Consider the following 57175-nt stretch of genomic DNA (forward strand, 5'->3'; position numbering starts at 1 on the left):
CAACGTCGTGGAAGATCCCGAAGAAAAAAACAACCTCGCAGGCACTCACCCCGAAGAGGTCAAGCGCCTGCGGCAAATCCTGAATTCTTGGTGGAATCCGGGGGATGATTCGTCGGTCCCCCAACCCTGAAGTCAGGGCTGGAACTGGACCGTCGTGGTCACCATGGCTCCCCGCTCATCGGTGAGAGAGACGAACCAAGTGTTCGCTTCTGCGGGTGGCTGAGGAGCAGTCACCTTGCCTTCGGATACGGTCGCTTCCAGGCTTTGCCAATTCCGTTTCGATCTCAAATCTCCATCTGTGGTGTAATGAAGCTGGGCACTTTTAATCGGTGAGCTGGAAGAATAGCTAACCACCACCTGTTCTCCTACCCGTTCAGGTTTGCCTGGAACTGCAAGAGGCACCCCGCCGCGACACTTGGAGTCAATGAATAATCCGATCTCCTTGGGAGCCCAGCCCGGAGGGTGTCCGTGAGACATCTTCACCTGGATACGAATCTGCTTCTCGCCCGGCACCGCATTGAAACTCTTCATGTAACTATCCAGCGGGTAATGAATGTCATTGGTCCCATTCACAAAAAGGATGGGAACCTGACAACGCGGCAGAAGGCTGGAAGGATCGTATTCCCGAATCCAGTCCGCACGACGGTCTCCCAGCTTATCGATCGCAGGCTTTTGCACCGATTCGCCTTCAAACAAAAATCCACAGCCATACACAGGCACTGCCGCTTTAAAACGATCATCCAACGAAGCGACGAGGCAAGTCGTATAGCCTCCCCAACTGATACCGGTCACTGCGGTGTGATCCGCCTCCACTTCAGGGAAAGAGCGCAAGAGGGAATGCGCGCGGATGACACTCGCAGCGGCGTGGAAAGGCCAGTCATCCGACGTAGTGCCGCCTATGCTATCAAACTTCTCCTCATGTCCATGAAAGGGCCCACCCTTAGCCAATCGAGTGCGCAGTTTAGAATCCGACTGATGTCCTGTCGGCGCTCCCGTCTTCGCATCATAGACAGGTTCAGGAGGGCGAGATCCTGCTAAATCCATCGCGATCGCCGCATAGCCACGCTTAGCCCATAAGTAGGCCCAATCTGCGAACGCAGTGCCTCCGCCCCCGTGAATCAAAACCACCCCAGGAAACTTCGTGCCAGGTTTGGCCTCTCTCAGAGTGATCGGAGAGGCATAAAACGCAAAAACCTCCGTCGGGTTCCCCTCGAATTCCTCCCCTTCATACAAGAGCGATTGCACCGGGGCCTTTTGATCCAACCACTGCATCTTGGGAGCTTGTTTGAGCTTGTCCAGATTCCATGGACCCACCTGTTCTGCCGAGGCGAGGGTGAGAGTAGCGAAGAAGAAGGTGCATAGCAATTTCATGACAAGAGACGCTTCATAACGCGCCTTAAGCCTGCAAGCTTCGCAAATTCCGCCACACAGAAAAAGTCTGTTACCGATTTTCACCGTCCCGCGTTTGGCCAGGAGTCAGGCATTTTTCCTCACACCTATGCTCTTCTCCACCGTCTTGATGTGGTTGCTCATCGCAGCCGGTTTTGTGATCGCCCTCCCAGCATTATGGCTACTCGCTCATGGCCTATGGCCCGAAGCGGCCCAACGTCACAAAGAAGCTGCTCGACGGGGTCTTCTGAAATGTTTCCTGCTCGGACTCGCTCCCTTGCTGGGCAATGTCGTTCTCATCACTCTCTTGTCGAAGCTGCCTAAAATGGGAGCTTTTGCTGTGCTCACAGGTGGTCTCCTCATCGCTTGGGGATTCTCAGGGGCCGGAGGCATTGCCTCGCTCTTGGGAGAACGCCTGTGGCCGACGCAGGAGCCTTGGCGGCAGACGAAACAGGGCGGCTTGGTTTTGATCCTCTGTGCGTTGTTGCCCGTCGTCGGCTGGGTCGTCCTCCTTCCCACCATCGCCATCGCCGGTTGGGGCATTGTCATCCGCTCCTGGTTCATCACGGCCCCGCAGTTGGCCCCCGCTCCCGCCAGTGCCGCTGAATCACTTTCCACTGAACCTCTGCCATCACGATGAAACTGGGCCGCCGCGACTTGCTCAAATCTGCCGCCCTTGCGAGTGGCGGAGCTTCCTTAACCGGATGCGAACGTCTCACGACCGTCGTCAATCGAAAGTGGCTAGGGGAAGATGTGCCTGAAAAGCTAGTCGCGCCGGAGAATGCCGAGATTGACCCCGACTTTCATCTGCTTTCACGGGCCGCTTTTGGACCTTGGCCAGGTGACTTGAACCGCCTAAAAAACATGGGGCGCCAGGCTTGGATCGAAGAACAACTCCAGCCCGACTCGATCACGGACACAGCCTGCGACCTGAGAGCCGAACGCTTCGAATCCCTCTACTTCAGCGCCGGGGATGCGTATGAATTCCGTAAACCAGTCCTGCGAGACGAACTAACACGTCACGCTTTGCTACGTGCCATTTACAGCCGTCGCCAACTTTACGAAGTGATGGTGGAGTTTTGGACCGACCATCTCAACATAGACCTCGAAAAAGGAGACTGCATTTACCTGAAACCCAGCGATGATCGAGACGTCATCCGTAAACATGCGCTAGGCCGCTTCAGCGACCTCATCCGAGCTTCAGCGAAGTCTCCGGCGATGCTCGTTTACTTGGATGGCCGCACGAACAAAGTGCGCCGTGGCACTCAAGATCAGCCTAACGAAAATTATGCTCGGGAACTGATGGAACTCCACACCTTGGGTGTACATGGCGGTTACACCCAGGAAGATGTGCGTGAAGCCGCACGCTGTCTCACCGGTTGGACCTTTGACATCAAACGACTTTTCGCTCTCGATCAAAGCAGCGCCTATTTCCGCAAGGACTGGCATGATGACGGTGAGAAAAAGGTGCTCGGCCATGTCATCGCAGCCAGAGGAGGGCCTCAAGACTTAGATGCGCTCATCGACATCGTTTGCGCCCATCCGAGCACGGCTCGTTACATCGCTCAAAAACTTTGCCGCCGATTCGTGAGTTTGACGCCTCCTGAGTCGCTGGTGGATAAAGTGCGTGACGAATTCATTCGCACCCAAGGAGACATCCGCAGCCTGCTCCGAGTCATCCTTCAGTCGGAAGAATTCATGGCCAGCGGCGGTCAACTCATCAAAAGACCTTTCAAATTCATGGTTTCAGCGCTGCGAGCCCTCGCCGCTGATACCCAGGCCGAGAAACCCATTCTCGAACCGCTCCAACGCATGGGCCACGGACTCTTCCAGTATCCCACGGCCGACGGTTATCCCGATGATGATCTACCTTGGATGGGCACGCTCATGTGGCGCTGGAATCTGGCTCTAGCCCTGACGGCTAACCGGCAACCCGGTGCAACAGTGGATCTCAAACCCTTAAGCCGAGCCTTGACTCAGGCTGACAGTCCCTTGTCCCCCCAAAAGTGGTTCGCGCATTTCGTCGGCCGCAGTCCTACGTCAGCCGAATCGTCTGCGATCGGGTCGGCCGAAACCAGCTTGCCAACCACCATCGGCCTGATTCTCGCAAGTCCAGCCTTCCAACGCTGCTGACTCTCATGTCCTCCCTCACCCGACGCGCCCTGTTATCCAAACTCGCTTTTGCCGTCTCTGCTTCAAAGATGGAGGAGGAGAGCCATACTCTGATCCATGTCTTCCTCCGAGGGGGTGCAGACACGCTCAATCTGTGGGTTCCTTATGCGGATGACCGCTACTACCACCTACGCCCGTCATTGGCTATCAAAGCTCCAGGAACCGGTTCTGAATGCGCCATTCGTGTGAACGAACACTACGGCCTTCACCCGGCTATGAAACCGCTGGAGGCCGCATTCAAAGAAGGCAGGCTGGGCGCCGTGCAATCCGTGGGCGCGGATAACACCAGCGGCTCTCATTTTGAATGCCAGGACCAGATGGAACATGGAGACTCCATGCTAGGCATTCCTGCAGGAGGAGGCTGGCTGGGGCGTTTTCTCAGACTCCAGCCGACCATCTCTGCTTCGCCGCTTTCCGCCATCGCCATCGGCACCACCTTGCCGGAATCCCTGAGAGGCGCTCCTTCCGCCAGTGTGCTGGAACACATTGAGGATATCAGCATCCGCACGCCCGCTGGCAAAAATGAACCGGTCATCACGGCGTTAAATCAACTCTACGGAGCTGACGTGAGTTTGTTAGGCCAGCGGGGTATCGAGACATTGACTCTGTTTCGTCGTGTGGCCTCCTTGCAGCATGGCAATGATACCCCCGCTTATGGGGCAGACTATCCCAAATCGCCCTTCGGCAGCGGGCTACGTGAAATTGCCCGGCTGGTGAAAGCTCGATTGGGACTAAAGATTGCCTGCATTGATCTAGGCGGCTGGGACACGCATTTTTTTCAAGGCAACAGCAGCGGCCAGCAAGCCGAACAAATTCAAATTCTGGCCCAAGGCCTCGCAGCTTTAGAACTGGATTTAAAAGATCACCGTTCCCGCTACACCGTCATGATTACGACCGAATTCGGGCGGCGAGTTTATGAGAATGCTTCGTTAGGCACCGATCACGGGCGTGGTTTTGCTTTGATGGCATTGGGTGACCGTGTGCATGGCGGGCACGTCCTTGGAGACTGGCCCATCCAAGCTGATGATGATGTCAATCTTAACACACCAGGCCCGGGTGGACTGGTGATGGAAACCGATTATCGGCACGTGTTCGCGGAGGTCTTGCGTGGCAGCCTCGGCCTGGACCATGAGCAGGAGCATCGCCTCTTTCCTAACTTCAAGGCCAAGCCCATCGGCCTTATGAAGGCCACCACATGAGGCAGTTCAACGTTCTCCCATCCAGAGAATTGCCGTCGTTCCCTGCCCGATCGCTCCGCGCACAACGGCGGCCGTCTGGCGCTGTAAATCTCCCACCTGCACTTTGACCAAAATTCTCCGAGTGCTGCTCTGCACCGATAGAATCGAAGCCATCACCTGGGGGTCTCCAGGTATGCCCAAGATGGCGAGAGCACTCTGCAAGTCAGGCATCGGGTTATCATCCTCAGTGTTCAGAATGCCATCCCGACCGACACGCTGAGCCCGCAGATTCTGAGCGAAGCGAATATCGGCCCCCGTCACCGCAGCCACGATCTCGGGCTCAGCTTCGTTCACATCCAAAGTGCCACTGGCGTAAACGCTGAACCAATTGCGCCAATTAGGATAAAGCTCTTCCACAAGTTCCATGCCACTGACCATGGCCATCTCTTCAATGGATCGAAAGGGGCGATTGAAGGGCATCCCAGTGCGTCCATACAACTTACTTTCACCCCCTTGGACGCGACTAAAGTCATCGGTATCCACCCAGTCTAACAGCCGATCAATCAAGATATTGGCTTGTTGAACATTGAGCCCCCAATAAAGAAAAATGCGGCGCAAAGTCTCTCGATCCTCCCGCTGCAAAAGTACATTCGGATTGAGCATCCCATCCTCCCCGGTCATCTCCACAATGAAACCTTCATCCTCGGCCACCCGACGCCGCAGTAACGGATCATCAGGCTTAATGTCCGGGTTCATGGCAATCGCCAACCCAGCTTCAGCAAGCATCCGAGCGCGAAAAACTTGACGCTTCACCGCAGCCAGTTCCACATCTTGCATCAGCAGCATGGAGGTTGCCGCGACCAGGCCAATCAATAGAGCAATGACCCATAGCACAGCCAAAAGTGCAGCCCCCCGCTCACCCATACGGCGAGAAGACGGCTGAAGGCTAGGTTGGGTTAGAGACATCATCACTATTGAGTTTCTGGCAGCGGTTGACCGTCTGGGGGAGTTTCAGGGGGCGGCACGGTTCCATCCGGATTCGGCACCGGATTGTTGGGCAATCCATTCGGTTGCAGAGCCGCCCCAGAAATCGGGTTTGGCAACACAGGAGGAATCCAAAAGACCGCGCGTGTCTCGAACCCATCATCCAACTTCAAAGTCATCTCGGCGAGCATTGGACGTCGGGGCTGCTTCCAATTGTTTTCCCAGCGATTGCTGGCCGCATCATAAAATCTCCATTCAAATTGGCTGACATTATCGAGCAGCGGAATCACCTCCTGATCACGCGTATAACGCACAGTCTGATTCGTCCGAATAGCGTTGGTTTGACGGTCATCCAGCACTCTCAAGGCGACTCGTAGATAACCGCCAGGTCGTTCCTCGGCAAAGAGATCCACACTCGTATCTGGAGGCAGCGCTGAACCTGGCGTAAAGGATGAACCCCCGTTCACAAAATTCAGAGTCGGCACGTAGTTGCTACCACGCGCTTGAACGGACAAGCGAATTTCCGCTTCCCCTGGCAAGCTACGAAAAGATCGACGCAAGAACGAAATGAAGTTTTGCCGGATCAAAGAGCGATCCTGCACAGCAGCGAGATCGTTGCCCAGCTCCATGGTGCCATTCGCGATGGCGAAGATACCACCTAAAAGCAAAACAAAGGCTCCCAACGCAACGACGATCTCGAGGAGTGTAAATCCTGCCGCCGAAGAGGGTTGTTTGGAGAGGTGCACGTTCATGACTTTAAAACCTCAATTCACCGGCAGGAAGGCCCCTGCGTAGCGATAAGTCTCCGCCTGAAGCTCAAAGGGACCGCTGCCATCGTCCCAACGCGCCACCACCAAAACTCGAAAGGTATTCTGTAAGAACCGTCCGTCCTGATTTTGCAGATCCTTCACCTGCTCAATCAAAACCCGATAAGCCACCCCATCCGCACCTGGTTTGATTTGCTCATCCATCTCACGGATCTGGGGCATCTTACCGTATTCATCGATGAGTGATTCCAAACTCTGCTCGATCTCCAAAAGTTGCTGGGACTCCGTGCCCGCATCAGCGATTTGATTGATCGTGCCAACGAGAGCCAGAGCCGCAATACTAAAAACCGCCAGAGCCAAGACGATCTCCAGGAGGGTCAAACCCGCGCGACGTCGGGTGGCATGGATTTGATCACGAAACGTTTTCATGGTTAGTCCACCGAAGTACCTGTTAGAGGATGAAATTTGAGTTCGCGAAAACCCGCTGGAGACTCAAATCGAACCTTGATGGGCTCACAGATTCCTTGTTCTCCGAAACGCCAAAAATGGCCTTCAGCTTTTTCCCAATTTCGGCCTCCCATACGATGGATCAGCACCTTCATGCCTGAAGGCACTGCATAATAAGACCCCTCAGGCACCGTTGAGCCGAGGATTTCGAACCCCTTTTTATCAAATGCGATGGTCATGGCCCGCTGCTGCAACACCGACGCATGAATCGCAAATCTGGACATTTGAGTCAGTTTCTGAGCCGGTTGCTCAAAGGGGTCTTGGTCATCCAAAACCGCGAAGCTGGCAAACCCGATACCGATCACCAGCACCATGATGCTTAAGACCACAACAATCTCAAGCATCGTGAAACCCGCGCGCTTGATATGGTAAGGCGTGAGTTTCATGACGTCGACCAGCATCTTTAGTTAGGCCCGATTAATCAGCGGAGACATCATCGTTACCCTCTTTCTTATCGGGACCCCAGGAGTAGATCTCATAGGCCTTACCGTTCTTGCCGGGTGTCCGGTATTGAAACTTCGTTCCCCAGGGATCGAGGATACCGTTTTCTTCAATGAGCTTCCGTTTCACCCGGGCATTCCCTGGAGGTGTTACAAGATCTTCGAGTTTACTAGGCAGGCTCCGATTCAGCGTCTTGTACTGTTGGATCGCCGTCTTCACCGTATTCATCTGAGCATCCGCTGCCGTGAATTTGGCGTTCTCGTCCACTTCACCCAAGGTCACGGCTCCAATAGCAATCAGCAACGCAATGATAGCCAGCACCAACATCATTTCCATCAGTGTGAAGGCGGCGTGAAGAGGAGACTTCGACAGCGTGGAGCGGCGGTTCTGTAGGGTGACAAGGCTAATTTTCATAGATGGTTAGGTTCGAAAGGATGCAGCAGCATCTGTGGGGTTGGAGTGCCGAAGAGGGGAAAACGTTCGTCTTTAGTGGCGCGTAGTCGCGGATTTCTCAACCGCGTGATTTCAAAGCAGACACAGTCTGGAAAATGACGGAAATCATCATGTAAGCCATGACGCCGACAAGGGCCGCCATGACAAGAATGATCACGGGTTGCAGCAAAGCCATCACCTTTTCCAGGCTCTTGCTGAGTTCACGACCACAGCGGTCGGCTGTGCGGCGCAGCGTGCCACTCAGATCACCCGTATGCTCACCGATTCGCACCATCTCCAAAAGCTTCAGTGGGAACAGCTCCGTCTTCTCAAGCCCCCGCGAAAGCGAAGCACCATCACGAACACTGGCGATCACATGTTCGAGCTGTTTTTGCACATAGAGATTCGTGGAGACTCGTGACGCTAGCTCCAGCCCCTTCAACAAGGGCAGGCCACCGCCGGACAAACTGGCGAGTGTTTCCAGGAACTGCGTGTGGAAGCTGGTCAGGAGCACGTTGCCAATCAAAGGCACCCGCAATCGGGTTTTATCCCAAACGGGACGGCCGGTTTTAGAACGCATCCACACGCCAAAGCTGAGCGCCATCAAGGCAATCACAGCGAGAATCAGCCACCAGTAGTTACGGGTAAAATCCGAGATGGCCATGACGATCTGGATTCCCTTCGGCACGCCACCCTTCATGCGCGACATCATCATGCTCAGACGCGGGATCAGGAAAGTCGTGAAAAGCACCGTCACACCAATGGCTGACACAAAAAGGAATCCAGGGTAAATGAGTGCGACCGCGACTTGGCTACGCATCTCCCTCACACTGGCAAGATACAGAGCCTGCCGACGCATAGCCTCTGCCAAGGACCCGCCCGCCTCACCTGCTGCTGCGACTGAACAATACAACTCACCAAATGAAGGGGATGCCCTGCGCAGAGCACTGCTAAAGGGATGCCCTTCACGAATCATATTCCCTAAGCGACGGGCAATCCGGCTGTGAGTCCCTGTCGTGCCTTTGCCTTCCATGAGTTTCAAGGCGGCCTCCAGACGCATCCCTGCCTCAAGCAGTTCCGCCAGTTCCTCAGTAAAAAGCTGAATTTGCCCGTTGCTCAGTTTGATGGGAGCATCCTCGTCCACCGTCTGAGCCGAGGTTTTCTTCTGACTGCTGCTTTTGATCACCCCTTTACCCGCAGCTTCGCTGATCTTGAAAGGCTGCAAGCCCTTCCCATTCAGCTGCCGGGTCGCCGAGGCACGATCCGGTGCCTCGATGGTTCCTGACACATCGCGGCCTGCGGCATCGGTGGCTTGGTAGGCAAAGTTAGGCATGGAAGACGTCAGACAAGCACAGCCCGCGTTCGTTGCAAAGACGTTGTCAGATTGTGTCAGGTTCTTTGCGACGAGAATGTCACCCTGCGCAGCCAAATTCCAGCAAATCATAGGGATCGCCCTCGCTCAGCCCCTGCTCTAGCCATCGCCACCCCCTTTTCTGATAAAACTCACGTGCCCGACGGTTGGCACAGACGCACTTCAGTCGCCAAGGCGGAGACACGTGTTGAATCAATCCCTCCAACAGAAGGGTGCCGACGCCCACTCCTTGATAGCGAGGGTGAACAAAGAGTAGATGAATGAAAGCATCGGGCTCCCAAACGGAAATGAAACCCAACACCTCCTTTTCGATCTCGACCACGAACTGCCTTTCCCCCGCTGAATCACGATGGAAATCGGCTGCTGCTTGAGCTTTTGTCGGCATCCAATCCGCACCTTCAATGCAGAGTCGATAGATCTCAGCCATGGCATCATGATCCTGAGAAACGGCTTCACGAAAGAGGGAGCGAGTCTGCACTCGGTTTCATGCGCTGAAAACGTCAGAGTTGCGACAGGAAGTTCCCATGCTTTCCGTCTTTCTCTTCTCATGTTTGCCCTTCGTCTTCTTACCAGCTTCCTCCTCGTCACGGCGACAGTCCAGGCCCAGTCTCCTGAAATCAAGATCGTCTCGGACCTGTCCTATAAGCACGGAGACCAACTCACGCCTTATGAGACGGAACGCTGCAAGCTGGATCTTTACTTACCCACCGGTGTCAAAGACTTCCCCACCTTGGTTTGGCTCCATGGCGGCGGGCTTACCGCGGGCAGCAAGGATGGAAAGCAGCAGCCCCCGATTGCACGCCACTTTGCTGAGCAAGGCATCGCCATGGCGGTCGTGAATTACCGTCTGAGCCCCCACGCGACTTACCCAGCTTATCTTGAAGACTCCGCTGCCGCCTTTGCCTGGGTTGAGAAGCACATTGCCGAGTATGGTGGGGCTATGAATCGCGTCTTCCTGGGCGGACATTCTGCAGGAGCTTACCTCACCCTGATGGTGAGCATGGATGATCAGTATCTGAAAGCATCAGGCTCTGACATCAGTCACATCGCGGGGATCGTCCCCGTCGCAGGACAAACACTCACGCACTTCACCATCCGCATCGAACGTGGATTACCGAAAGACCAGATCATTGCGGATGCAGCCTCACCTCTCTATCACGTCCGTAAAGACGCGCCTCCCATGCTCATTCTTTACGCAGAGAAAGACATGGCCATGAGAGCCGAAGAAAATGAATTGCTAGCCGCCGCCCTGCGCCACGCGGGACATTCCAAGCTAACGGTCAAGATGATCCAAGATCGCGATCATGGTTCCGTGGCTCATGACATGGCCAACACTGACGACGATGCTTTCGCCGAGGTCCTGAATTTTATTCAACAGGCGAAGGTGGAGTGAACTGACGCTTCTCCAATGCCGCAAGCTCCAGCACGCGCAATGTGTCACGGACATTGGTGTCCAAGTCCATTGCGTGGGTGCAAGAGACGGGTCGAGCTTCGGGGCGTGTCATCCAGAAGCGGACCGCCTTCTCCAAGGCATCTGTATCCTCAGGATGCTTTAGCACGTGACCATTCACTCCTTCAGTGAGCCATTCGGCCGCGCCGTTATAACCACTGGTGATCACAGGTAAGCCACTGGCAAGTGCCTCCGGCACCACATTGGAGCTGGGCTCATAGATCGGCAAAAAGGTGAGCAGATCCGCAGCAGCGTAGGCCTCCTCGACCTCACGCACCGGGCCCGCCAGGATCACGTTGGCGGGCACAGGACCTCTGAGCTTGCCTTTTCCTACCACCAGCAGCTTTACCTGCGGCTCTTTAGGTCCCAACCGCTCCATGAGTTTGAGCAGAAAGTTCAGTCCTTTTCGCTCCCAACCCGACCCAACGAAGAGCAGTGTAAAATCTGTGTCCTGAAGACCGAATCGTTGACGGGCCTTGGCGCGATCCACCCCCTGAAAACGTCCTGGATTGATACCATTACGGATCAAGTGAATGCGTTCTGCTGGGAAGCCAAATTCACGAATGATTTCTCGCTTCACCATCTCTGAGTTCACGATGATGTGGCGGGTTAAAATCGGATCAAAGGTGCGCCGCTCCAGCGCCATCATGTTGCTGTGAAATGCCCCCAAGCCCACAAACGGACGCCGCCACCAGGAAGCGTATTGCCGCCGCTGGTCCAACCAGACTTTGTGCACACCATCGCCCGCCCGATAAACATCCTGCGATACCGTCCGCTCCAGACTAAAAACGACGTCGAAGTCGAGAGGAGCCATCATCCTGGCGACGGTTTCAGCGAATCGGACAGGCCGCAGAGAGCGTGGAGCTTTCATAGGCACGCGATGCAGAGTCACGGCTTCCGGGCTCCCCTCCCAGTGCTCCGCATACAGATGCACCTCATGCTGACCTGCAACGAGGCCTGAAATCAAGCGCTGGAGGTATAACTCCGCTCCTCCCGTGGCTGAATATTGACGCCGGATCAACGCGATCTTCATGGAGCCGTCGCGTGCAGCGCATCTGCCAAACTGAAAGGAGAGGAAGCCAGAGGTGGCGGCGCTACCGCCTGCGGGCTCGAAACCGCGGCGAGCTGAGCGACGGCCGATTTAGCCAGGGCTTGAATCTGATGGGGGGGCGCATTGTCATCGTGCTCAAGGATCAATACCCCCTGCTCGACCAGAAGAAGGCTCAAACAACTCCGAATGCCTCGCAGTGTCACCCACTGCACGGGTGCCACCCCCACACGAATCGCCAACTCATTCCCAGCAGCATGCACCGCATGCGCGAGGGCCGCGACGCTAACCGGATCTGTGGACAAGGTCCCACTCAAGGGAGTGACATGCCCATCAGGATGAATGAGTGCGGAAATCAAAATGAAAACGAGAAGGGTTTGACGATACTGAAATTAGGAAACCGCAGCCATCTGCCGCTCCGACTTTCCATGTTGTGACCGAAACTGGGCCAAGACAGCCTGTGAAATGGCATTGAGCGTCGCCAAAATATTCCGCCCCCCCCGGGCATCAGCTTCAAAACTGAGCCATGGAACAGGTCGATTATTCAGGAGAAACTCCAGATACTCCACAGGGGCTGCATTGGGGAGATCACGCTTGTTATACTGGAGCACCAGGGGCAAGCGATCAAGAGAACTGCCATTGAGGCGTAGATTGGCTTCCAAAGCCTGGAAAGCCAATACGTTATCGCGTTGGCGATCAAGCTGGCTATCGGCGACAAACACCACCCCATCGGCCTGCCGTAGAACGAGCTGAAGGGTCGCATTGTAAGTCACCTGTCCCGGCACTGTGTAAAGATGAAAGGAGGTCTTGTATCCAGGGATTGCGGCGCTCTCTACGCTGAGGAAGTCAAAGAACAGCGTCCGGTCCTGGGCGGTTGAGAGGCTGACGAGATCACTCCGCCCCTGTGGGTCGAGCTTGGCGTGGATCTGGTGAAGATTCGCCGTTTTACCACTCAACGGCGTGCCGCAATAGACGATCTTAAAATTGACCGTCTTTTGATCGGGGTGAATGGAAGGCATGAGAAGAACGCTAAATTCAGTCTAGCATTCGGGAAAGCTCGCGTGCAATCAAGGTTATCTTATCACGAAGTCCCAAGGATGGGTCCGCATCGTGCAAGACACCCAAAATGGCACCTTCAGGAAAACAGAAGGTCATCAGGCGATCTCCCGAGGTAAGCGTAAAAGTTTCCGCACCTTCAATCCCAATCAACGGTGCAAGAGACCGGAGGTGATGCGCGAGGTCTATGGCCTGTTTTTGGAACTCTCGCGCCTGAGGCTTATGAGCTCCAGCATGGGAGATGGCATGATCGCCATGCAGGCAAACACAAGCCGCAATGCCGGGTAACGAGCAGACCATTTCCACCACCCGCTGCGGAGTCAGGTCCTCGTCGGAGCCCAGAAGAGCACGCAGGAGAATCTGATCCGGATTGGATTCATGGGACTGGATACCCAGAGCTGGACTTGCCGGCCGGGCACTCGACCGCGAGGTCCCCGGTGGCGAAATGACCGTGCGGCGTTTCTGGGGAGCAACTTCCTTAGAAGACTCTGAAGTAGGCGGGATGAAAGGCTGTTTGCGAAGAGGCGGTGGCTCATCGTCCTCGGGCACATCCACAACGGTTGTCGCCGCTTTCCCTGTGAAGGGATTGGTTACCGGGATCGCAGGGGCGGGGGGAACTTGAGCCACACTTTCTTGTGTAAAGCCGCCCATGAGTTCAGCACTGCTGAATCCTTCAGACGGAGCCTCGGTCTTCAGAGGCGCACGAAATGGCGAAGCAGCCGTAAAGGGAGGAGTAAACTGAGGAGTCGCAGGAGGGGGCTCCACAGCCGACGGAGGAAAAGCCTCAGTCACTGGTTCAGCCACAGGCTCCACCGTTGGCGAAGACGAGGGAATGGACTGAGCAAAGGGATTGGTAATCGGCGCCGCACCCGTCGGAAATCCAGGCATCCCAGAGGGTTGAAAAGTGGGAGCCATCGCCGATGCCGCAGGGGCAAAGGTCGGCGGCGGGGACGGGGTGCTGAAGAGCGGAGCCCCAGGCGCACTGGCGGGGAGATTCGGTGGGAGCGGCGGTGCCTCAGATTGGCCTGCTGTTGCAAATAACGACGCCTGAGGAGCAGGTGCCTCCACTGGAGACGAGGGAGGTGCCGCGAAAGCCTGGGGTTGTGCCGGAGGTTCCACCCGCATCACCGGGGCGGCAGGTGCCGATGCCGGAGAATGGCCCAAGCTGGCGAGATTCGGCAGCGTGGGAGGAGCATTTCCTGCCAAGGCGGCATTGACCTGCTCGGGTGGAATGCGCACCTGAAAATCACGCTTTGCATGATTCAAAACATTGCGGAAACCTACATCATTGATGCCATCGATCAGGAGACCGAGTTCGGCCAGCGGAGAGGGGGATTCAGCCCACTGCTTCACCGTCGGCACCGGAATACTCGTCATGATCCATGACGGCACCATGACCGGGTCAAACCCGAGTTCCGCCACACTGTAACCCCGCAAAAGAACCGCTAGGCCGACACGCACCGTCGGCCCTCCACCCGTACCAGCACCTGCCAGCGAGCTCGAAAAAAAAGTCCCTGCTGCCTTTGCCGGGGCATCAGGAGCAGGCTGGCCTGTCGGCACGGCCTTGGCCCCAAACAAACTGGTTAGCGGAGATGGAGCCGGACCCGATGCCGAAGGCCCCTCGACCGGTGCAGGTGCGCCCCCCTGCGATGCGAAAGGAGATGCCGGTAGCCCTGCCACAGCCCCAGGCGAAGGCACGCTGAAAGGAGAAGCGGATGGGGAGGCTGGAGCGAAGGCCTGAGCCGCCGGAACCGAAAATGGGGAAGCAGGCAGCGCCAACGGTTCTGGCCCCCTTGGCGGTTCAGCAGGTTTCATGACGGCGAATGGAGATGCCTGAGACGCACCTCCCGCAGTTCCATGATGTGCACTCTCCGCACTGACAGTAAACGGGCTGGTCGGGAAAACAGGCATCCCCTGGCCGAGGGCAGGCGCCGCAGCATTTCCAGGTAAAGACAGGGATGGCGCTGCGTCACGCGGCACATCCGCCAACGGAGGTGGAGGACCGTTGCGCCTGGGAGGTAAAGAAGTGCCCACGCCGCCCTGCGGCATCTCTCCCGCAGGAGGTTGTGTTGGCGCAGCCATTCCGAAGGGACTTGCGGGTGTCGTTTGCGCCAATCCAAACGGCGATGCAGGGGATGGGGCTGCGGGTGCCGCTTCTCCGTTCATGGGTTGCTGAGCACTGGCAATCAATCTTGGCAGCTTGGAAGCAGGCAGCGGAACCAACCGTGGATCTTGCGGGGACACGGGGGACAAAAACAGCGCGGGGCAGACGCGGTAAATCTCGAAGATGGGCAAGGCCGCCTGACCACTACGAAGAGCGGCATCCAGCACTTGAGCAGAAATGGCCACCGGCTGATCAGGAGCCAATCCATTCACGCGAGCAAGCTCTGGAGGAAGCTGGGGGAGCACGTCACTCACCGTCAGGGGCGCATTCGCGATTCCTCCCGACTGGACAGCAAAAGGAGAAGCCTGCACGGGAGCCGCTTGCAAGGACTCTCCTGAAAGCGTCCGAAACAAGGGCCCTGCTGTCGCAAAAGCCGACTGAGCATTCAATGGCGGAGCCTGCGCAGTGCTAGCATCCATACCCATGCCACCACCTGCCCAGCCACTCGCATCAGGAGCAGAAGTCCCAGCTTGACCTTGCGGATCAAGAGATGGCTGAAACATGCTGCGGAACGAAAAGCCCATCGGGAGGAAAACTGGGTAGGGGTATAGACGTCGCAGTTAGAAGTCTAGAAACACTAGAAAAGCATACCTAAAACCCTGCCGCCACGCTATTCGCATAAGATAATAATCAACAGCTCTTAAGTCCAGTGTTTCATGCGTGAGAATTTATTCGTGCCCTTACACCTTGGTTTCTTGGTGAAATCAGGCATTCTGCCATGTTTTCCGCCCCATTTCCCACAGGATTCCTCCGCAACCTGACAGATTCGCTGATTGCGGTTGGCATACCCCCAGCTAGATTTTAGCCGATGTCCACCCATACCTCTGAGCCGAGAATCGAACCGGCCACCATTGAAGATATGCCTCAGCTCGTTGAGTTGCTGGTTGCCTTATTCAGTGAGGAGGCAGACTTCCGCCCAGATAAAAACAAACAGGAACACGGCCTGCGGCTGATTTTGGAACAGCCCAATCGCGGCCGTATTTTTGTGCTACGTACGGATCACATGGTGATCGGTATGGTGAACCTCCTGTTTACCATAAGCACGGCGGAGGGAGGGCTCGTGATCTTGATGGAAGACGTCATTGTGCATCCTCAACACCGTCGTATGGGCTATGGTGGCCGCTTGCTCCAGTATGCCATCGACTTCGCCCGCGAGAAGCACTTCCGCCGCATCACCCTTCTGACCGACAAGATCAGTGCTGAGTCCCAGACGTTTTTTGCCAAGCATGGGTTTAGCTTCTCAAGCATGATCCCGATGCGATTGGTCTTCAGCGAACCCTCCTGACGAGCGATCATGCAATCGATCTTGGCCTTTCCAGTCTTTCTTCAGAGGCCGGAGGTCATCGTTCATGCGCCGAATACCGCAGCGATGGATTGGTTTGTCATCGCCACGCTCTGCTTTTTCTTTTTCTTGTTGGGCTGCTTTGCCACAGCGGCATGGCAGATCTGGCGCCGGGCCACACGCCCAGAGCCCCACATCCGATTGCTCATGGAGCTGTCTGAGAGCACCGAAGATAAAATCATCCAGGCTGCCGAGGAAGCTCCACCGGACAAATCCCCCACCGATCCCCCTACTCCCTGGGAAAAACCGCCGGATTGGTGGAAACAATAACCATCATAAATTTAGACATTTTTTGGCCTTTTCATTCGTAGAATAGCGACATGCGCATTGGAATTACAGGGGCCACAGGATTGATTGGGAGAACTTTTACCCAGTTAGCCACAGAAAGCGGTCATGAGGTGATCGCTTACAGTCGGAGCAAAAGGGCCGTTCCACACGCTGCGCAAACCCTTCAAGTTCCGTCCAAAGCGCCCCATCAGCTTCCTGAGACCACTTTGGATGCCTTGATTCACCTCGCTGGAGAATCCCTCATGGGACTCTGGACCACTTCCAAAAAAGCCCGCATTTGGAAGAGTCGTGTCGATCTGACCACTCAACTGATAGCCCACCTTCAAAACTCCTGGGCTCCCGCCAACCTTCCCTCCGTTGTCTTATCCGCCTCAGGCATCGGCTACTACGGGAGCCGAGGTGACACAGACCTCACCGAATCGACGCCCAGAGGCGATGGTTTCCTGGCCGAATTGTGCGAGCAATGGGAAGCTGCGGCCAATCAGGCCGAGAGTTGGAAAGCCCGGGTCGTGAACCTGCGCACCAGTGTGGTCCTTGCCCGAGAGGGGGGGGCTTATCAAACCATGCGCAGAGCATTCCGTCTGGGGTTGGGCGGCAATTTTGGATCTGGCAGGCAGTGGATGTCTTGGATTCATCTCGAAGATCAAGTCAAGATGATGCTGTGGGCTCTGGAGAACCCAAAAGTTCAGGGTCCCTTGAATCTCAGCGCCCCGACACCGGAACTGAATCACAACTTTACACGCCAGCTCGCAGTCAGCCTGCGACGCCCTGCGGTTCTTCATGCCCCCGCCTTCATGCTCAAGCTTCTCATGGGGCAAATGGCCGAGGAAATGCTTCTCGCCAGCCAGAAGGTGATCCCTAGCAAAGCCGCCGACCTCGGTTATCAGTTCACTTTCCCGATGCTCGAAGATGCTCTGGCCTCTTTGAACTGACGGATTACCCTCGGGGGGTAAGGGATCCAGGTTTGAGACTCGCCTCCCGCGGCATCACCGTCTTTGTCTGCTTTTCCAGCCTGTCACTGCAAATCCCCTCATGGCCGCCCTCCAGACCACCATTGGCATCATTTACGATTACGACCAAACATTGAGTCCGACCTACATGCAGGACGAGACCTTGTTTCCCCATTTTGGCATCAATCCTGGCCAGTTCTGGAAAAAGAGCCGTGAATTGGTCGATCAGGAAGGTTACGACGGTGAATTGGCCTATCTCAAGTGCATGCTGGATTACCTGGAGATGGACCGTCCCACCAATGACGATCTACGTGTCCTGGGTGCGCGTCTCCGTTACTACAAGGGTGTGCCTGAGGTGTTCAATGAGTTGAACAATACCCTCACCAGTCAGCATCGTTTGTTAGGCATCAAGGTCGAGCATTACATCATTTCCTCCGGCCTGAAAATCCTCCTTGATGGCAGTTCCCTGGCTCCCTTCGTCAAGCGCATCTTCGGTTGCGAATTCGGCCAGGATAAAGACGGACGCATCAGCTTCCCTAAACGCGTCATCAGCCACACCACGAAGACACAATACATTTTCCGCATCAACAAAGGCATGCTGGAGCCTCATGAAGATGTGAACGACCACATGGACCCCGAGCTGAGGCCCATCCCCTTTGAAAACATGATCTACATCGGCGACGGCCCTACCGATGTCCCCTGCTTCACCCTGATGAAACGCTACGGCGGTCATGCCATCGCCGTTTACAATGCCGATGAAGCCAGCCGCTCCAGCTTCCGTAAATGCTATCAACTCAGCGCGCTGGCAGATCGAGTGAAACACATCGCCCCAGCCGATTATCGTTCAGGCAGTCATCTGAGGCTCTTGTTGGAAGAAATGGTATTGAGCATCGCCGACAACATCGTCCGCCGGAAAAAGCTCCAGATCGAAGAAGGCACCGTCTCCGCCCCACACTTTTAAACTCGACTGCGGTCCGTCAGCTTTCCCCTTTCTGGATAGGTATTGCGGAAACCCTGTCTTGAAGTGATGCGCGACGCGCTTGGGCTTCACCCACCAGCACAGCTCCCCAAGCGCGCAGCTTTTCAAAGCCGAGTAAACACACCCCAACGGCTAAAACCGAAAGCGCCAGCCCCAGTGTGCCCAAGGCTGTCTTCTCCGTGTAGCAGGTCCAGACAAACTGCCCCACGCAGAGAATCGCCACGAAAAGCAACGTTGGTTTACGGCCAATCAGATTAACCACAAATACTCCCAATGGGGCCCCCAAGGCGACGACTGGCGCCGCCGCGAGCCAGTTTTCATACACGCCTGGCTGCACCCCAGTGAATAGGTTTTTAAACACGATGCCGTAAACCGATGCGAAGGCCATGATCACCACTGAAGTCGGGATGGCGATCTTGAGATCCGCGCGGCATAGCAAGACCAGCATGGCATAGAGAACCATGTCGATGCCCACCCCAGTCACCGATGTCACCGAAGCGGCAGCTAAAGCCCCCGTGACTAGGCCGACCCGGAAGTCCCATCGCTCGTCAAACTCCGTCATCCCATCATGGGACGCGATCTCGCGAATGCGATAGAGATGCAAGACTCCGAAACTAGCCCAGATCACCGCGAAAACGATTTTGATCCACAGATCCGGCACCACGGGTGCCACCCACAGGATCCCCAGCGGCAAGGCCAAAGCACAGCCGGTAATTGCCCCTTTCAGCATGGACCAAGCGAGAGGCTGACGTCGGCACAAGATGAAAATGCTCGCACTGGTCATGCCGATGGACTGCACCGCAAAGCTGAAGTCCCTCCCAAGGCTGGCGGGTAATTCGAACAAAAGCACCAGGATGGGAAACCCCACCGTCCCGCCTCCCATCGGGGTAGAACCCGCCACATAACTCCCCATCGCCATCGAGAGAGCGATCGGCCAGTGCTCCTTCACGGCCGTCCAATTCTGCTGCCCAAAAACCAGCCAAACCCAAGTGCTGTAAAAACAAGCGAGCCAAAAGAACCAGATCCAAAGATACTGACGACGAGGAGGGCGAATAGACATGCAAAAGCAGTGGGTTGGGGACAGCTTGGCGGCCACTGGTGCCTTCCAATTTATATTACCCCAAATAGATAATGAGCATGAAACATATACCCATCAGGCATAAGAGACCTTTTTGACGAATGATCGCGACCCATCAATCGACTTCCCATGCGCACTCACTAATTCAGCCCTCCAGAGGGAGTATTATAATCCAAACGAAGCGATCTTAACATCAAGATTGCCGGGACTTCAGGAGGAAGTGAGTCCCAACCAAGGCGATCAAGGCAAGCACAAGCAAAAGGTAATCCCAACGGAGCATCGAACTGCTGGCGGGAGGTGATTGGGGGGCGCTCGGAGTGAGGATAGGCTTGGGTTTCTTGGTGACTTCTGATTTGGCAGGTGCCGCAGGCGGATCAGCCATAACAAACTTTCGAACCCGGATATTTCGAATCTTTAACTTCGCATCAAACGGCAAGCGATGGGAGACAAACCCGATTCTCCCTGTGGTGCCTGTAAGATGCATGTCTTCCAATGCATACTGCTCGGCGATAATCTGACCATTCAATTCGTAGTGCACCTTATCCTTGGCAATCCGGACAAGAAATGAATTCCATTCTTGCTGACTAAAAGGTTGCGTAGGAGTTCCCAGTTCAGGCTTCACACGGAAGGCTTGCCCTCGATTACTCCCAGGGTCTGAGAAGGCCATAAAACGAATCCCATCCTCGGCATCACCAACCACACGCGGTGCCCAGCGTAGCAGCGTGCCGAAGCCGTATCCTTTGGGAGAAAGCTCCGCGTGCTGAGGATTCTCGAAAGCAATCTCACAACGCATCTCCACGTCATGCTCAAAGGGGATGTCCATCGCTAAGGCTGACCATGTGCTATCGTCTCCAACAGCGACCAGTGTTCCGTCTTCCGATACCTCCCATCTCCCGGCGGTTTGGATGAAACTTTTGAGATGTTTACGCGGAATGATTTTCACCCACTCTCCCTGATTCAGTCGCTCCAGGAGGCTCCTGGCTTCACCGGTTTCCTCGACATAAGCCCGCGCATCTTCAGACAAGTCGGCTTTCGCGAGGTCTTCCAGCAATTGATCTCGCAGAGCTTCATCCGTTGTCTTGGGCATCAACGCCAGCTTTTGAACTTCCGATCCATACTTTCCAGAGCCAGCCGCCACCTCACCTCGAAAGCGCGGCTCGTGCAGGAGCATTTGATGCATAAATTCGATCGTGCAGTAGTGGAGCGATCCAATCTCCGTCAAAGCCTGATCCGCCAGTGCATAATCCCCCACCAGCCAGGCCCCCAAGGCAGCTGTGGAACGGCGGAAATGCTGCAATTGCGCGGGCAGGCCTGGTTGTTCCAAGTAGCCCTTGGCCATCGCCCGAATCGGTTCTCTCACTCCCTCCCGACCAAAGGCTTCAAAGGCATCATTGTTTTCATCCGCCACATCCATCGCTGCATAAAACATTTGGGCCGGCACTCCTGTATCGAACCGCTTGGTCGCAGCACAGGCTCGGCCAAAGCCGAGCATGAGTTCATGACTCCCGCACCAACGCGGGCGGTAAGCCCAAAGTAGCTTGTTGTAGGCCTGCTGGTAATCAAACTGTGCCTGGATAGAACGATCAAACCAAAGCCGCAGTTCATCAAAATCCTCACACTCACCCATCGTCACTGTGATCATCAGCGCGGCGGCTTCGGGCCGGTCGGGCGAGGCTTGCCAGGCTTTGACCAGATGCTCACGGGCTTTTGACAAATGTCTGGCAAAGCCTTCCCACTGCGCATCTTTGACCTTAACCGCCCAATCAGAAGAACGTTCCAACCAAGCGAGCTCGATCTCGCCAAATCCGCGCAACGTCAGCTTCACCCACTCAGGCCAGGCACTACTGTCCACCGAGTCTTGCCAGCGCGTCAGATATGAAGGCAAGGTGATTCCCACCAGGATGAGCGCCGCTATTTGATGTCGAACCAACACCACCTCTGCTCCTGCATCATAAGTGCCGTCGTGAAGGGCTTTGATCATCACCTCCACCAGTCGGCTACGGACATAACGGTATTCGGCCCCTTGCTTCATGAGCTGAGGGATCTGTGTGCTGAGTGCCATCGCCTCCACCGCTGTCGGTAGGTCAGGCATGTTCAAAACACGCTCCAGTAATTCGCGGCTATCGCGCCAGTTTTGCCTTTCCGCATAGTAGGCCTTCGCAGCCAGCGTCAGCAAGAGAGGATCATCGGCTCCTTCTTTGAGCAACTGACGAAACCTATCCGCCAAAGGCCATAACGGATGGACTATCACCGTGCTGGTGGCCTGCAACTCCAGGGCTGATTCCACCAAGGCCGTTGCCGAAGCCCCCCAAGGTGTGTTCTTCCAGCGCTCTTTCCCGGGGGTGAGCAGTCGGCGCTCTCCCCAGGCTTTTTCCGTAAGAAGGTAATCGCGCTCCGTCGGGCCATCCTTTTTCACCTCAATGGAGGGGACCTCAATCAATCTCTGTTCTGGTGGCCGCAATGGAAGAGCCCACAAAAAGGAAGTCCCTAGAAGGACGGTTACCAGAAGAATACCTCGGAACATACGACCTCATTACTCGATTCACCTCACAACGTAAAGGACTCAGCACCCTACGACTTAAGCAAATTGTAATATCAATCCCCCGCCAGATCCATACCCGCCTCGACACCTGCTCCATCCAGCAGATGCTCGACGAACTGCCGGGCCACCCAGGGGGCGCGGAGAACGCCTTTGGACGCCCCGGGTGGCGGCCGATGAGGGCATGATGGCCTTTGATGATGGGGCGAACACCGGTCTGGTGGCCGTTAACGATGAAGTCTCGCAGGAAGAGGGCGCGCAGTTTGGTTTCCAGACCTGCTAGGGACTCGGGTGAAACACGAGGTGCAGATGAGAAAAGACATTCGCATTTTGCCTGGCATCTCTTTGGGGAGCGTCGATTAAGGATCGGAACCAGAGGCAGTCGCAGTTGGTATCTCCAGGAGTGTCTCAACGGTGACGGCTTGATCGGTGATACTGACGCCGTTGCTGGTCAACATGCTGGCCACAAGATCAGCGGAGGTGGAGATCGAACTGCCAGGGCGGGAGACAGAGAACCCATTGTCCCTTACTATTCCCGTTGAGTCCCTCAAAGAGTAACTGATGCCACTACTTTCGGACGTTTGAGGCTGTGACGCGGTTGCGGGCTCGGGTTCTTGATCCACCTCGGCCACGCCTTCGGTGGCGGGGATGTCGAAGAGGGTGAGGACGATGGCCTCGCCCCGGCGGATGAGCATGAGGATCTGGTAGGCCACAGTGGGGTCCATGCCTTCAGGTAGTCGGCTGTAGGGCGGGTAGCCCAGCTGGTGCAGATTGACGAGCAGATTGAATACAGCCGCGGGGTCGGAATTCAGGTTGGGTGGCAGAAAGCCAGCGGGCAGGATGTAAAGGGCAAAGGTGGGCAGGGCGTTGCTGGCCTGCCTGCTTTGGTAATCCTGCATCTGGCGCAGGGCAGCCCACTGGTTCTCTGTCAGGCTGGCGTTTCCCTGGGGATCAAAGTGAATGCCGAGCTGGCTGGCGAGTGTGCTTAAACGTGAGATTGCCTCACTGCTTTCGCTCAGCGGGCGGCCTTCATCATCCCTAAGGCCGGAGAGCAGGTCTTTCATGGCCCCCTTCCTGGCGGTCTGCGGGTAGGGGCCGGGCTGCAATTTCAGGGTGATGCGGTTCTCCGTGACCTCCACGGTGCAGCCTGCCTGGGTTGCGACGTTTTGCACCGCTGTCAGGTAGGGGATGCTCTGGCTGAAAAGGGTGACACGTCTGCTCATGGCGGCGGGGGGTGTGGTGACGGCCAGTCTGTGCAGCGCCAGTGCGCGCTCGGAGTCGGTCTCTTGGAGTTTCGTTCTGAGGATGGACAGGGCCCCGCCGAGCTGCACGTTTTCCAGCAACACCTCGGTGAGGTAGTAGTCCTCCAGCCTGCGGGTGAGGCTGATCTCTTCGAGCTTTGGCTCGGTGATCTCGGGCTTCGAATCGCCAGCAGGTGTGATTTCCAGCTGTAGCAGCTCGGTCAGAGCGTTGGTGGTTCGGGGCAGAGGCGCCAGCGTTTCCAGAGGCTCCACCTTGCGCGCCGCTGCCGCAGCGTCCGCTTTCGCCGGGGCCTCGGCGGGTGCTGCCAGCCAGCACATGAAAGCTATCAGCCCCAGGAAAACAAGGCCGCCCGTGAGGATGTACCCACGCAGCGGCTTGGGAAGCGATGAAAAAGAGAGGCTGACAGGCGGCATACGGCTCAGAAAAATCCTTGCATTCATTCTCGCAGAATTGCCGCTGATAGAAACCTTTTTGCGCTCGCCATCCTCGCTATGATTCGGAGACTAGGCGATTGCTTGCAGAAAAAGTAAAAGATGCCAGGCAAGAATGGCCCATGACGGTGCCCTCACAAAGCACTCGCGGATGTTTCAGTTGCGGTTGAAGTGAGGCCAAGGCTGCGTGTTTAGCCAATATCAAAGCCTTCGCAACAGCCACCGGCGGTGGCGGTGGCGGTGGTTCCAACCTTTCTTGCCGATCCCCATCCCCCGAGTGACCAAAGCTCCTCATTTCCTTACGTAGAATCGTTCGGGATTTCAATCCCCCGCCAGATCCATCCCCGTCTCAATAGCCGCTCGATCTAGCAAATGCTCAGTAAGCTGCCGGGCCACCCAGGGAGCGCGGAGAACGCCTTTGGAGCCGAGGCCGTTCATGAAGGCGACGCGCGGCCGGCCGGGATGGCGACCAATGAGGGCGTGATGGCCTTTGATGATGGGGCGAACGCCAGTTTGGCTGCCGGTGATGGTGTAGGGGCTTTTCAGCAGGACCTGAAGTTTGGTCTCCAGCCCAGTCACGGCTTCGGGGGAGGGCTTGTTCGGATCATCGAAAGACAGCTCATAGGTGGGGCCGACTCGCAGGCTGCCATCGGCTCGCGGAAGGAGCCAGCAGCCGCGATTGATGATGCGCGTTTCGCCACCCGTATCAGCCGCCACATTCAAGACGGTGCCGCGTGCGGATTGAAAGGGCACCCAGTCAAACCAGGGATGATGAGCTGCCTCCCAACCGGTGCAGTAGATGGCCGTGGTGAAGGAATCCCCCTGCCATAAAACCGATGATGCCGATGGGGTCAAGGAATCCACGGTTACCTCCCCAACTTGCCATGCACCTACGCTCTGAAAGTAGGCTTTGCTGGCGCTCAAGAAGGCCGCCGTATCGAGCCAACCCGAGTGCTGCTGTTGAAAGCCTCCATGGGGATTGGCAAAGATGGCTTCATCCACCAGAGGTGACGAAACCGTGTCATTGACGTAAGGAGCCACTTCCGGTTGCAGACGCCGCTTTTCCCAAAGCGCGGCGGCTTTCTCATCGCGAAGCAGCCGAACGATGGGAACCTCATGGTAAAATACCTCGCGGAGCCGATGCTCAAGAGCGCGGTAGAAGGCGACTGCTTCCGGGTAGAGTTGGTCATAGCGCCAATTTAGGTTCAAGCGCATGCCCGTGACGGGTGTGACTAAACCCGCCGCCACTTTGGAGGAAGTCAGTTCTTCGTCGCGATCCACGATCAAAAAGCGGTGCCCGCGCTCGTGCAGACGCCATGCCAGGGCGGTGCCCGCGAGCCCTTGGCCGATGATGAGAAAACGAGAAGACATAGGAAGGGATCATTTCTGCCACAGTCTATGGATCCTGACAAATGTGCTGGATTCATCCCCTGGAAGGTGTGAGGCTTAAGCACCTCTGTGATGGTGCCCAACTTCCAGCTTCTACGACTCCATCGTCACCTCTTTGCCGGTCTTGCGCTGGTGCTTTTGTTTGGTCCCCTGACGGGAGTGGCCCAAGAGCATGTCGTCTTGCAGTTGAAGTGGAAACACGCCTTTCAGTTCGCAGGCTTCTACGCAGCAGTCGAAAAAGGTTTTTATAAGGAAGCGGGGCTGGATGTCACTCTGGTAGAAGGGGGACCTGAAACCCACTTTGCCGATGAGCTGACCAAGGGCCGCTGTCAGTATGCGGTGGCCCTGTCCTCAATGCTGATCCATCGACAAGAGGGCAAACCTCTCGTCGCTCTAGCGGCCATCCTGCAGCACTCCCCGGAGGTCCTGCTGGTGCCGGAGAAAAGTGGCATCAACACGCCGCATCAAATGGCGGGCAAAACCGTCGCCGTCTCTCCTGAAGATACCCCTGCCCTTCTGGCCATGTTTAAGAACGAAGGGCTGGCGGCCGACGCGGTGAAGACCATCCCCTACGAGTTCAGCCCGGAGAAAATGCTGAGCGGTGAAATCGCTGGGATGGGAGCCTATACCATCAACGAACCCTTCCAGTTGCGCACTGTCGGCATCCCCTACCGTCTTCTCCAACCTCGCGATTATGGCGTGGATTTCTACGGGGACTGTCTTTATACCACAGACCAAGAGATTGCCCTGCATCCGGCTCGCGTCCGTGCCTTTCTCGATGCCTCCCTCAAGGGCTGGCACTATGCCATGAGTCATCGGGAGGAACTGGTCAGCATCATCAAAAATCGCTACGACTGCCCCTACAGCCGTGAAGCGCTGCTCTTTGAGGCTGATGAAATGGCGCGACTGATGTTCTCGGAGCTCATCGAGATCGGCCACATGAATGAAGGCCGCTGGAGACACATCGGCGACACCTACGTCCGACTGGGGATGCTGACGCCTGACTACGAACTGGAGGGCTTTCTTTACGACCGAAATCCGAAGACCGACCTTTCCTGGCTGCTCTGGACCTTGGGAGCTACGGTAGGCAGCACCCTTTTACTCGGCGGCTTACTGCTGATCCTCATTCGAATCAACAAGCGCATCAAGAATGCGGAGCGCCAAGCGCGCGAATCCCAAGCCATGTTACAAACGATCATCAACACGATTCCGGTGGGTGTAGTGTGGAAGGATCGTGACTCTCGTATTCTCGGCTGCAATCAGGTCTTCGCCACTTACGCCGGGCTTGGCAGTCCCGAGCAAGCCCGAGGTCTCACCAGTGAAACCCTTCCCTGGGTCGAATCCGAAGACGGCAATGATCAAGTCGTCGAAGAAGGTCGTAAAATCCTATTGGCTGAAAAGACCCTGACGGACAAAGACGGCAAAACCCGCCACTTCTACGAAAGCAAGGTCCCCCTCAAAGACGAGCAAAACCAAACCATCGGTCTTCTCAGCGTTGTCGAAGACATCACGTCTCTCAAAACCGCGGAACAACATCAGACCAAGCTCAAAGACCGACTTCTCCAGTCTCAGAAATATGAAAGCCTGCATCGCTTGGCCAATGGGGTTTGCCATCACTCCAATAACATCCTCCAGGCCCTAACCAGCTATGCTGAATTAGCTCGTATGCAGTCCCCTCCCGGTCAGACTCGGGACTTTATGGATGGCGTGTTACGAGAGAGTCAGCGTGTGGCCGCGCTTAACCGCGTGCTCCTCACCTGCACCGGCCACGGATTGCACCAGTTTGAGAAAACAGACATCAAACGTTTCATCGAGGAATCCATGCCGACTCTGAAATGCTGTCTCCCAGGCTCACACCTCCTGGAATGGCAGCATGAAGGGCTCGACGTGAACATCCTCGCCGACCGCGAAAGCCTGCGCCATCTACTCATCAATCTCCTCACCAATGCCTCGGAGGCCACTGAGGGCGCGGGCACCATTCATCTTCATACTGGCAAGACCCTCTGCACGTCCTCCGACTTGCAAGAAAACCACGTCGAACCGGCTCCAGCCCCAGGGCCATATCTGTATATGGATATCATTGACACCGGACGCGGCATGACGCCTGAGGTTCTCCAGATGGTTTTCGATCCCTTCTTTTCCACCAAGTTCACCGGGCGCGGTCTGGGCATGGCGGCCACGCTGGGCATCGTCAAGAGCCACCACGGCACCATCAAAATCCAGAGCGAAGCGGGCCATGGCACCACCGTCCGAGTCCTGCTGCCGCTGCTCAAAGAAGAAGCTGCCCTCAAGACTTAGGCGTGCGCTTGCGATGCATCCGCACCATGCCCATTTCCTTCAGCTTCCGCTGCAAAGTGCGGCGACTCATGTTGAGCTTTTCAGCAGCCTCACTGCGATTGTTCCCTGCTCTTTCCAAGGCTTCGAGGATCAAGGTCTTCTCCATCTCGTGGATGTCTAACTCGGCTTTGGGAAGCTCGTCAGGCGTTTTGTCCCCCCCCTTGCTAGGCAAGGACACGGACACGGGCACCCGCCAGCCCAGCCCGCCAGGCTGAGACAGATAGGCAGGCAGGTGTTTGGCCATCACGCGGCTGCTGTTGCTCATTACCACACCATGTTCAATGGCAGCACGTAGCTCACGAACATTGCCGGGCCAATCATAAGTCATGAGCAGCGGCAATGCATCTTCGCCAAGCGGCTTGTACGTCTTGCCATTTGCTGCGGCTAAATCTTTGAGGAAGTGCTCGGCCAGGATGGGGATATCTCCTTTACGGCTGCGCAGCGGTGGCATGTGAATTGTCACCACACGCAAACGCCAATAAAGATCTTCCCTGAACTTGCCTTCCTCCACCATTTTGGCCAAGTCCCGATTGGTGGCGGCGACCACCCGAACGTCAACTTTGATGGGCTTACTCCCGCCCACTCGTTCAATAGTTTGTTCACCAAGCGCACGCAAGAGCTTCACTTGAGTGCTGGCGTCGATCTCACCGATCTCATCCAAGAAAAGGGTGCCTCCATCGGCCATTTCAAAGCGGCCGATCCGCCGCTCTTGAGCGCCGGTAAACGCACCTTTTTCATGGCCAAAAAGCTCACTCTCCAAGATCTGTGGGGACAAAGCGGCGCAATGCACCGTCACCAGCTTCGCTTTGGGGCGGCCACTCAGATTGTGGATGGCTCGGGCCACCAACTCTTTGCCCGTTCCACTCTCGCCTTCGATCAAGATAGTCGCCCGCGTGGGAGCCACCTGCTGGATGGTATCGAGAATGGGTTTGAGTGTATCTGCTTTCCCCAAGATGCCTTCGATCGAATACTTTTGCTCGACCTGTTGTTTAAGCGCTTTGTTCTCATGCTCGAGTTTGCGGCTCTTCAAAGCCCGCTTCACCAACAAATCCACCTCATCGAGATTCAACGGTTTTGTGACGAAGTGGTAGGCCCCGCGGCGCATGGCCTCCACCGCCGTATCCACACTACCATAGGCTGTCATCATGATGCATACGGGTGGGTGAGGAAGGCCTAAAGCCGTTTCTAGTAAACGCATCCCGTCATCATCACCTAACCGAAGATCGGTCAACATCACATCCACATTCTCATGCTTGAGATGTTCGAGCGCCTCAGCAGCGTTTGAAGCAACATAACAATCGAAATCGTCCTCCAACGCAAGGCGGAGGCCGTCTCGAGTATGTTTCTCATCATCGACGATGAGGATGGTCGCAGGATCGGTCATGGGACTATTTACCAAACAAATGTTGACGGATGACGCGAGGATTTTGACGAAGATCCATAACGGCGACAAGCACAACACGCTGACTCTGAACTTCGTAAAAGATGCCGTAAGGGAACTTGCTGATCAGTAAACGACGATACGGAGTTTGGTAGCGAAGACCTATCTCTGGGTGGCCGCGTAGATAAGTCAGTGCTGCATCCAGACATTGCATGAAGATGTATCCCCGCCCCACCTGCTGCTCTTTCAACTGGTTAAACGCAGATTGAATATCAGCTCCCAGGAGAAAGATAAGATCCATCATAGTTGTCGCCCGAGGACTTTTTGCTGAATGGTTTCCCAAGTTGTAAATTTGTCAGGATGGTCGCGAAAATCCTCCATCCTACGATCCAACTCCGCAATGATGTGCCGCTCGACGGGAACTTCACTGGGGTGCTCAGCCAAATCATCCCAGAGCTCGCTGACAAAAATAAGTTTTTCAGCCGCCGAGAGCTGCCGAACTTCAGGAAAGTGTTCAATCACCATAAAGTAACGTCCGGGTTAAATTTTGTATCTCAGAATAGATCATTTTAGTTCGATGTCGCTCACGAGTTGCTAGATGACGGAGGTTTGATTTCGTCAACAGTCCCCGCCTCCAACAGCCGCACTTTACGCTCAATCAGAGGCAACCAGAGGCTGACGCGCGTGCCCTTACCCACACGGCTTTCGATATCGATCTCGCCACCGTGTTCACGAATGATCCGTCTGACAATCAGGAGTCCCAAGCCTGTGCCTGTCGCCCGAGTCGTGGAGAAGGGCTGAAACAATCTCCCCATCTGCTCTGGGCTGATGCCTTTACCAGAATCTTCAAAACTCAGGTGAACTTCGAAGTCCGTGTAACTGCCTTGGATCGTCAGCGTGCCGCCTTGGGGCATGGCTTGGCAAGCGTTACGAATGAGGTTATAAAGCGCCTGCTTCATCTGGTCAGCATCCAGAGGCATGGCGGGCATATCCGTGCGAAGATCCAACCGCACCTTGACCCCAGCCTGGTCGAGATCTGGCTTTAAAAAACGTAGACTCTCATGAACCAGATCCGAGATCTGCACGCGCTGGAGCTGCGGCTTCGTAGGGCGAATGGCCGATAAAAATTGACTGATGATGCGGTCCATCCGCTTGATCTCTCCCGTGGCGACATCCAGATGTTCACGTAGCGGGTCGGAGCTCTTCCCCATTTTCTTCAACCGCCGCTCCAGCAATTGCAGATGAATGGTGAGCGAATTCAAAGGATTGCCCAACTCATGAGCCACCCCGGCTGCGAGAAGAGTGAAAGCATTCAGCCGCTCGCTTTCGATCTGCTCCTCCGTTCGTTTGCGGGTTTCCGTCACATCCCGAATGAGCATGACGAATCCCAGCGGCTGGTGATCATCAATGCTGGTGATGTAGAAGTTTAGAAATCGATTTTCGGGGTAAAACGTCTCCAAATCCCGACTGACCACGGTGCCGGGTTTTAGCAGTTCCGTCCAATCCAGTCCGCGCAGGCCTTGGGTGATCTTTTGACCGATCACCTGTTCTTCTTTCAAGCCGAAGAGCTGACAAGCCGCCCGGTTGACGTAGGTGACACGCCGCTCGTTATCCAGCAGAATGACCCCCTCCTGGAGAGCCTGAAAAGTTTTCTCGAGAAAGCCTTTTTCCTTGATCAACTCAACGACAACCCCCTGGACCTCGGAGGGCTCCAGGCGGTCCATGCGTTTGAGCAGCTTGTCTAGGAAGGCAGATCTCATACAATGACGGCTATGACCGAAATTCTGCTGGTTTTAAGTACGTTTCCAGATGTCGAAAAGGCGAGACAAACTGGCACAGCGCTGGTGGAATCGCAACTGGCTGCATGTGTCAGTTTGTGTCCTCAGCTAGAGTCGATTTATCGCTGGCAGGGAGCTGTAGAGACCAACGCCGAAGTCCTGGCGATTTTTAAAACGACCGCGGGAACCTACCCTGCTCTGGAGAAACGCTTACGCGAACTCCACCCCTACGAGCTGCCTGAGATCGTGGCCCTCCCTGCCGCTCAGGTCAGTGCGGCTTATGCTCAGTGGGTCGCTAAGGAAGTCACACAGCCGATCATTGTTTAGCGTTCCGCAGCCACCATGGTTTCGATCCACTTGCCCAAGTCTGGAGCCTGAAACGCTCGCATTTGAGCCAACAGATCATCGGGATTGTCCGAAACGAGGACACAATTCCGGTGAACTTGGCGCAAAAACCCCTGTGAGGCCATGTGATCAAGGAACTGGAGCAGTCCATCGAAGAAGCCATTCACATTGAACAAACCCACAGGTTTTCCGTGGAAGCTAAGTTGCAGCCAAGTCAGGGTTTCAAACAACTCATCGAGCGTGCCAAACCCCCCCGGAAGAGCGATAAAACCGTCGCTCAAGTCCACCATCATCTGCTTCCGCTCATGCATTGAGCGCACGACATGCAATTCAGTCACTCCGCCATGCCCCAACTCTTTTTCCATGAGGGATTGAGGAATCACCCCGATGACCTTGCCTCCAGCCTCCAGAGCAGCATCAGCAATCACCCCCATCAGGCCCACATTTCCGCCGCCATAAACGAGTCCGATGCCCTGGCGTGCCAAATGGGCTGCTAGACCGGCAGCAGCTTGGCGATAGAGAGGATCATGCCCACCATTAGCTCCACAATAGATCGCGATACGCATCTGCTTTCTTTGTGCGTAAACCACCTTTTCATCAAGAGCAGAAAACCTTCACTTGGCGTCCCCTGGGAAACTCCCCCATGTTAACATCATGACCGTTCACACGCTCGATCTGCATTTTCAGAACACTCCAGGGCTCATCGCTGCCTATCTGGTAGAAAGTCAGGGAGAATTGGCCCTGATCGAAACAGGGCCAGGCTCAACCTTACCCACACTTTGCCAAGCCATCTCGAACTTAGGGTTCCGTCTCGAAAGTGTGCGCCATGTCTTAGTCACTCACATCCATCTGGACCACGCAGGTGCTGCCGGGTGGTGGGCGCAACAGGGAGCCCAGGTGTATTGTCACACGAACGCGGCCCGTCATCTTATCGATCCAAGCCGTCTGGTCGAAAGTGCCCGCATGGTTTATGGTGATGCCATGGACCGCCTCTGGGGAGAGATGTTACCTGCCCCTGCTGAAAAGGTGACGATCCTCAAGGATGGAGAAAGCCTAGTCATCGGAGATCAGCAGATTGTCGCCTGCGATACACCGGGGCACGCCAGGCATCATCTGGCCTTTATCGTTGGCTCCGCCTGTTTTACGGGAGATGTCGCGGGGCTTCGGTTGAAGCAAAGCGGCTATCTGTCTGTCACCGCAGCTCCCCCCCAATTCGATCCTCCCGCCTACCTCGCATCCTTGAATCGGCTTCTGGCAGGTCATTTCGATCGGCTTTTTCTCACCCATTTCGGAGAAATCACGGATGTCCAAAAGCACCTTCTTCATTACCAAGGCCGGGTTGAGCAAGTCCACCAAAATGTCCGGCAATGGGTCCAACAAGGCCTAACCGAAGATCAGCTCCGTGAAAAATATGAGGATACTGAGCGGACCTTGGCTACCTCCGTAGGGCTCTCGGAGGAAGCTTGGAGGCTTCATGAAATGGCTAACTCGACCCAGATGTGCGCCGATGGAGTGCGCCTTTTTGTGGAAAAGAATTCTTAGCGCACAGCTTCTGCAAGCACCCGCCGGAGCTGTGCAAAGTCCACGGGTTTGGTCAGGTGATTTACAAATCCCGCTTCATAAGCCAAGCGTTGATCCTCTTCCATGCCATAGCCAGTCAGGGCAATGCCGCGCAGGCCGTGTCGGTCGCGCAAGCGGCGCATCAAGTCGATACCGGTGCCGTCGGGTAAACCGATATCACTGACCACCAAATCATAGACGGATCCTTTGGCTAATCTCTCAGCGTCAGCCACCAAGCTCGCGGTATCCACGTGGTGTCCCGCGCGTCTCAAAAGCCGGGCCAAAACGGTCAGGGTCGGCTCATGATCCTCCACCAACAGCAGTCGCAGCGGCAGGGAGTCCGAAGATCTGTTGTCCTTCGAGGTATCCTGTGAGGGATCGCTGTCCCTACTAAAGTCGCCATCAAACGAAACGACCGGCAACTCCACACGAAAAGTTGCACCGCAATCTTGGCCTGCGCTCTCTGCAAAGATACCACCTCCATGCATATCGACGATAGCCTTGGAAATAGCCAAGCCTAAACCCAATCCTCCGAAACGGTGATCATTGGCCAAACCAGCTTGTTCAAATGGTAAAAAGATCTTCTGAAGCGTTTCTGGAGCGATCCCGATGCCGTCGTCCGTCACCTCCACGAGCAATCTCTCGCCTTCATTACGGGAGACGATGGAAATGCGTCCCCTTGCAGGGGTGAACTTCACCGCATTTTTGAGCAGGTTCCAAAACACTTGCTGCAAACGTGACGGATCACACTCCAGCCAAGCATGTTGGGCCAACAGCTTCACTTCAATCACCAATCCCTTCGCCTGGGCTTCATCTCTCACAATCTCCAGGGCTAATGCGATCAAGGAATGCGCGTCTGTCTTTTGCAGTCTTAGCGCCAGCTTGCCGTGGATGATTCGAGTGAGGTCTAACAAATCATCGATCAAACGAGCCTCCATCATGATGTTACGGCGCATCATGTAAAGGGTATCGTGCACATGAGAAGGCAGGGCTGGATCCTCACACAAATCTTCCGCCGCCATGAGCACGGGCGTCAGCGGTGTACGTAACTCATGCGACAAGACCGCAAGGAATTCGTCTTTGGCTCGATTCGCTCTTTCTGCTTCGGCCTTAGCTTCACGAGCCAACTCCTCAGCACGCACCACATCGTCGATATCCGTGGACGTACCATACCAGCGAATCACCTCTCCTCGCTCATCACGAAGCGGAACACCTCGGCCCAAATACCATCGATAGGCGCCTGTGGCCTGATCTCGCCAACGGTAGCGCGTTTGATAATCTTCGCCGGTGCGCACGGAATGGGCCCAGCGGTCGATCGAATGCTCGATATCCTCTGGATGCATCACTGCAAGCCAACTGATGGAACCTACTTCACCATCCGGGCGACCCGACAACTCATACCACCGTCGGTTGTAATAGCTGACATAACCGTCTGGGTTAGCTAACCAAACGACTTGAGGCATGATGTCCGCAATCTGGCGAAATCGCTCTTCACTCTCTTGCAGCACCCGCGTGATTTGCGCCCTCTGGAGCGCTTCCCAGCAGCGATTGGCCACCAACTGCACCAAGGAAACTTCATCTTCCGTCCACTGTCTTGCAGTCGTCATATGGACCGCCATCGCTCCGACAAATCGACCTTCTTTGTGCAATGGAACACAGATGACTGCACGAATTTGAGTCTCGTGATACACTGCAAGCTCCGCCTCAGACAACGGCAAGACCTCGACATCCTCCACCACATAAGGCTGATCCGCACGCATCAGGCGTAAGACCTCTTCGCCAAACTGAGTGAATGTAAAACGGCCCACAATGCTGGGAACCCCTCGGGTGTAATCTCCCGTGATCGACATCGTGTCCTGATCCTCGCCGATATCTGCGTACGCACAGCGGTTCACTTGCAAATACTCGCCTAACAAACGAGCAGAAATAGCGACGATTTCTTCCGCATCGCCCAAGGGTCGGACCGCATCGTCTAACTCGACTAAAAAACTCTGTCGCTTTTCTTGCTTACGGCGCTCCGTGATATCGACAAATGCGCCAATACTCCCCCTCGGTTTACCATCTTCGTCAAACAAAGGAGCGATGGACTCCAGAAGCCGCACCTCACGGCCATCTGCATGCACAACATTGATCTCACAATCACGCACGGCAATTCCCTCGCGTGCGGCAACCTGCATCGGAAGCTTTTCGTTGGGAATCTCATTCCCCCAGTCGTCTGTCACACGAAAGTTGGTTGGGGCCTCCCCCTCGGGAGCCGTCTTGGAAGCATTCGCTCCTTGAGGCACTTCCAAAATCGATGAAAAGACTTTGTTGATACGAATATTCCGACATTCGGGATCGTTGGCGATAGCGATGCCAATGGGCAACACATCCAAGAGCGTTTCTAGTTCAGCCACGCGCGCGCGTTTTTCTTGGTCCAATCGATTCACTTCAAACTCTGCCTGATGACGATTCGTCACGTCTTTAAAGATGACCGCCACCTGTGACTTTTGAGGCAAACCGATCGGAAAGGCATACAAGTCAAACTGGCGTTTCAGAGACTCTGAACTCTGTGAAAAACGTAGAGGTTTTTGCTCCCGAGCCACCTTCCCATAAATTTCAAACCAATGCGCCTCGTGCACCGGATTGAGTTCCTTCATGGTTTTCCCCACGGCATCTTTTAAACCTGTGTGCGTTTCGAAAGCAGGATTGATTTCTTGAAAAAGATAGTCCTGAGGCTGGCCGTGCTTATCCCACACCATTTCAATCACACAGAAGCCATCATCGATGGAGTTGAATAAGGTTCGATAACGTTCCTCGCTTTCTCTTAAAGCCCTCTCGGCCTCCTTAGCTTGGGTTATCTCTTGGAAATAGACCGCCAATCCACCACTGCGAATGGGATATGCTCGGATCGAAAACCAGCGGTTCCAAGGTGGATAAAAGGTCTCAAACTCGACGGAGATCTGCTCGGCCACGGCTCGCTGAAACTCCTGCCCGATGAGGGTCTGACGCGTCTCAGGAAACTCATCCCAGTAACTTTGACCGATCAAACCGTCAGCATTGACGCCATTCATCGACAAAATTCGTTTACCTGTTTCATTGATGAAGGTGAAGCGCCAATCCGCATCAAAGCAGTAAAGGCCATCCGTGATGCATTCCAAGATATGCAGCACACGTTCATCACCGTCGCCGGGGAGGATCGGAACAAAAGTCGATGCAGGACCCGACGAGGAGGTTTCCATGATCAAAAAAACAAAATAGAGATTCGAATACCAACCGAGGGCAGACGCATGGAAACCACGCTCTTTTTATCCGCCGCTAGCTCCCACTGTGGACGCATCAGGAGCACACATTCGTGCTGGGTCCAGCGCTTCATCGAGTTCTTCCTGACTGATTCCCAGATCTTCTAAGCGCTCTTGACAGAGTTTTCTCACGGAGATTCCCGTGCGTGCGCTCTCTTTGGCAATGATCGAAGCCTGATCGTAACCAATTTTGGAATTGAGCCCCGTGATCAACGCCATGCTGTGTTCGATGAATTGACCGCACCGCTGCTCATTGGCGGTGATGCCTCGAATGCAGCGCTCATCGAACAGAGCCACGGACCTGCTAAGTAGGGCGATGCTTTCCAGAAGTGCTGCTCCCAGAGCGGGCATCATCACGTTGAGCTCAAAATTCCCATTGGCGGCACACCACGTCACGGTGGCATCATTCCCAAACACACGAGCGCAGACCTGCATGAGGCTTTCACTCATGACGGGATTCACCTTCCCAGGCATGATGCTGCTTCCTGGCTGTGTCGCCGGTAAGGAGATCTCGCCAATGGCACACTGAGGTCCAGACCCTAACCAACGAATATCGTTGGCAATCTTGAACAATCCGGTAGCGACGGTCTTGATCTGGCCACTGGCTTCAACCAAGGCATCTTTAGCAGCTTGGGCTTCAAAGTGATCTGCCGCTTCTCGGAAAGGCAGATTGGTTTTTTCTGCCAATAAAGTGATCACTATCCCCGGAAAGTCCGGATGTCGATTCAGACCTGTGCCCACGGCTGTGCCCCCCAAGGGCAATTCCAGCACCGCCGATACCGCTTTTTTCACTCGCTCCACAGCCAACTCCACTTGGCGTGCATAGCCTTGAAATTCTTGTCCCAGCCTAACGGGTGTCGCGTCCATGAGATGCGTGCGCCCGATTTTCAGCACGTCCCAAAACTCACGGCTTTTGACTTTCAAGCTGGAGGCCAATCCCATGAGAGCAGGTTGGAGGTTCCTCGCCATCGCAAGCCCCACAGCCAGATGGAGAGCGGTTGGAAAGGTATCGTTGGATGACTGCCCCATGTTTACATGGTCATTCGGATGAATAGACACTTCACCTTGTGCGGGGCCTTCCATTTGGGAGGCGCGATGGGCAATCACTTCATTGACATTCATGTTCGTGCTCGTCCCAGAGCCGGTCTGGTAAACATCCACCACGAAGTGAGCATCCAGACGCCCTTCGGCCACCTCAAGTGCCGCCTGCTCGATGAGCTGGGCCCGAGCAGCCGAGAGCAACCCCAGCTCCGCATGTGCCTTAGCAGCCGCCCATTTGATCAATCCGTAGGCATGAATCACGGACAAAGGCACTGGCTGGCCGCTCACGGGGAAGTTTAAGACCGCCCTTTGAGTGGATGCTCCATACAGTGCGTTTACAGGCACTTCCATCTCGCCCATGCTGTCTTTTTCAGTGCGGACATTCATGCTGGAGATGTTCAGCGAAGTCATGCCAAACTAAAGCACAAAAGCACATTCCTTCTTCGGCACCGTGCCATTTTCTCTCTGTTAAAATAAGCGAGGTCATGGTAGGCTGTCTCTCCATGAATCGATCCCTGCTCGCTTTTTCAGTCGCGAATGTCCGTCTGGGGCTCGATGCCATGCATGTGCAGGAAGTGGTTCCTTCAGCCCGTCTCGTTACACCTCCCGAGTTACCACCCTTGTTAAGGGGATTTCTCTCGATCAATCACACGCTGGTGCCTGTGATTCGGCTGGAAAAGCTTGTCTTACCAGCCCCCTATTCTTCAGACCTGCCTCTGCGCTTAACGGATCGCTTGGTGATAACTCGAATCTGCGGTCAAAACTTGGCGTGGGTTGTAGGCAATGACTTGGAACTGCTGCCGTATCGCACCCGGGACCTGAGCCCCGTGCCAGAGGATCACGTCTTGAATGATTGTGCGGACAGCATCCTGCCTGAGGAACCTCCCGTCATTCTGCTCAACCCTGAAAAGCTGTTGCTCGAAGCCGAGCGTTTGAGGATAGAGCAACTCCGAGCTCGAGAACTTGACCGATTGACACTGATCACCGCTCCCACCCCAGCCTTGCAATCTGCGTGATAATTGCTGCCCCCAAGTCACAGGAATGGCTGAGCGACCCTCAGTTTCTTCCCCTCAAAGACTGGATCATCCAACGCACTGGACTGTCTTACTACAGCAGTCGGGAGACGGAGTTCGCAGCCGCATTGGAGCGCGTCTTTGGTCAAGGGAAGAGCAGGCCCTCTGCCGGGGTGCTATTAAGCCGCATCCAATCGAACGCCTCCGATCTGGACGCCCTCGTGGAGGAACTCACCATTGGAGAGACCTTTTTCTTTCGTCACCTGGAGATGTTTCAGGCACTTCAAAGCGCAGTTTTTCCAGACATTCTCCAACGTAAAGCCGCCAGCAAAACACTGCGTATCTGGAGTGCAGGCTGTTCCATCGGAGCTGAACCTTACTCGATTGCTATTCTTCTTCGAGAGATGTTGGGCATGCAGTTTAAAGACTGGTCCATCCAGATTCTCGGCACGGACATTAACCGCCGTTTTTTGCGGGTGGCTCAAGCCGGGGCCTATGACCCCTGGGCACTGCGCGGCATGCCTCCGCAGATTCTCCATCACTGCTTTACTCAAGAGGGTAATAAGTGGCGTCTGACGGACCGCTGCCGATCTGGGGTGACCTTTCGATCCCACAACTTAGCCTCCGATCCCTTTCCCAACTCACCGGAAGGACTCGCAGCCTTTGATCTGATCATTTGCCGAAATGTGATGATCTATTTTGATCAGGCTTTCATCCAGAAATTAGCCCATCAGTTTCACGATAGCCTAAGCCCGGGAGGCTGGCTCGCCGTCGGCCACGCAGAACCTCATACGAACACTTTCCGAATGTTCAGGACGGTGAACACGAAAGGGGCCATCCTTTACCAACGGCCCACGGGGGGCAGCGAAATTCTAGAATCCATCTCCACCCCGGCATATCCACCTCCCCGAACTGCATGGGCTCCACTCCCGGTCACGTTACCCGCCCTCGAAGTCGCCAGCGACCGCTTCTCCACCCCTGAATCGCCGTCCCCATTTCTGTCGGAGAGCTTTTTACCGAAGCCTGACGCAGCAGCAGAATCTCCCCCCCAGTCTTACCCCCTGGAAGCCGCCATGCAGCTTGCGGATCGCGGGGCTCTTCTTGAGGCTTTGCAAGCTTGCGATACGTTTTTGCTCAACGAGCCCCTTTCCGCCGCAGGGCATTGTTGCCACGGGATGATCCTGTATCAGCTAAGCGAATGGGTGGCGGCTGAGCGGTCAATTCGCCGTAGTTTATATCTCAAACGCGATCTTGCTCTGGCACATTATTATCTCGGTCTGGTGCAAGAACGCCAAGGCCACAACGCCAAAAAGCACTACCAGAATGCTCTTGATCTCCTCCTTGACGCACAAGCGGACGATCTCGTCCCTCTTGGGCAGGGATTGACCGTCCGAGAATTTCGCTCCCTCCTCGCCATGCCAGAAACTTTAGCCGAAGCTCGCTAGACTCACCATGACTGAAACACGTGATATCGACTGGCATGCTGTGCACGAACAATTGGATGCCAGCAGCCGTTTATTAGAGAGCTCTTTTCAACCTCCGCCAGAGGCGGTTGAACGCATTTTAGCCGAAAGAGCGGAGCAACTCGCACATCGACGGAATCTAACGCCAAGCGCCCCTGCCACCAGCCGCACCCTTCTCTTGATCGAAGTCGGTTCTTACACGGCGGGGATCGAGATCAAATGGATCCAAGAAGTGGTGAACCTGGAGCGCCAGCCAGCCCCCATCCCCGATGCCCATGAATTATTGCTCGGGGTGATCAATATTCACAACCAAATGGCAGCTCTCATCAATCCTTGGCTATTGATGAATGAAAAGCCCACCACCCAATACACCTTCCCCCAAGCCGTGTTCCTCCGCCATCCCCATTTGAATCTGGCTGTGGGCTGCACCCAGGCGCTCAACTTGGTGGAACTCACTGAAGATGCTTGGCAGAGTGACCGTCTCTTTCTCTACGGCTCTGAACGCCGCCCTGGCGTGCTTCTCGACATTCATCATCTCGTCACTTCGTTGGAGAACCAACAACAACATCTGATTTAACCTACGGCCATACGGCTCCCGCAGCACGAATCCCTTTCTTTTGCTCTCTCATGTCCCCGACACCCCGAAATCCCTGGAGCGACCTTAACGTCGGCATCAAACTCACTTTCATCCCGCTCTTCTTTATCTTGATATTGGCAGGTGTGCTGTACTCCACCATTTCGACCTCCCGAGACCAGCAAGGTAACATCGAAATCGTCGAGAAAGTGGGCAGACAGCGCATGCTCCAGCAGCAGCACTTTGCAACCGCCCTCTTAATTATCCAAAACAAGACCACGCGTGAGCGCCTGGATTACATCCGCAAAGCGTGGCTGGATGGCCAGAAGGCCCTCACCTACGGGGGCCCCATTTTGGTCCGCCTCAATTATCCTGAAACCATGGATATGCCTGCCGCCCCATCGGAATATCTGCGCGGGCTCCTTCAGTCTCAGACTCAGCTCATCAATGATTCCGTCCAGGACATCGATCGTCTTATCACAACGGCCCCCGATGCAGCGGGATACGATGAACTGCTGAACAATCTGTTGGCCAAGGAAGCGGAAATCCAAGATCTCGGAATTGAGATCGCCAGAGGTTTTACCCGCCACATGGAAGACCAGGTGGAGGAACTCATCAAAACCCAAAGTGGAGTGGCCGCCGTCGCTGCGCTTCTAAGTTTCCTCTTCAGTTGGTTCATCGCCCGTAGCATCAGCCAGCCGCTGCAGAGTGTGGTGGAGTCAGCCAATAGCATCGCTACGGGCAATCTGCGCATTTCGAAATTGGAGGTGAACAGCAGCGACGAGATCGGCCGACTCGGAGCCTCTTTCAATAACATGCTCGACAACCTGAAAGAGCTGAGTGGTCAGATCCTCAATGTGACAGGGAACATCAACTCGGCCGCCGCAGAAATCCTGGCCTCCACTCAGCAGCAAGCCTCCAGCACCAAAGAGCAAGCCGCGACCGTCCATGAAATTTCCGCGACCATGCAGGAGATCAGCCAATCTGGCAACGAGATCACCGATAAAGCCAAACAGGTGGCCGCCACCGCTGAAGCCACCTCCGCCGCAGGTGAATCCGGCATCAACGCTGTGAAAACGACCAGCCGCTTGATGGAAGGCATTCGCCAGCAGGTGGAAGACGTGGCCACCCGGATTGTGGCGCTGAGCGAACGCACGCAGGCCATTGGTGAAATCGTCAGCACCGTCAATGAAATCGCCGAACAGTCCAACCTGCTCGCACTCAACGCCAGCATCGAAGCTGCTTCGGCTGGGGAACAAGGCAACCGCTTTGCCGTTGTGGCCGGGGAAATGCGCAATCTGGCACAGCGGGCTAAAGAGAGCACCGTTCAGGTAGGATCGATCCTGGGCGAGATCCAGCGTGGCATCAACAGCACGGTCATGATGACTGAGGAAGCGGTCAAACGCTCCGATTCCGGCAAACAGCAAGCCGAGATCACCGAACAAACGATTCATCAGATGACGCGGACCACGGTGGAGAGTGTGCACGCCTTTCAGCAAATCATTGCCTCCACCAGTCAGCAGCAGATCGGTTTTGACCAGGTCACGCAAGGCATGCGGGACATTCGCCAGGCCACCGAACAAACCGCCATCGGAACCTCCCAACTCGAAAAAGCCTTGGCCAACCTCAACGAATTGAGCCTGCAACTGAGAACGGCCGTCAGCCGCTATCAAGTTTAACGATCTCTCTTCACTCTTCTAGCCTCCGTCTATTTCCTGATCTTCCATGTCAGACTCTGATCTCCATCAGCGGGTGCTCGCCGCTTTTCAGACTGAGTTCAAAGAACAGATGCAGGTGATCCGTGCGATGCTGGCCGCTTGGCCTGCTGTGTCCGCCGCCCTGCTGGACGATGCTTTTCGGATGGCCCACAGCATGAAGGGAAGTGCAAGAGTATGTGACCTCCAAGAGGTCGAAACGATCGCCCATCATCTCGAGAGCCTGCTCTCTGACTTGACCCAAGAAGAGGCCACTTTCTCCGCAGAATTGAAGCGGGAAATTGAAGCTCAGGCCAATGCTGCGGAAGACACCATGGCCGCCGCCATGGAACGTGAACTGGCTCCGACCTCGGCCAGCGATCAAGCTTCTCCCAAGCCCACAGCGAGTCAAAGCACCCTCCACCTTGAAACCTCCTTGCTAGATGACTTAGTGCAGTCTTCCGGCTTGGTTCTTTCCGAAGCTAGCCGTCAGGAATCCCTGAGCGAAGATCTGGATGGGTTATCCACGGAACTCGAGCGTCTGCGCAAGCTCCTACACCTAGACCGCCACGAGCCAGGAGATCTGCGCTATCACATCCGAGAGGCTGGGAAACACCTTCAACAGATCCGCGACCGACAGCGCCGTGGGAGCCGGACTCTCCGAGTGCTCAGCAGTCAGCTTCAGGAACACGTGAATCGCATCTGTCTCGTGCCGATCAGCTCGGTCTTCGAAGGCTTCCCCAAAATGATGCGCGACCTCACCAATGAGGCTGGTAAGCCCATCCGCTTCACCATGACAGGCACGGAGCTCCAAGCGGACCGCATGGTTCTCCAAGCGCTCAAGGATCCGGTAATGCATGCACTCCGCAACGCGGTTTCACACGGTATCGAATCTCCCCAGCGACGACGTCAGGCAGGAAAAGCCGAAGAAGGCGACGTGCGCTTGGATCTTCAAATCGAAAATAGTTTGTTATGCCTGACGCTTACGGACGACGGGCAAGGCGTGGATGTCGACCGGGTGAAGCAAAAAGCACTCCAAGCAGGACTCATCACCCATGCTGAGCTGCCAGAACTGTCTTCAGAGGCCATTACCGATCTAATTTTCAGTTCAGGCCTCACCACCACCCACGAGGTCACCCGAGTTTCAGGCCGAGGCATGGGTCTCTCCATCGTTCGTGAAAGAGTGGCTCAGTTTCAGGGAGATGTGACCATGACCTCTGAGCCTGGCCTGGGTAGCCGACTTGAAATTCGCATCCCGGTCAGCATCTCTGCGCGGCGTCTGCTGTTGTTCAAAGCATGCGGGCATCTTTTTGCCCTCCCGCTCAGTGCTTTGAAAGTATTGCTGCGTGTGAACGACATTCATTTGGTGGATGGACGAAGCGTGGTCTTCTGGGAAGGCACCTCAATCCAAGTCACCACAGCCTCCGAAGCCGCAGGGAAACCACCGAGCATCTTGCGAGATGGGGAAGGCCAAATTCTGCTGGCTGTATTGGAAGGTCAGCGGCCTATTGCCTTGCATGTGGAGTCCTTTTTGGGAGAGATTCGTGCCCTAATTCGGCCCCTCCCCTTCCCGGCGTCACTGTCTCCTCACTTTTCAGGGGGCATCGTCACTGATGAAGGCTCCATCATTCTCGTTCTCAATCCTCAGACCCTCGTGGATCGCTGTCGAGCAGTTCCCCTTCCGGAGGAAACCCCTGCCACGACTGCACCTGTGGCGCTTCGGCAAGCCACCGTGCTAGTCGTTGACGACTCCTTCACCGCGCGGACGCTGCAAAAAAGTATTTTGGAAACGGCTGGTTATCATGTCCGCACAGCGGAAGATGGCCGGGCTGCATTAAACATTCTACATAGTGGGGGCATTTCTCTCGTCGTCAGCGATGTACAGATGCCCCACCTGGATGGATTCCAACTGCTCTCGACGATGAAAGCCCAACCCGCACTGACTCAAATTCCCGTCATTTTGGTCACCTCATTGAGCAAGAACGAAGATCAGGAGCGCGGGCTGGCACTCGGAGCGGACGCTTATATCGTGAAAGAGCGCTTCGATCATCAAGAGTTACTCCGAGTGGTACGTCAGCTTGTTTGATCCATTGCAGCCATGCTTGTTTGTTTCCCCACCGCTCCACCGTCTATTGCTTGATGAAGAAAGTGACCGTCATGATTGTCGAGGACTCGCGAACCGTCAGCGAGTTCCTTGAGCATATCATCAATCGTGATCCAAGGCTGCAAGTGGTGGCCAATGTCAGGAGTGCTGAAGACGCGTTAGAGACGCTGCCTCAGGTCAAACCCGACATCATCTCTCTTGATATTCGGTTACCCGGCATGAACGGTTTTGAAGCGACACAGAGGATCATGAACGAGTTCCCGACACCCATCGTCGTGGTCTCCTCGGATGTCCAAGATGACGAACTCAACATTTCCATGAACGCACTCCGTGCCGGTGCGCTAGCTGTAGTGCAAAAGCCTGTGGGGCTGAAACATTCTGATTACGAAAGTCTGGCTACTGAACTCTGCACCAAGCTAGTCCTCATGAGCCAAGTGCGCGTGATCCGGCAGCGATATCGCACCTTCACCCCCCCTCAAGAGCCCCGCCCTGCAACCGCTCCCCTGGCTCAGGAAAGTCCACCTTCTAGCGGTCCCCCACGTGTGCTGGGCCTCGTAGCCTCCACCGGAGGTCCAAATGCCATCGTGCAGGTTTTAAGTTCACTCGGCCAGTCGTTCGAAGCCCCCATCCTGCTGGTCCAACACATCACCCCAGGGTTTGTCCGCGGTTTCGTCACCTGGTTGAACGATGTATTGCCAGCCTTTCATGTCGTGGAAGCCCAGCATTACATGCCCCTGCAACCCCGCACCATCTTTGTGGCACCTGCAGGAAAACATCTGGCTTACGCCGAGCCCTTTCAATGTCACCTTCTGGATCTACCGCCGATTGGAGCCCAAAAGCCCTCTGGAACGATCTTGTTTCGCTCCCTCAGTCGCTTGGGAGGATCGGCGGCAGGTGTTCTTCTGACAGGCATGGGTGAGGACGGCGCCCTCGGCCTCCGCGAGATGCGGGAAGCGGGCGCTTATACCATTGCAGAAGACGAATCCACCGCCACCGTTTACGGCATGCCTGCGGCTGCGGTCAAATTGGGTGCCACCAGCGCTGTTCTACCTTTAGGTCAGATCGCTCCGAGACTTATCACTTTATTCAATCCAGGTCTTCATCCTCACGCCCCATGACTGAGCCCACCTATCATGTGATGTTGGTGGAAGACTCCACGACTCAAGCCATCAGCCTAACAGCTTTACTCGAAAGTGAAGGTTGGAAGGTCACTTGGGTCTCAAGCGCCGAAAAGGCCTTTTCTGCACTCCGCGAAGACAGACCCGATCTCGTCCTGCTAGACTACCATCTGCCAGGCATGCGCGGAGATGAGGTATGCCGCCGCATTCGGATGAATGTCGATACCCGTCGCCTGCCTGTGGTGATGCTAACCTCCCAAGAAGGCCAGCAAGTATCTGGACTCGATAGCGGTGCCGACGACTTCGTCGCCAAATCCACGGATCCGAAAGTTCTCTTGTTAAGGCTGCGCACCCTCTTGCAAAAAGCCGGTTCTCGAGAGCGCATCATTGCCTCCAATGATCAAGATCTCTTTCGCGATGTTCATCTTCTAGCCATCGATGACAGCCCCATTTTCCTGGAATGCCTAGCCCACGAGCTTCGCGACGAAGGTTATAAACTGGAAACGGCGATGGATGCGGAAGCAGGTCTGCGACGACTCAAAGAGACTCGCTTCGATGGGGTCATCATCGATCTCATCATGCCACGCATTGACGGCTTCGAGGTGTGCAGACGTGTGAATGAATTTCGTCGGAACTCTCCCTTTTCGCTCATTTCCATCTTATTGACGGGGGCGGACTCCACAGAGAATCTTTCCAAAGCCCTGGATGCCGGCGCGGATGACTTCGTTGGCAAGTCGAATGATTTTTCGATCCTGAAAGGCCGCATCCGGGCATTGCTCAGGCGAAAATTCTTTGCCGAAGAAAACGCTCGCATCATTCAGGAATTCAAAGCTAAAGAGATGGAGGCCCTTCGTGAACGAGCGGCTAAAGAAGCGGCCGAGTCTCGAGCAGCTTTGGTGGAAGAGCTTGAAGCCCGGACCGAGGAGCTCAATCGCTCACGCGAAGAATTGCGCCGAGCCAACACGGCCAAAGATCAGTTCCTGGCGATGCTGAGCCATGAGCTCCGCACACCTTTGACGCCCGTGCTTGCCGTTGTTGAAGAACGCTGCCAGGATGATCGCCTAACAGAGGATTTAAAAAAGGACTTCCAGATGATCCGCCGCAACGTGATGCTGGAAACGCATCTCATCAACGATCTGTTGGACCTTACCCGGATCACGCAAGGCAAGCTGGAGATCCATCAGGAATCCGTGAATCTGCAACGCATCATCGCCGAGGTTGTAGAGATGTGCAGCTCTTCCCGCCGACCGCTTGCCCAGATCATCGTGCATCCTTTCAAAGGGGATTCGACGCTTTGGGCAGATCGCGTGAGGCTCACTCAAGTCATCTGGAACCTCCTGCAAAACGCCATCAAATTTACCCCGGCGGACGGGCAGATCGAAATTCGCCTGACGCATCGTCAGCTTGAGGCCGACGTTCCCCAATTGACCTTAGAAATCACGGACACCGGTATCGGTATTGAGCCCGATAAACTAGAGAGGATCTTTGACGCATTCCAGCAAGAGAGCCGAGAAACCACGCGCGCTTTTGGTGGATTAGGCCTGGGGCTGGCCATCAGCCGTGCTATCGTGGAATTGCATCAGGGCCATCTCACCGCCCGTAGTGAAGGACTTCATCGAGGGTCCACCTTTTCCTTGGTGCTACCATGTGATCAAAAATCTGCTTCGACGCAGGTATCACCTCAACCCAAAACTGTCAGTGAGGACACGTCAGCCGGTTTTCCGTCCTTGCGGATTCTCTTGGTGGAGGATCACTCAGATACTCGGGAGACCCTTGCACGCATGCTCCGCCGTCGTGGACACGAGGTGCATTTGGCAACGACGGTCGCGACCGCGAAGCAGGTCGGGGCTGAACTTGCAGATTTAGAGGTTCTCATCAGTGACTTCGGCCTGCCGGACGGTGATGGCCTTGATGTACTGCAAGCGATTCGCCCCTCGCACCCAGCGGTCAATGCGATCATCCTAAGCGGTTTCGGTATGGAAGACGACGTGGCCAAAACACGCGCTGCCGGCTTTGCCCACCATCTGACGAAGCCCGTCGAATTCGCGAAGCTCGAGGAAGCCATTCGTACTTCATAAAGGGTTCAATCGATAGAGACCAACAGGCGGACGCCCATTTTGCCTCACTCAACGGTCTGAGGAACCACCTCATCATGGAGGGTGGTGGCAGGGGGCGGATTTGAACCGCCGACCAAAGGCTTATGAGTCCTCTGCTCTACCGCTGAGCTACACTGCCATTTGTGATTTAAAATTGGCTCCTGAGGTAGGGTTCGAACCTACGACCTAGTGGTTAACAGCCACCCGCTCTACCGCTGAGCTACTCAGGAGTGTGATCCCGTTCTTGTGAAACGGGCCGTTATAGTGGACTGCCTCAACGCATCTGGCAAGTAATTGTTTTTACAATCCACCGTTCCTGGCCATTTCCGGGGCTCCCAAGGCTGTTCTCGCCTTTCCCGAAGAGCGGCGCTGGTTTCGGATCGCCAACCAGCCATATTTCGGTCCTGCAAAGAACGCCAGCGTGAAAAATAGCGACTGAGCAAGGACCATGCAGGCCGCCGTAGAGGCATTGATAAAAAAGCTCACGTAAACACCAAGGCTACTGGCTACCACGGATACAGATACTGCCACCAGTAACATCCGGTCAAAACGATCCGTCAGCAGCCTAGCAGTGCATCCTGGGATGACCAGCATAGCAACCACGAGAATGATCCCCACCGCCTGCATAGAGGCCACAATCGTTGCCGCTAAAAGAGAGAGAAACAGGTAATAAAGCCCTCCAGTCGCCAACCCGATCGACCGAGCATGCCCGACATCGAAGCAAAAAAGCAAAAGATCTTTCCTTAAAAGCAAGACAACCACAAGCGTGACGATGGCTGTGATCAATGTCTGCAGCATCTCCGCTTTTTCGATACCGAGAATATTGCCAAACAAAATATGGTTCAAATGGGCCTCTGATTGCACCTTCGTGAACAATACCAAACCGAGTGCGAAAAGCCCGGTAAAGACGATCCCCATTACCGTATCTTCTTTGATGCGGCTGTTGGATCGAATCCACCCCGTCGCAATGGCGCAGAACAGCCCCGATGCAAAGGCTCCCAAGGCCAAAGGCAGTCCTAGCATGTAGGCAATGACCACCCCCGGGAGAACCGCATGAGAGATGGCATCCCCCATCAATGACCAGCCTTTGAGAACCAAATAACAAGACAACACTGCGCACACAGCCCCGACAACAGCTCCAGTCAAAAGAGCTTCGTTCATGAAGCTGTAGCGAAAAGGATCCAGCCAATTCATGAGAGGGAAGCCGCTTGACGTTGGACGCGGGCCGAGAGGAGCCCATGCTTGGGGGCTAGAATGAGTGCCGCGAGAAAAGCCAGAGTCTGCAAGACCACAATGCACCCTCCCGTGGAGCCATTCAGAAAATAGCTGATGTAGGCCCCTAACAAACTACAGGATACGCCAATGGCCGTGGCGAGAAAGAGCATCGTCCCGAAGCGGTCCGTCAGGAGATAAGCCGTGGCACCGGGGGTGACCAACATAGCCACCACCAAACAAGCTCCGACCGTCTGCAATGCAGCGACAGCCGTCGCCGAGAGTAATGCCAGCAGCATAAAATGCAGAAAGCGGGTGTTCAGACCGATGCTGCGTGCGTGGGTTTCATCAAAGCAAAACAACAACAGATCCTTCCATTTCAATCCAAGGACCAATACGGACAGGGCTGAGATAATGAGCACCTGAAGGATGTCGGGATCTGAGATGGCCAAAATATTTCCGAAGATGATGGTGCGCAGATTCAGGTTACTCGGAAAGAGCGACAACAGCAGCAACCCCAGAGCAAAGAAGGTGGTAAACACCACCCCAATGACAGCATCTTCCCTCAGGCGAGAGTTCGCCTTGACCCATCCCATGCCCAGAGCAGCGAGGATTCCCGCCAGAAAGGCTCCCACAGAAAACGGCAGCCCGAGTAACCACGCGAGAGAAACACCGGGAACGACCGCATGCGAAAGCGCATCTCCCATGAGAGACCAGCCTTTGAGCGTGATGAAACACGACAAAAAAGCACACACACCACCGATGAGGCCACTAACCAAGATCGCCTTCACCATGTATTCATAATGAAAGGGCATCAGCAGCTCATTCACTCTCCCACCTCCTTGGCTCTTTCTTTCACTAGGTGTTCCCGTCCTTGCCTCTCCGAGTATTCCAGATGGCCGTCTTTACCGAAGACCAGCGGCCGCTCATCATCCGTCCACACTTTGACAGCTCGACCGTCGTGGTCTTGGATCGTCGAATGTTCAAAGTGGAACTGTCGCAAAACTCCTCCGAAAGCACGTGCCAGGTTCTCTTCCGTAAACACCACCTCCGTGGGTCCCTGGGCCAACACAGTGCGATTGATCAAGACCACTTGATCACAGAACTCAGGCACGCTGCCCAAATTATGGGTGGAGACCAAGATGATGTGCCCTTCCGCACGCAAGGCTTTCAAAAGCTCAATGATGGCGGACTCAGTCTGCACATCCACCCCGGTAAACGGCTCATCTAGCATCATGATCCTTCCTTGTTGAGCGAGTGCCCGAGCCAGGAACACGCGCTTCTTTTGGCCTCCAGACAGCTCGCCTATCTGACGATCCCGGAAGGCCGTCATGCTCACTCGTTCCAAACACTCTTCGACGATGCGCTTATCCTCAGCACGTGGGATCCGCATGAAGTTCATATGGCCGTAACGCCCCATCATCACCACATCCCACACACTGACGGGAAAGGTCCAGTCCACCTCCTCGCTCTGGGGGACATAGGCCACGAGCTTCTTTTTCCGCGCCTCCGCCACAGAACCACCATCGATAAGCACACGCCCTCTCACCGGTTTGAGAAAACCCATGATGGATTTAAACAGGGTGCTTTTGCCGCTGCCATTGACTCCAACCAGCGCGCAAATGGTCCCTGCACCCAGTCGGAAGCTGGCATCCCGCAGGGCGATATGTCCATTGGCATAAGCCACCGTAACATCGGAGACTTCGACAGAAAGCGGCGGACTGGCGGCATTCATGAACTCAGGGAGAAGTAAACGCCTTGACGATGGTATCGGCGTTGTATTGCAGCAGATTGAGATACGTCGCAGCGGGACCATCGACGCCAGTCAAGGAATCGACGTAAAGGACACCTCCGAAGCGGGCTCCTGTTTCCTTCGCCACTTGCCGCATGGCTTTATCGTTGATGGTGCTTTCCGAGAAAACAACGGGGATCCGCTGGCTGCGCACCGTGTCCACGACCTTCTGCACCTGCTGGGGCGTGCCTTCTTCATCGGCATTGATGGGCCACAGATAGAGTTCTTTCATGTTGTAGTTCCGAGTCAGATAAGAAAACGCTCCTTCGCAGCTTACGAGCCAACGTTGTTCCGCAGGTATGGTTTCCAGCGCCTTTCTGACTGGCTCATCCACAGCGCGCAGTTTCTCAGCATACACGGCGGCATTGGCGTTGTAGGTGGCCTCGTGGGCGGGGTCCAGCTTCACCAACGCTTCCCGAATGTTTTCCACGTAGACGAGCGCATTGGCAGGAGACATCCAAGAATGTGGATTGGGTTTGCCTGAGTAGGGCCCCTCCCCGATTCCAATCGGCTCAATCCCCTCTGTCAGCACCACGCTCGGCGCATGTTTGACTTGCTGGAGAAACTTTTCGAACCACCGCTCTAACCCTAGCCCATTCCACAGAACAAGGTCAGCTTTCTGAGCTTTCACCAGATCCATCGGTGTGGGTTCATAATCGTGGATTTCAGCCCCAGGCTTGGTAATAGACTCCACCACGGCAACATCCCCTGCCACGTTTTGGGCCATGTCTTGAATGATGGTGAAGGTCGTGAGAATCCGCTTCCTACCATCGGCGGTGGCCTGCTCTGACGGGCCGCAAGAAAGGAGCGTGCTAGACAAAAGGACACCAAAGACAAATCGTTTCATATAGGTCGTCATCGTTTTTAGAATCGAAAGCTCACCCCAGAGAACAACCCAAGGTCAGGTGCCGCGCGGTTCAAACCCACCCGGACACCTGCATCCAACACCATCGTCTCCGTAACGGCAAAAGTGAGGCCAGAGTTAAAAGTTGCCATAAAGTCGGTGTCCTCACCAGAGGACCCGACCAACTCAAGGAAACTACCCCAACGCTCTGTTAAGGCGACCCCTACGGTCGCGGACGCCAGCCACTGTACATCCGTGCCAGCCGTTTCATCGTCATGCACTAAATCCATCTGAGCCATGAGACCGAACGATGCCCGTTCATTGATCTCCAAGGCAAAGGGTAGAATGAGCCCTCCCTGCCACGCATCAGAACTCAATTCGGTCCCAGTCGGGATACGAAGGTATGGCATCAAAGCCATGGCTGTTCGACCTTCATCGTTCCCCCACAGATTCTTTTTGAGCCTCACGGTGACATCTCCGAAGCCCGATAGAGTCGTTGTGGCCCCTTTCGAAACGGTGCGTTCCTCTTGATACAGGTCAAAAACGAGCTGGAAGTCCATATCATCGGCCAAGCCCGCTTTCACATTCATCTGCCCCCAGGACAAAGCTTCGGTTCTGAGACCTCCCCCTGCATCCCTTTCGAAGTCGAGAAAGCTCATCTCGACCTGAAACATCCCCGTAGGCACCGTAAAGGCTGATTCGGTAGTATCGGGACGATCCGTGCTCATGGAGCGGGAATGAACATTGAAGGACGACGCTGGCGATTCGGCAGGAGCTGACACAGCCACTCCGAAGAAAACTAAAGGCAGGAAAAATAGATTGTCCAGTTTCATAAAGTTAGCCTCAGCTAACTCCACTCGCTAGATTGAAGTTTCAACAACAATTTTAGCCTCAGCTAACTTTATCATCACTCTCTCAAAATCCATTTTTGCAACCTTCTCAGCCGCTGCTATGATCCCTATTCAATGCCCGCTAAGCGACAAGAGCCCACCTCCCATGTCCACTCTCCGGCCATGGAGGACTACCTGGAGCAGATTCACAATCTGATCGAGAGCAAGGGTTATGCACGGGTGGTGGACATCGCTCAAAACCTGGGTATTTCCCAGGCCAGCGTCACCAACATGATCCAAAAATTGGATGCGGAAGGCTACCTCATCTACGAGCGCTACCGGGGCGTGGTCCTGACCGAGGAAGGACGCAAGATCGGTCGAGAAATCGCTCGTCGTCATGAAGTCCTGACGCGTCTGCTTTCTTCATTTGGCTTAGATGCCGAGAGCGTGCACCACGATGTGGAAGGCATGGAGCACCATATCAGTCGGCAGACTTTGGAAGTTTTGACCCTTCTGATGGAAGAACTGGAGGGCAATCCCGAGCTCTTGAAAAAGCTCAAACGAAAACTCAAGAACACTGCTGCTCCAGAGTAACACCTCCATTTTCACGAGGATTTACGATTTTATCCTTCCAGGAGCCTCCTGAGCCCATTCATCATCCGCTCTATGAAATCCCTTTTCATCATCCTCATCGTCGCCGCTGTTGCTTTAGCTCTGACAAATCCCAGCGAAGCCGATTTTCGTGAACACGTTCGGCAAAAAGAAGGTATCGCAGGCACGGTAGGCCTTGCTGTGGCGGATCTGATTTCCGGAGGCAAGAAGGGTGGCATCCAGCGCGATAATTTCCTCGTCGCAAGCAAGTTCTACGTGGGTGGCGATGGAGTCTTGCCTCGAGAAGATGTCGCGTGGGGAATCGCCGGACAGTTCATCGAAATCAAAAAGTAAACCGCAAGAATCATCATCTCTGGGACGACCCTTTCATCATGCGTCCCTGCTTCTGGTTTATTTTAGCGGCTCTTTGTTTCGTCGCAAACGGCCACGCCGACTCACTCCCAATCCAACAATGGATCAGAGAGGCGATCCAATCCGGGGGAGGCACGGTCACCATTCCAGAAGGCGTCCATGAATTAACCAGCCCTTTGATCATCGAAGATGCCCAGAAGCTGGCGATTCGGGGAATGAACAAAGAACGATGCCTGCTCAAGCTAAAGGCTGGAACCCTTGGACCTCCTGCTCCTCTCATTAGCATCAAGGGCACGAGCAGAACTCTCGAAATCTCAGGGCTGACCTTGGAAGGCAGCTCTAGCACCTCCATCCTACTGTGGATTGCCAGCCCCGATACCCAAGCCGCAGTCAAAGACGTGACAGTCAGGGACTGTCTTTTCAAAGATTTTGAGCAAGGCATCCAGGCCCAACGAGTCCACTCATTCTCTCTGGAAAGATGCAGTTTTAGCGATGGCTCTCGTGCCGTGGTCTTGCAAGATACACCCGCAGCTATTGCACGCGGTAACCATATTATCCGTGTGACAACAGCCTTTGACTGCATCCGCGCCGAGTCCGGCGTGTTTGACGGCAACGAACTGTGGAACTGCGATGTGGGCTTCTCGATTCACGAGCCCTCTCAGGCCGAAAAACCCACGGTCATCCGCCGAAATGGTTTCATTCAAACGCGTCTAGGATTGGCCATTCCCGAAGGGCAAGAACTGCCACTTTTAGAAAACAATGAAAACCTTGTGAAGGGCACCCGTTGAACCCAGCGTTTTACCAACCCCTTGATTATGCGTTTTCTACTGCTCTTCACCGCTCTGCTTCTGGGTTCTCCTATCCTGGCTCGGGAGCCCACGCCCCGGCCAGACCCAGCTCGTTTTGCCAAAGAAATCTCTGTGTTTGAGGCCCAGCCCGCAGATAAAGGCGGCATCGTCTTCACGGGCAGTTCCAGCATTCGCCTGTGGAAAACTCTGAAACAAGACTTTCCAGATCTACCCGTCCTCAATCGCGGCTTCGGCAGCAGCGTCGCGAATGATCTGACGGTTTACTTCGACACCTTGATCACTCGACACGAGCCTAAGATCATCGTCACCTACACAGGTAGCAACGACATCAATGCCAAGCTCACCCCAGAGGAAGCTTTCACTGACTACACGGGCTTTCTTGACCAAGTGCATACCCGTTTCCCAAAAACACGTGTCCTTCTAACCTCCGTCAAAATTGGCGAAAAGAGAATCACCCAGATCCCTCAGGTGCACGCGTTGAACGAATTGCTGAAAGCCTGGTCAGAATCCAAAGACTGGGTGCAGTACATTGACTGCACCAGCTACCTCGCAGACTCGGCAGGTAAGCCCATCCGCAAATACTATGCGGCCGATCTCCTGCATCTGAGCCCCGAAGGCTATGCTGAGTGGACCAAGATTCTTTCGCCCATCCTCCATCAAGAATGGGCCAAAGTCTCCGGCCACTGACCTGTGGCCGCCTCAGGTTTAGTCAATGAACGAGCAGATATACTCGCAAATGCCCGAGCTGACGGCGATGTCGAAGCCTGACTTCGCCGGGACATCGAAGTATTGACCAGCTTCATAGATGCATTTGCTGTCACTGCCTTTGATCTTCACCTCACAGACGCCAGCCACGATTTCCATGCGCTCAGCCTTATCAGTGCCAAAATGGTATTCACCCGCATAGATAAGGCCGAGGGTTTTCTTGCTGTTGTCTGGAAGCAAGATCGTGTGGCTCACCACTTTGCCATCGAAATAAACGTTGGCTTTGGCGACGGCGGTGACGTTGGTAAAATCAGCAGGAACAGAAGACATGAGGCTGGAGAATGGCCAATCTTCTGCTCAGCTCAAGCTTGGCTTTCGATTTCTTGGAAAGCCACCCGCGATCAAGCCTCTTGACGGTTCGTCTTGGGACGAAAGGGCTCGAGGAAGGCGGCTTCGAACTCGTAACCCCCCGAAAAATCCTCCAAGCTGTCACCCTCATTTTTGCCGAAGTAGCTCGTCTCAATCAGATTGTAAACGATGTTACCGACATCCTCTCCCCGATGGATACCCCACTCGCTAAGAATTGTAAGCGCCATCGGGCCATACTCCTCCAAAGCATGAAGCCTCACACCTTCGAGTACTTCTTGCCCCGTCACATGCTGGTCCTCCTGCCCTTCTCGGAAATGCTTGACCGCCACATGCAAGGCATCCTTCACAAACTCATAGGCATGAGGATGGTATCGAGGATCTTTCTCGATCGCTTGATGGATAGCGTAGTGAAAGGATAAATCAGACATGCCGAAATGACAGGGTCATGTTGGTAGCGCCCGAAGGGAGTGCCGACAACTGCCAAATAAAGCCAAAACGGCTTGAGCAATCAAGTCGCTCAAGCCGTTCCAGGAAAACCGTTAACGAGATCAATCCCAACCGTGTGCGTCACGCACCTTGATCATGGCTTCGAGAATCTTATTCCACGTGTCCACTTTCTCAAGAAGAGCGTTCGGGAACATGCAACCATCCCAGCAGATGTGTTGGATACCACGGCTCGGTGCATCCTTCAGCCAGTAGCCAGCAGCTTTCGTGATGTCCAGTTTCCCATTGGGATCGTCGGCTGGGCAATGCTTGCCAGTCTTATCATGAGAGCCGGCACCATGTACTTGACCGTCATTTTGAGCCACATGGAAGTCGATCGTCCACGGGCGCAGCTTATCGGTCATGATTTCGTACGCGGCCCAGAACTCGACGCTGCTGTAGCCCTCTTTGACCAAAGCATACTCCGGAGCATTGTAACCCAGCGTGTAAAGGTAGGTGTGGGCTAAGTCGGCTTGGAATCCGAAAGATTCTGGCATCCCCACCCCCTCGAGCACGTCCAGCATGTCTTTCCAGGAGTGCATCCCTGCCCAGCAGATTTCCCCCTCCGCAGCCAAGCGCTCACCATGATCGGCAGCAATTTGGGCAGCTTTTTTGAAGGTATCAACGATGCGGGCGGTATTAGCCTTTGGGTTTTCGCGCCATTTTGCCACACCGAATTCGGCCGAATCGACGCGAATCACGCCATATTTACGGACGCCGTGCTCATTGAAAACCTTCGCGATGCGGCAAGCCATTTTCACGGCATCCAAAAACTTGGCTTGTGCCGCGTCATCGCCCATCGCGGAATCACCCACCGTGCCTGGCCAAACTGGAGCCACCAGAGACCCGACCGAAAAACCTTTGCCTGCGATCAGATCAGCGATTTTCTTCAGCTCGTCATCACTTGCATTCGGATCGGTGTGAGGCAGGAACAGGAAGTAATCGATGCCTTCGAACTTCTGGCCATTGACCTCTGCAGCGGCGGTCAAATCCAGCATCCGCTCAAGACTGATCGGTGGCTCCTGACCTTCGCCATCGCCCTTACCGACGAGACCTGGCCACATTGCATTGTGAAGTTTGGGTTTTGAATGACTCATAGGAATTTGTGAAATGAGGCGTGCAGCTTGAGATGATTTATCCCAGAAAGGGAAGCAAAAAACGAATGCGAACGTCTAGTTATTTCTGGGCTTTACTGATCCATAATTCATGAGGAAGCTAAAGCACGCCGCACTCAGGTTTCTTTCTTTGCTGGCTTAACATCCCAGTTCGCATCGTAATAGCTCGCAGAATAATAATAATAGTAATAGTGGTTCACTCGCTTGCTGAAGTCGACTCCGTTGAGAATAAACCCGTAGAAGTGAGCCCCTAACTTTTGCAAAGACTGCACAGCGTCCTCCACATCCTTGCGGAGCGTTTTTCCACAACGGACAACAATGGCGACACCGTCAGCATGATGTTGCAAAAAGGCAGTCTCGCTCAAACCAAGGACGGGAGGAGTGTCCAAAATAATTCGATCATATTTCTTTTTCAATTCCTCCAAAATCGCCGCAAAAACACCGGAATTAAGCAATTCGGTTGTGCCAGGCACAACCATTCCACGCGTTATCGCCCACAAATTTTCGGCTTCAACTTTCTGAACACATTCACTTAACGATGCCCGTCCCGTTAAAAGATCTGTCATGCCAACTGCATTAGAAGCCCCGATAACTTCGTGAACGCGCCCACGGCGTAGGTCGCAGTCAATGAGCAGTGTTTTTTCGCCTAATGAAGAAAACGCCCACGCGACGTTTGAGGAGACCGTCGTCTTACCTTCGCTCGGTCGAGCGCTCGTCAACATGATAACCCTTCCATCACCCTTTGGGCTTCCATTCAGCAAAATACTGCTTCGAATGAGACGAAAGTTTTCGAGCAAAGCATTCGGCACGTTCGCACCAACCGTCGGAGCGCGATTCAGCGACTCTAACTCCTTAGGATCACTCAGCGGAACAAGACCAATACCATTGATACCCAACGTGCCCTCAAACTCACTCAACTCCACCACTGAGCTGTCGAAGCGCCGGAGTAAGAATGGCACTCCGCCCGCCAATCCCAACCCGAGCAAGCATCCCATCATGAATAATTTCGATTTATTGGGAGAAACCGGCATCTCGGAACGCAGATTGGT

The 57175-nt window shown here is 54.9% G+C and carries 55 protein-coding genes and 2 tRNA genes (2 of these 57 running past the window's edge); 23 read left to right on the top strand and 34 right to left on the bottom strand.

Annotated features, from left to right (window positions below; genetic code table 11):
• Positions 1-130, top strand: the end of a protein-coding gene (locus tag B5D61_RS03765; RefSeq protein ID WP_078811963.1) for a sulfatase family protein. The gene continues 1283 nt to the left of window position 1, outside the view; the window shows 130 of its 1413 coding nt (coding positions 1284-1413); its start codon lies off the left edge, out of view; it ends in the stop codon at positions 128-130.
• A 2-nt stretch (positions 131-132) separates the two neighbouring features.
• On the opposite strand, the gene B5D61_RS03770 is transcribed toward B5D61_RS03765, so the two are convergent.
• Positions 133-1371, bottom strand: a complete 1239-nt coding sequence (locus B5D61_RS03770) for an alpha/beta hydrolase family protein (RefSeq protein WP_078811964.1) — start codon at positions 1369-1371, stop codon at positions 133-135.
• A 127-nt stretch (positions 1372-1498) separates the two neighbouring features.
• On the opposite strand from B5D61_RS03770, the gene B5D61_RS03775 reads away from it, so the two are divergent.
• Genes B5D61_RS03775 through B5D61_RS03785 form a run of 3 tightly spaced genes read left to right on the top strand, consistent with a single transcriptional unit; the run spans position 1499 to position 4760 of the window.
• The gene (locus tag B5D61_RS03775) at positions 1499-2029 is read left to right on the top strand and encodes a hypothetical protein (protein WP_078811965.1); all 531 of its coding nucleotides are present in this window, start codon (positions 1499-1501) and stop codon (positions 2027-2029) included.
• On the top strand, positions 2026-3522 hold the full coding sequence (locus B5D61_RS03780; RefSeq protein ID WP_078811966.1) for a DUF1800 domain-containing protein: 1497 nt from the start codon (positions 2026-2028) through the stop codon (positions 3520-3522). Before B5D61_RS03775 ends, B5D61_RS03780 begins: the two co-directional genes overlap by 4 nt.
• Positions 3523-3527: 5 nt before the next feature.
• On the top strand, positions 3528-4760 hold the full coding sequence (locus B5D61_RS03785; protein WP_078811967.1) for a DUF1501 domain-containing protein: 1233 nt from the start codon (positions 3528-3530) through the stop codon (positions 4758-4760).
• A 6-nt stretch (positions 4761-4766) separates the two neighbouring features.
• On the opposite strand, the gene B5D61_RS03790 is transcribed toward B5D61_RS03785, so the two are convergent.
• From B5D61_RS03790 to B5D61_RS03820, 7 genes are all read right to left on the bottom strand, one after another.
• Positions 4767-5708: a type II secretion system minor pseudopilin gene (locus B5D61_RS03790; protein ID WP_078811968.1), complete on the bottom strand. Its 942-nt coding sequence runs from the start codon at positions 5706-5708 to the stop codon at positions 4767-4769.
• Between the two features lie 2 nt (positions 5709-5710).
• Positions 5711-6475, bottom strand: coding sequence for a type II secretion system protein GspJ (locus tag B5D61_RS03795; protein WP_078811969.1), 765 nt, complete (start codon positions 6473-6475; stop codon positions 5711-5713).
• 12 nt (positions 6476-6487) lie between these two features.
• A complete protein-coding gene (locus tag B5D61_RS03800) occupies positions 6488-6919 on the bottom strand; it encodes a PulJ/GspJ family protein (RefSeq protein ID WP_078811970.1) in 432 nt (143 codons plus the stop codon).
• A gap of 2 nt (positions 6920-6921) precedes the next feature.
• Positions 6922-7383, bottom strand: coding sequence for a type II secretion system protein (locus B5D61_RS03805; protein WP_176159208.1), 462 nt, complete (start codon positions 7381-7383; stop codon positions 6922-6924).
• 31 nt (positions 7384-7414) lie between these two features.
• Complete coding sequence (locus B5D61_RS03810) at positions 7415-7852, bottom strand: type II secretion system protein GspG (protein ID WP_078811972.1); 438 nt, start codon at positions 7850-7852, stop codon at positions 7415-7417.
• Positions 7853-7949: 97 nt separating this feature from the next.
• Entirely contained in the window at positions 7950-9314 is a 1365-nt protein-coding gene (locus tag B5D61_RS03815; RefSeq protein ID WP_078811973.1) for a type II secretion system F family protein, read from the bottom strand.
• A complete protein-coding gene (locus B5D61_RS03820; protein WP_139373043.1) occupies positions 9283-9669 on the bottom strand; it encodes a GNAT family N-acetyltransferase in 387 nt (128 codons plus the stop codon). Before B5D61_RS03820 ends, B5D61_RS03815 begins: the two co-directional genes overlap by 32 nt.
• Positions 9670-9789: 120 nt before the next feature.
• On the opposite strand from B5D61_RS03820, the gene B5D61_RS03825 reads away from it, so the two are divergent.
• Positions 9790-10635 (top strand): alpha/beta hydrolase, encoded by an 846-nt coding sequence (locus B5D61_RS03825; protein ID WP_078811975.1) that lies wholly within the window; start codon positions 9790-9792, stop codon positions 10633-10635.
• Here B5D61_RS03825 and B5D61_RS03830 read toward each other — a convergent pair.
• The 4 genes from B5D61_RS03830 to B5D61_RS03845 are packed head-to-tail and all read right to left on the bottom strand — an operon-like array spanning position 10610 to position 15463.
• On the bottom strand, positions 10610-11725 hold the full coding sequence (locus B5D61_RS03830) for a glycosyltransferase family 4 protein (protein ID WP_078811976.1): 1116 nt from the start codon (positions 11723-11725) through the stop codon (positions 10610-10612). The genes B5D61_RS03825 and B5D61_RS03830 overlap by 26 nt on opposite strands.
• Positions 11722-12099, bottom strand: coding sequence for a hypothetical protein (locus B5D61_RS03835; RefSeq protein WP_078811977.1), 378 nt, complete (start codon positions 12097-12099; stop codon positions 11722-11724). Before B5D61_RS03835 ends, B5D61_RS03830 begins: the two co-directional genes overlap by 4 nt.
• A gap of 33 nt (positions 12100-12132) precedes the next feature.
• Positions 12133-12759, bottom strand: coding sequence for a GTP-binding protein (locus tag B5D61_RS03840; protein WP_078811978.1), 627 nt, complete (start codon positions 12757-12759; stop codon positions 12133-12135).
• A 16-nt stretch (positions 12760-12775) separates the two neighbouring features.
• Entirely contained in the window at positions 12776-15463 is a 2688-nt protein-coding gene (locus tag B5D61_RS03845; protein WP_139373046.1) for a hypothetical protein, read from the bottom strand.
• 305 nt (positions 15464-15768) lie between these two features.
• Here B5D61_RS03845 and B5D61_RS03850 point away from each other — a divergent pair, with 305 nt between their 5' ends.
• The 4 genes from B5D61_RS03850 to B5D61_RS03865 all read left to right on the top strand — a co-directional run bounded on the left by B5D61_RS03850 (position 15769) and on the right by B5D61_RS03865 (position 18501).
• On the top strand, positions 15769-16245 hold the full coding sequence (locus tag B5D61_RS03850; RefSeq protein ID WP_078811980.1) for a GNAT family N-acetyltransferase: 477 nt from the start codon (positions 15769-15771) through the stop codon (positions 16243-16245).
• A 9-nt stretch (positions 16246-16254) separates the two neighbouring features.
• Positions 16255-16572 (top strand): hypothetical protein, encoded by a 318-nt coding sequence (locus B5D61_RS03855; RefSeq protein WP_078811981.1) that lies wholly within the window; start codon positions 16255-16257, stop codon positions 16570-16572.
• Positions 16573-16622: 50 nt separating this feature from the next.
• On the top strand, positions 16623-17522 hold the full coding sequence (locus tag B5D61_RS03860; RefSeq protein ID WP_078811982.1) for a TIGR01777 family oxidoreductase: 900 nt from the start codon (positions 16623-16625) through the stop codon (positions 17520-17522).
• A gap of 100 nt (positions 17523-17622) precedes the next feature.
• Positions 17623-18501, top strand: a complete 879-nt coding sequence (locus B5D61_RS03865) for an HAD family hydrolase (RefSeq protein WP_078811983.1) — start codon at positions 17623-17625, stop codon at positions 18499-18501.
• Between the two features lie 16 nt (positions 18502-18517).
• Here the strand turns inward: B5D61_RS03865 and B5D61_RS03870 are convergent, their stop codons facing one another.
• From B5D61_RS03870 to B5D61_RS03890, 4 genes are all read right to left on the bottom strand, one after another.
• Positions 18518-19579, bottom strand: coding sequence for a sulfite exporter TauE/SafE family protein (locus B5D61_RS03870; protein ID WP_078811984.1), 1062 nt, complete (start codon positions 19577-19579; stop codon positions 18518-18520).
• 211 nt (positions 19580-19790) lie between these two features.
• Positions 19791-22013 carry a 3-keto-alpha-glucoside-1,2-lyase-like domain-containing protein gene (locus B5D61_RS03875; protein ID WP_176159209.1) on the bottom strand — a complete coding sequence of 741 codons (2223 nt, stop codon included), beginning with the start codon at positions 22011-22013 and terminating at the stop codon, positions 19791-19793.
• A 482-nt stretch (positions 22014-22495) separates the two neighbouring features.
• Positions 22496-23839, bottom strand: coding sequence for a hypothetical protein (locus tag B5D61_RS03885; RefSeq protein ID WP_139373048.1), 1344 nt, complete (start codon positions 23837-23839; stop codon positions 22496-22498).
• 312 nt (positions 23840-24151) lie between these two features.
• Entirely contained in the window at positions 24152-25201 is a 1050-nt protein-coding gene (locus B5D61_RS03890; protein ID WP_078811988.1) for an NAD(P)/FAD-dependent oxidoreductase, read from the bottom strand.
• Positions 25202-25291: 90 nt separating this feature from the next.
• On the opposite strand from B5D61_RS03890, the gene B5D61_RS03895 reads away from it, so the two are divergent.
• On the top strand, positions 25292-27517 hold the full coding sequence (locus B5D61_RS03895) for an ABC transporter substrate-binding protein (protein WP_078811989.1): 2226 nt from the start codon (positions 25292-25294) through the stop codon (positions 27515-27517).
• Here the strand turns inward: B5D61_RS03895 and B5D61_RS03900 are convergent.
• Genes B5D61_RS03900 through B5D61_RS03915 form a run of 4 tightly spaced genes read right to left on the bottom strand, consistent with a single transcriptional unit; the run spans position 27507 to position 30697 of the window.
• Positions 27507-28940: a sigma-54-dependent transcriptional regulator gene (locus B5D61_RS03900; RefSeq protein ID WP_078811990.1), complete on the bottom strand. Its 1434-nt coding sequence runs from the start codon at positions 28938-28940 to the stop codon at positions 27507-27509. The genes B5D61_RS03895 and B5D61_RS03900 overlap by 11 nt on opposite strands.
• 4 nt (positions 28941-28944) lie before the next feature.
• Positions 28945-29241 (bottom strand): hypothetical protein, encoded by a 297-nt coding sequence (locus B5D61_RS03905; RefSeq protein WP_078811991.1) that lies wholly within the window; start codon positions 29239-29241, stop codon positions 28945-28947.
• Positions 29238-29462, bottom strand: coding sequence for an addiction module protein (locus B5D61_RS03910; RefSeq protein WP_078811992.1), 225 nt, complete (start codon positions 29460-29462; stop codon positions 29238-29240). Before B5D61_RS03910 ends, B5D61_RS03905 begins: the two co-directional genes overlap by 4 nt.
• 59 nt (positions 29463-29521) lie before the next feature.
• Positions 29522-30697, bottom strand: coding sequence for a two-component system sensor histidine kinase NtrB (locus tag B5D61_RS03915; RefSeq protein WP_078811993.1), 1176 nt, complete (start codon positions 30695-30697; stop codon positions 29522-29524).
• 12 nt (positions 30698-30709) lie between these two features.
• Between B5D61_RS03915 and cutA the strand changes: the two genes are divergently transcribed.
• Positions 30710-31042 carry a divalent-cation tolerance protein CutA gene (gene cutA / locus B5D61_RS03920; RefSeq protein ID WP_176159210.1) on the top strand — a complete coding sequence of 111 codons (333 nt, stop codon included), beginning with the start codon at positions 30710-30712 and terminating at the stop codon, positions 31040-31042.
• On the opposite strand, the gene B5D61_RS03925 is transcribed toward cutA, so the two are convergent.
• Positions 31039-31626, bottom strand: coding sequence for an LOG family protein (locus B5D61_RS03925; protein WP_078811995.1), 588 nt, complete (start codon positions 31624-31626; stop codon positions 31039-31041). The genes cutA and B5D61_RS03925 overlap by 4 nt on opposite strands.
• Positions 31627-31714: 88 nt before the next feature.
• Here B5D61_RS03925 and B5D61_RS03930 point away from each other — a divergent pair, with 88 nt between their 5' ends.
• Positions 31715-32602, top strand: a complete 888-nt coding sequence (locus B5D61_RS03930) for an MBL fold metallo-hydrolase (protein WP_078811996.1) — start codon at positions 31715-31717, stop codon at positions 32600-32602.
• On the opposite strand, the gene B5D61_RS03935 is transcribed toward B5D61_RS03930, so the two are convergent.
• Complete coding sequence (locus tag B5D61_RS03935; protein ID WP_078811997.1) at positions 32599-35841, bottom strand: PAS domain-containing protein; 3243 nt, start codon at positions 35839-35841, stop codon at positions 32599-32601. The genes B5D61_RS03930 and B5D61_RS03935 overlap by 4 nt on opposite strands.
• A gap of 66 nt (positions 35842-35907) precedes the next feature.
• Positions 35908-37329 carry a class II fumarate hydratase gene (locus B5D61_RS03940; RefSeq protein WP_078812170.1) on the bottom strand — a complete coding sequence of 474 codons (1422 nt, stop codon included), beginning with the start codon at positions 37327-37329 and terminating at the stop codon, positions 35908-35910.
• Positions 37330-37445: 116 nt separating this feature from the next.
• On the opposite strand from B5D61_RS03940, the gene B5D61_RS03945 reads away from it, so the two are divergent.
• Genes B5D61_RS03945 through B5D61_RS03975 form a run of 7 tightly spaced genes read left to right on the top strand, consistent with a single transcriptional unit; the run spans position 37446 to position 46986 of the window.
• Positions 37446-37958, top strand: a complete 513-nt coding sequence (locus B5D61_RS03945) for a chemotaxis protein CheW (protein WP_176159211.1) — start codon at positions 37446-37448, stop codon at positions 37956-37958.
• Positions 37955-39400, top strand: a complete 1446-nt coding sequence (locus B5D61_RS03950) for a CheR family methyltransferase (protein WP_078811998.1) — start codon at positions 37955-37957, stop codon at positions 39398-39400. The genes B5D61_RS03945 and B5D61_RS03950 overlap by 4 nt, the downstream gene beginning before the upstream one ends.
• A 7-nt stretch (positions 39401-39407) precedes the next feature.
• A complete protein-coding gene (locus tag B5D61_RS03955; RefSeq protein WP_078811999.1) occupies positions 39408-39995 on the top strand; it encodes a chemotaxis protein CheW in 588 nt (195 codons plus the stop codon).
• A gap of 50 nt (positions 39996-40045) precedes the next feature.
• Entirely contained in the window at positions 40046-41671 is a 1626-nt protein-coding gene (locus B5D61_RS03960; RefSeq protein WP_078812000.1) for a methyl-accepting chemotaxis protein, read from the top strand.
• 46 nt (positions 41672-41717) lie between these two features.
• Entirely contained in the window at positions 41718-43772 is a 2055-nt protein-coding gene (locus B5D61_RS03965; RefSeq protein ID WP_078812001.1) for a hybrid sensor histidine kinase/response regulator, read from the top strand.
• Positions 43773-43825: 53 nt separating this feature from the next.
• On the top strand, positions 43826-44908 hold the full coding sequence (locus tag B5D61_RS03970) for a chemotaxis protein CheB (RefSeq protein ID WP_245846451.1): 1083 nt from the start codon (positions 43826-43828) through the stop codon (positions 44906-44908).
• Positions 44905-46986: a response regulator gene (locus B5D61_RS03975; protein WP_078812002.1), complete on the top strand. Its 2082-nt coding sequence runs from the start codon at positions 44905-44907 to the stop codon at positions 46984-46986. Before B5D61_RS03970 ends, B5D61_RS03975 begins: the two co-directional genes overlap by 4 nt.
• An 82-nt stretch (positions 46987-47068) precedes the next feature.
• Here B5D61_RS03975 and B5D61_RS03980 read toward each other — a convergent pair.
• The 7 genes from B5D61_RS03980 to B5D61_RS04010 all read right to left on the bottom strand — a co-directional run bounded on the left by B5D61_RS03980 (position 47069) and on the right by B5D61_RS04010 (position 51685).
• Positions 47069-47143: transfer RNA gene (locus tag B5D61_RS03980), tRNA-Met, on the bottom strand.
• A 16-nt stretch (positions 47144-47159) separates the two neighbouring features.
• A tRNA-Asn gene (locus B5D61_RS03985) sits at positions 47160-47234 on the bottom strand.
• Between the two features lie 70 nt (positions 47235-47304).
• The gene (locus B5D61_RS03990) at positions 47305-48198 is read right to left on the bottom strand and encodes a metal ABC transporter permease (protein ID WP_078812003.1); all 894 of its coding nucleotides are present in this window, start codon (positions 48196-48198) and stop codon (positions 47305-47307) included.
• A complete protein-coding gene (locus B5D61_RS03995) occupies positions 48195-49031 on the bottom strand; it encodes a metal ABC transporter permease (RefSeq protein WP_078812173.1) in 837 nt (278 codons plus the stop codon). Before B5D61_RS03995 ends, B5D61_RS03990 begins: the two co-directional genes overlap by 4 nt.
• Positions 49032-49042: 11 nt before the next feature.
• The gene (locus tag B5D61_RS04000) at positions 49043-49951 is read right to left on the bottom strand and encodes a metal ABC transporter ATP-binding protein (RefSeq protein WP_078812004.1); all 909 of its coding nucleotides are present in this window, start codon (positions 49949-49951) and stop codon (positions 49043-49045) included.
• Between the two features lie 4 nt (positions 49952-49955).
• Positions 49956-50855, bottom strand: coding sequence for a metal ABC transporter substrate-binding protein (locus B5D61_RS04005; RefSeq protein ID WP_139373049.1), 900 nt, complete (start codon positions 50853-50855; stop codon positions 49956-49958).
• 17 nt (positions 50856-50872) lie between these two features.
• Entirely contained in the window at positions 50873-51685 is an 813-nt protein-coding gene (locus B5D61_RS04010) for a transporter (RefSeq protein ID WP_139373050.1), read from the bottom strand.
• 132 nt (positions 51686-51817) lie between these two features.
• Between B5D61_RS04010 and mntR the strand changes: the two genes are divergently transcribed.
• From mntR to B5D61_RS04030, 4 genes are all read left to right on the top strand, one after another.
• Positions 51818-52276 (top strand): transcriptional regulator MntR, encoded by a 459-nt coding sequence (gene mntR / locus B5D61_RS04015; RefSeq protein WP_078812007.1) that lies wholly within the window; start codon positions 51818-51820, stop codon positions 52274-52276.
• 72 nt (positions 52277-52348) lie between these two features.
• Positions 52349-52627, top strand: a complete 279-nt coding sequence (locus B5D61_RS04020; RefSeq protein ID WP_078812008.1) for a hypothetical protein — start codon at positions 52349-52351, stop codon at positions 52625-52627.
• 38 nt (positions 52628-52665) lie between these two features.
• Positions 52666-53433 (top strand): right-handed parallel beta-helix repeat-containing protein, encoded by a 768-nt coding sequence (locus B5D61_RS04025; RefSeq protein ID WP_078812009.1) that lies wholly within the window; start codon positions 52666-52668, stop codon positions 53431-53433.
• A 27-nt stretch (positions 53434-53460) separates the two neighbouring features.
• Complete coding sequence (locus B5D61_RS04030) at positions 53461-54141, top strand: GDSL-type esterase/lipase family protein (protein WP_078812010.1); 681 nt, start codon at positions 53461-53463, stop codon at positions 54139-54141.
• Positions 54142-54159: 18 nt separating this feature from the next.
• On the opposite strand, the gene ppnP is transcribed toward B5D61_RS04030, so the two are convergent.
• The 4 genes from ppnP to B5D61_RS04050 form a co-directional block, all read right to left on the bottom strand.
• The gene (ppnP, locus tag B5D61_RS04035; protein WP_078812011.1) at positions 54160-54489 is read right to left on the bottom strand and encodes a pyrimidine/purine nucleoside phosphorylase; all 330 of its coding nucleotides are present in this window, start codon (positions 54487-54489) and stop codon (positions 54160-54162) included.
• A 71-nt stretch (positions 54490-54560) separates the two neighbouring features.
• Positions 54561-54956, bottom strand: a complete 396-nt coding sequence (locus tag B5D61_RS04040) for a Minf_1886 family protein (protein WP_078812012.1) — start codon at positions 54954-54956, stop codon at positions 54561-54563.
• Positions 54957-55076: 120 nt separating this feature from the next.
• Complete coding sequence (locus B5D61_RS04045; protein ID WP_217698907.1) at positions 55077-56075, bottom strand: sugar phosphate isomerase/epimerase family protein; 999 nt, start codon at positions 56073-56075, stop codon at positions 55077-55079.
• Between the two features lie 167 nt (positions 56076-56242).
• Positions 56243-57175: the 3' portion of a polysaccharide biosynthesis tyrosine autokinase gene (locus tag B5D61_RS04050; protein WP_078812014.1), read on the bottom strand. It continues 1308 nt past the right edge of the window; 933 of the gene's 2241 nt are visible here — the last part of the coding sequence; its start codon lies beyond the right edge, outside the window; it ends in the stop codon at positions 56243-56245.

The sequence above is a fragment of the Prosthecobacter debontii genome, assembly GCF_900167535.1.
Lineage (GTDB): Bacteria > Verrucomicrobiota > Verrucomicrobiia > Verrucomicrobiales > Verrucomicrobiaceae > Prosthecobacter > Prosthecobacter debontii.

Bases quoted from the DNA above. Each gene is read 5' to 3' on its own strand.
- B5D61_RS03780 (WP_078811966.1), top strand. From the start codon at position 2,026: ATGAAACTGGGCCGCCGCGACTTGCTCAAATCTGCCGCCCTTGCGAGT.
- B5D61_RS03930 (WP_078811996.1), top strand. From the start codon at position 31,715: ATGACCGTTCACACGCTCGATCTGCATTTTCAGAACACTCCAGGGCTC.
- B5D61_RS03925 (WP_078811995.1), bottom strand. From the start codon at position 31,626: ATGCGTATCGCGATCTATTGTGGAGCTAATGGTGGGCATGATCCTCTC.
- B5D61_RS03990 (WP_078812003.1), bottom strand. From the start codon at position 48,198: ATGAATTGGCTGGATCCTTTTCGCTACAGCTTCATGAACGAAGCTCTT.
- B5D61_RS03830 (WP_078811976.1), bottom strand. From the start codon at position 11,725: ATGAAGATCGCGTTGATCCGGCGTCAATATTCAGCCACGGGAGGAGCG.
- B5D61_RS03885 (WP_139373048.1), bottom strand. From the start codon at position 23,839: ATGAATGCAAGGATTTTTCTGAGCCGTATGCCGCCTGTCAGCCTCTCT.
- B5D61_RS03960 (WP_078812000.1), top strand. From the start codon at position 40,046: ATGTCCCCGACACCCCGAAATCCCTGGAGCGACCTTAACGTCGGCATC.
- B5D61_RS03940 (WP_078812170.1), bottom strand. From the start codon at position 37,329: ATGAATGTCCGCACTGAAAAAGACAGCATGGGCGAGATGGAAGTGCCT.
- B5D61_RS03795 (WP_078811969.1), bottom strand. From the start codon at position 6,475: ATGAACGTGCACCTCTCCAAACAACCCTCTTCGGCGGCAGGATTTACA.
- B5D61_RS03850 (WP_078811980.1), top strand. From the start codon at position 15,769: ATGTCCACCCATACCTCTGAGCCGAGAATCGAACCGGCCACCATTGAA.
- B5D61_RS03840 (WP_078811978.1), bottom strand. From the start codon at position 12,759: ATGCCTTCCATTCACCCCGATCAAAAGACGGTCAATTTTAAGATCGTC.
- B5D61_RS03825 (WP_078811975.1), top strand. From the start codon at position 9,790: ATGTTTGCCCTTCGTCTTCTTACCAGCTTCCTCCTCGTCACGGCGACA.
- B5D61_RS04045 (WP_217698907.1), bottom strand. From the start codon at position 56,075: ATGTGGCCAGGTCTCGTCGGTAAGGGCGATGGCGAAGGTCAGGAGCCA.
- B5D61_RS04000 (WP_078812004.1), bottom strand. From the start codon at position 49,951: ATGAATGCCGCCAGTCCGCCGCTTTCTGTCGAAGTCTCCGATGTTACG.
- B5D61_RS03870 (WP_078811984.1), bottom strand. From the start codon at position 19,579: ATGTCTATTCGCCCTCCTCGTCGTCAGTATCTTTGGATCTGGTTCTTT.
- B5D61_RS03805 (WP_176159208.1), bottom strand. From the start codon at position 7,383: ATGAAACTCACGCCTTACCATATCAAGCGCGCGGGTTTCACGATGCTT.
- B5D61_RS03900 (WP_078811990.1), bottom strand. From the start codon at position 28,940: ATGACCGATCCTGCGACCATCCTCATCGTCGATGATGAGAAACATACT.
- B5D61_RS04020 (WP_078812008.1), top strand. From the start codon at position 52,349: ATGAAATCCCTTTTCATCATCCTCATCGTCGCCGCTGTTGCTTTAGCT.
- B5D61_RS03945 (WP_176159211.1), top strand. From the start codon at position 37,446: ATGAATCGATCCCTGCTCGCTTTTTCAGTCGCGAATGTCCGTCTGGGG.
- B5D61_RS03845 (WP_139373046.1), bottom strand. From the start codon at position 15,463: ATGTTTCAGCCATCTCTTGATCCGCAAGGTCAAGCTGGGACTTCTGCT.
- B5D61_RS03915 (WP_078811993.1), bottom strand. From the start codon at position 30,697: ATGAGATCTGCCTTCCTAGACAAGCTGCTCAAACGCATGGACCGCCTG.
- B5D61_RS03895 (WP_078811989.1), top strand. From the start codon at position 25,292: ATGGTGCCCAACTTCCAGCTTCTACGACTCCATCGTCACCTCTTTGCC.
- B5D61_RS04030 (WP_078812010.1), top strand. From the start codon at position 53,461: ATGCGTTTTCTACTGCTCTTCACCGCTCTGCTTCTGGGTTCTCCTATC.
- B5D61_RS04005 (WP_139373049.1), bottom strand. From the start codon at position 50,855: ATGAAACGATTTGTCTTTGGTGTCCTTTTGTCTAGCACGCTCCTTTCT.
- B5D61_RS03995 (WP_078812173.1), bottom strand. From the start codon at position 49,031: ATGCCCTTTCATTATGAATACATGGTGAAGGCGATCTTGGTTAGTGGC.
- B5D61_RS04040 (WP_078812012.1), bottom strand. From the start codon at position 54,956: ATGTCTGATTTATCCTTTCACTACGCTATCCATCAAGCGATCGAGAAA.
- mntR (WP_078812007.1), top strand. From the start codon at position 51,818: ATGCCCGCTAAGCGACAAGAGCCCACCTCCCATGTCCACTCTCCGGCC.
- B5D61_RS03820 (WP_139373043.1), bottom strand. From the start codon at position 9,669: ATGGCTGAGATCTATCGACTCTGCATTGAAGGTGCGGATTGGATGCCG.
- B5D61_RS03910 (WP_078811992.1), bottom strand. From the start codon at position 29,462: ATGGTGATTGAACACTTTCCTGAAGTTCGGCAGCTCTCGGCGGCTGAA.
- B5D61_RS03935 (WP_078811997.1), bottom strand. From the start codon at position 35,841: ATGGAAACCTCCTCGTCGGGTCCTGCATCGACTTTTGTTCCGATCCTC.
- B5D61_RS03770 (WP_078811964.1), bottom strand. From the start codon at position 1,371: ATGAAATTGCTATGCACCTTCTTCTTCGCTACTCTCACCCTCGCCTCG.
- B5D61_RS03965 (WP_078812001.1), top strand. From the start codon at position 41,718: ATGTCAGACTCTGATCTCCATCAGCGGGTGCTCGCCGCTTTTCAGACT.
- B5D61_RS03860 (WP_078811982.1), top strand. From the start codon at position 16,623: ATGCGCATTGGAATTACAGGGGCCACAGGATTGATTGGGAGAACTTTT.
- B5D61_RS03890 (WP_078811988.1), bottom strand. From the start codon at position 25,201: ATGTCTTCTCGTTTTCTCATCATCGGCCAAGGGCTCGCGGGCACCGCC.
- B5D61_RS03810 (WP_078811972.1), bottom strand. From the start codon at position 7,852: ATGAAAATTAGCCTTGTCACCCTACAGAACCGCCGCTCCACGCTGTCG.
- B5D61_RS03800 (WP_078811970.1), bottom strand. From the start codon at position 6,919: ATGAAAACGTTTCGTGATCAAATCCATGCCACCCGACGTCGCGCGGGT.
- B5D61_RS04010 (WP_139373050.1), bottom strand. From the start codon at position 51,685: ATGAAACTGGACAATCTATTTTTCCTGCCTTTAGTTTTCTTCGGAGTG.
- B5D61_RS03775 (WP_078811965.1), top strand. From the start codon at position 1,499: ATGCTCTTCTCCACCGTCTTGATGTGGTTGCTCATCGCAGCCGGTTTT.
- B5D61_RS03905 (WP_078811991.1), bottom strand. From the start codon at position 29,241: ATGATGGATCTTATCTTTCTCCTGGGAGCTGATATTCAATCTGCGTTT.
- B5D61_RS03815 (WP_078811973.1), bottom strand. From the start codon at position 9,314: ATGATTTGCTGGAATTTGGCTGCGCAGGGTGACATTCTCGTCGCAAAG.
- B5D61_RS03855 (WP_078811981.1), top strand. From the start codon at position 16,255: ATGCAATCGATCTTGGCCTTTCCAGTCTTTCTTCAGAGGCCGGAGGTC.
- B5D61_RS03785 (WP_078811967.1), top strand. From the start codon at position 3,528: ATGTCCTCCCTCACCCGACGCGCCCTGTTATCCAAACTCGCTTTTGCC.
- B5D61_RS03970 (WP_245846451.1), top strand. From the start codon at position 43,826: ATGAAGAAAGTGACCGTCATGATTGTCGAGGACTCGCGAACCGTCAGC.
- B5D61_RS03975 (WP_078812002.1), top strand. From the start codon at position 44,905: ATGACTGAGCCCACCTATCATGTGATGTTGGTGGAAGACTCCACGACT.
- B5D61_RS04025 (WP_078812009.1), top strand. From the start codon at position 52,666: ATGCGTCCCTGCTTCTGGTTTATTTTAGCGGCTCTTTGTTTCGTCGCA.
- ppnP (WP_078812011.1), bottom strand. From the start codon at position 54,489: ATGTCTTCTGTTCCTGCTGATTTTACCAACGTCACCGCCGTCGCCAAA.
- cutA (WP_176159210.1), top strand. From the start codon at position 30,710: ATGACCGAAATTCTGCTGGTTTTAAGTACGTTTCCAGATGTCGAAAAG.
- B5D61_RS03790 (WP_078811968.1), bottom strand. From the start codon at position 5,708: ATGATGTCTCTAACCCAACCTAGCCTTCAGCCGTCTTCTCGCCGTATG.
- B5D61_RS03955 (WP_078811999.1), top strand. From the start codon at position 39,408: ATGACTGAAACACGTGATATCGACTGGCATGCTGTGCACGAACAATTG.
- B5D61_RS03865 (WP_078811983.1), top strand. From the start codon at position 17,623: ATGGCCGCCCTCCAGACCACCATTGGCATCATTTACGATTACGACCAA.